Source organism: Aporhodopirellula sallentina SM41 (assembly GCF_000346505.1).
Lineage (GTDB): Bacteria > Planctomycetota > Planctomycetia > Pirellulales > Pirellulaceae > Rhodopirellula > Rhodopirellula sallentina.
Genome location: NZ_ANOH01000364.1, coordinates 1 through 57,671, shown reverse-complemented (window position 1 = coordinate 57,671; position 57,671 = coordinate 1). Strand labels below are relative to the sequence as shown.

Genomic DNA, 57,671 nt, shown 5'->3' with positions numbered 1-57,671 from the left:
TGCCCCCAAATCGTGAGTTCGGCATCGCGTGCGGTCGCGTCGTTGCCTCTCCATGGTTCCGGTGGGCGGGGGTGGACGGCAATGACGCGGATTTGCCGACCATCTTCGATTCGAAGTATCGCGTCGATCGACGGGATGTCTTCCTGAACGAGAAAGCGAATCTTGTGTTCGACGATCGGGTATCGCGACAACATCATCATCCCGTACCAATTCTTCTGCGGTTGGATGATCTGATAAGGATAACGCTCGAGGATTGGCGAAACGCTGTCTACCCAGCGCTCGTCAATTTCCAACGCGACGAGAATGTCCGGATCCGCATCTTCAATGACCTGGGTCCACTGTTCGAATTGGTCGTTCTCTTCTTCCACGTTGGACACCACCATTCGCAACGAAGCGGGGTCGCGTTCTCGGCGATGTTGCTTTTGCGTCGGTTTGGCCTGTTTCGGGAAAATAGGGGTGTACGGCAGGATCCGAAACCCGTGCCACAACGTCAGACCGATCGCCAAGGCGAGGAACACCCAATCGGAAACCGGCGGCTGGCCAGGCAGCGCGGCGGCAATGGCAAAGTGCAGCAGTGCGATTGCCCAGCCGATTGCGATGATCTGAACACGCGGGAAATCCCAACCTCGAATGAACCAGTGAGGATGGGAGCTGAGGTTCAGCAGCGTGCCAGCGACCAAGCAAACTTGGATAAAGAGCAGGATGAAGTCGATTGTCGATAAAAGCATGGTTGTCCTTGTAGATATTGCAAACCGGACCAACTGGACGAAGGGTGCAAGATCTGCGCCGGAACGAGGTTTGCGTTGTTTCGCGGGAGGTTCACGTCCCGAGGAGTTGTGAGCTTTAAACTGGCGTTCATCACGCCGAGCCGGAAACACTGCGAATCAAGGTGATCGATCAATGGCTACGACGCGGGAACGCCCTTTTCAACCAAAGCAAACTGTCCAGCCGAGACAAGCTGTTCCACCGAGACAAGCACGTCTGCGATACGATTCTAACCCTGAGTCGGACGCGGAATGGCGGAATTATCACGCGCTCACGGCGTCAACCTCACCCTGGGTGATCTGCATCGCCGTGATTCTGTTGCTGGGTGTGCTCTACGTGGCGAGCAATCTGTTTGTCCCTCTCGCGATCGCATTGATCGCTTATTTGACACTTCGGCCGATCGTCGCTCGGTTGTGCGGGTTGGGTTTGAGTCAGGTGGCTGCCACCGCCATCGTGATCTTTGCCTTCTTCACAATGACTGCGGTGGTTGCCACCGTATTGTACGGTCCGCTGCAAACATGGCTCGCCGAGGCTCCTGAGAGCGTCAACCGGTTGCGTGAAAAAGTGGACCAGGTTGCGGAGCCATTGGCGACCGTGGAGCGTGCCGAAACGCAGCTCAGCAAGGCGACGGCAGGAGTGCGTGATGACACCACGGAGGTCACCGTGTCGGTTGAGAAGCCGAGCATCATCGATCCTTCGTATCTGATCAACCAAACCGGACACGTGCTCGCGTTCATCGCCGCGATCGGCGTGTTGACGTTCTTCATGCTGACCAATGGTGATGACGTTCTCAATCGCATACTGAACGTCCTTCCTGACGGAGGCCGTCGCAAGAAGGTTCTGCAAACCCTGGCAGAGATTCAAAACAGCGTGGGCACGTATCTCGGTCAGATTACGATGATCAACATCGGGCTCGGCGTTGCCGTCACGTTGGTGATGTGGGCCGTGGGAATGCCAACACCTTATCTTTGGGGAGCGATGGCGACGTTGTTCAATTTTGTGCCATACCTTGGTCCGATAGCCGGCACCGCGATCGTTCTAGTGGCAGCCGGAACCGAGTTTGATTCATTCGGCCGGGCTCTTTTGACGGCGGTTGCGTTCTGGGCGACCACGGCGGTGGAAGGTCAGTTTGTCACGCCAGCAATCCTCGGGCGAACGTTAAAGGTAGGCAGCCTGGTTGTGTTGGTGGCCGTCGCGTTTTGGGGATTCATGTGGGGGCTTCCTGGCGTTTTGTTGTCTGTGCCTTTGTTGATCGTCATGCGGCAAGTGTTTGCTCGGTTTGATGAAACGTACCCGATCGCGGTGGTGCTCGGTGAATACCCTTGTCGTCCTGGCGATGATTGCGAACCCGTCAAGGAAGATGAACCGATTGCCGAAACGGTTTAACTCTTGTGAAGGTTCCACGGATTGAATGACTTGGCATGAACGTTGCGAACACGAGAGGCAATGAACGGCGGGTTGCCGTTCCATTGATTTTACGTTTCACAACGCATTGAGGAGTACACAATGCCATTGAATTTCCGTCGTTCCCTACGACTAGTAGCATGCACCACGTTGGTGTTCATGATGTCGAGTGTCGGTGTTGCCACCGCCCAGACTACGATGCAAACCGGTGGCGGTTTGCTGATGATCAAAGCGGATATGCCCGAATCGGCGCGAGTCGGTGAACAGTTCACGTACACCGTCGAAGTGACCAACGCGTCCGACCAAACGGTTTTGCACGACATCAAGCTCAAGCAGCGTCGCGCGAAAGGTTTTCAAATCGAATCCGTTTCGGTGAACGGCAAACAAGAAGATACAAAACAAAGTGATGAATCCTCGTCGAGTCAGGATCAGAAGTCACAAAAACAGCAGTCGGACTCAGGTTCGAGCAACCAGGATCAAGGTAACCAGTCGCAGTCGAGCGATAAGGTAATGAAGATCGACACGCTAAAGCCCGGTGAACGTCGAGAGTTCACCATCCAGGCTTCGGGTGATGAAGAGGGAGAGCTGCGAAGTTGTTTGGAAGTTGTCAGCTACACCCCTGCGATCTGTTTGACGAGCCAAATCGTCAAGCCGGAGTTGGAGTTGACCAAGATGGCTCCCAAGAAAGCCAACCGTTGCAACGTGATTGAGCTGAATTACAAAGTGAAGAACGCCGGAAGTGGCGACGTTGGGAAGTTCGAAATCACCGACTCGCTCGGCGATGGGCTCGCAACGATTGACGGTGAAAGTGAACTATCCTTCCCCGTTGATGGACTCGCCGCCGGTGAGACACGTGAATTTGTTGCACGTGTTTATGCTCGCAAGTCCGGAACGTTTCGCAGCCGCGCTGTTGCTAAGGCTGACGGTAGTGAGTTGAAGAGTCGCAGCAAAGAAACCGCAACCGAAGTGATTGCTGCTGACTTGATGGTTCAGGTCGACGGAGCCGAACGCGTCTACGCAGACGATTTGGTGACTTTCACTGCCACCATCGCCAATACAGGCAATGCGGCTGCGGAGTCGGTGAACGTTACTGTCGAGTGGCCCGCAAAGGCTAATTTGGCTGACATGAGCGACTACAAGACGCAGCAGCACCAAGGGAATAACGCGCAGGGTGGTCAGTCGGGTGAACCGACTCCTGCGAGCGATAATCAAACCGCGGATAGCCAGAAATCCGACTCGCGAGACAATAACAAGATGGAGATGCAAACCGAGTCGTTTGTAATCGATCGTTTGGAAGCGGGACAGGCTGCTGAGTTTACCTACGCGATCCGTACCGACAATCTCGATAAGGTCGCTACGAAGGTGCGTGCACGTCACGTTTGTACCGTGGACGCGGCAGAAGACCAAGAAAAGTCGACTGCGAAAACTACCGCAACCTCGATGGCTACTGCCGAGGTCGTTCGTTTGCCCGCATTGCAACTCGCTGTGGTGGACGCCGAAGACCCTGTGAAGCAAGACGGTAACGTCGAGTACATCATCCAGGTTTGGAACGAAGGCGATGCCCCCGACCAGAACGTTCAGTTGGTTGCTATGTTGCCGAAGAACCTCAAGTTCAAGTCCGCCGATGGGCCAACTGATTCGCAAAGCGAAGGCAATGAAATCAAGTTCAAGCCGATCAAGACGATGGAACCGGGTGAACGTGTTGAGTACACCGTGACCGCAGAACCGACGGGTACCGGCAATGTTCGTTTCGAGGCCTCGCTGACGAGCAAAATGTTGCAAAATAAAGTGACCGGTGAAGAGCCGACGCGTCTATTTGCATCGCAGAAAAAGTAACCACGTTTGCGGTGATCAATCGCAAATGATCAACGTGGATCACTACAATTTTCTAACCTCGCCGGTCAGCCCGGCGAGGTTTTTTGCATGACCAAAGGAACATCTTTGTGAATCTCGCTGACCCGTCCTCTACTCCACCAAGCGAATCGCATACGAACGTTGCGGTGCCTAACGTGAATCCGCCTCGACAGTTCGACCGAAAAAGCGATCGTCATGCGGGTCACTCTACGAAGCGGCCTCGCCTCGCCTCGCTATCTGCCTACCTCGTGCACTTGTTGACCGCATCGGGAATTGTGCCCGCCGCGTTGGCGATGCACGAACTTTCTCGTCCGCAATGTGATCCGCGGTTGGTCTTCGCGTACCTAATGCTGACGACGCTCATTGATTCGATTGACGGACCTTTGGCGCGGCGATTCGAAGTGAAGAGGTACGCACCATCGATCGATGGCCGCGTCATTGACGATTTACTGGACTATCTCACCTTCGCGTTCATTCCGCTGATGCTGATTTGGAGAATGGGGTGGATGCCGGCGGGGTTCGGTGGTTCAGTGATGTTTGCGATGGGCGCGAGTTTGCTTGGGTTCGCTCATCGCGAGGCGAAGGACGAGTCTCGCGGCTTGTTTCGCGGCTTTCCGTCGTACTGGAACTTGTATGCAATCTATGCCGGCGTATTCAGTACGCAGTGGAGCCCATGGGTGACCGCGATCACGTTGTGGGGGTTGAGCATCATGACTGTGCTGCCGGTCTGGGTGATTTACCCGAATCTCGCACCTTTGCGTTGGTGGCGTCCGGTCTTCTGGGGCGGTCTCATCTGGACCGGTTGCCTCGTCGCCATTCTGTTTTGGGATTATCCGAACAGCCCTCTCGGTTTGGTCCTCGTTTCACTGCTCTATCCGATGTTCTACGTGTGGGCGTCGATTGCTCATGTGAGGGGATTGCGATGATTCCGAGCCCGTTCCCCGGCAGCTTTGGTCTGAATAAAACAACTAATCAAAGGGGCGCCCCGCTTTTCCCATGGGAAGCTCGCCCAACGCCATCGACTGATGAATTGTCTCTTAATTCCATAAGACCCCGGTCAGGCGGTCTGTCCACCTCTCAGGAATGACTCATGGCATGAGAGTTGCGAAGAACACGTGAACGTAACGACGCGTTATTCATACCGTGGCATTTAATAGATTTAACAACGTTCACGAGGATATAAGGATGGCGACCACTCAGGCCGGGACGAACAAGCACAGCGTAACATGGCATGGATTTAAGACGAGATCATTGCCCAAGGTTCCTTCATGGATTGAATCCCTGGGGCGTGCCGGGCATGTTGCGAAAGGTGTTGTGTATTTCATAATTGGGTTTCTCGCGTTCAAGTTGGCTATCGGTGCGGGAGGCGAGATCTCCGGTTCGCGCGAAGCGATCAAGGAAATCGGGCAGCAGCCCTTCGGTAGAATCCTTCTGGGGATCGTGGCAATCGGTTTGATCGGCTACACCGCGTGGAGATGGACTCAAGCGGCCAAAGACACCGAGGGTGCGGGCAATGAGGCCAAAGGTATCTGCAAACGCATCGGATACGCGGTCAGCGGCATCGCCTACCTGTCGCTAGGTTGTTTTGCCGGCAGTCGCGCGTTGGGTTTTGGTGGCGGTTCGGGAGGTTCGTCCGGTGCTTTCTTGCTCGAATCGACATGGGGCCGCGTTGTTTTGGGGATCGCGGGTGGGGTCACGATTGGTGTGGCAGGCTACTTCATCTACAAAGCGTATCTTGCGAGCTTCATGACGAAGTATCGGCTCGCGGAAATGAGTGAAACGGCTCGGAAGGCGGCTTTGAATGTTGGGCGTATAGGACTCAGTACTCGAGCGGTCGCGTTTGCAATCATCGGTGGATTCGTGGTCGCATCGGCGTACCGTGGAACGTCTGACGGTGAGATCGCAGGGATGAGCGATGCTCTGGCAATGATCGCGTCGCAGTCGTACGGGAAAGTATTGCTGGGGATCACCGGCTTCGGGTTGATGTGCTACGCAGTGCATATGTTTCTGATGGCTCGTTTTCGTCGCTTCAATGTCGAGTAAGCCATTGGTTGTCGTGTTCATGGCTACTGGGGCGTGCGGTGTCGGAGTGTCCGGCTTTCGTGGTCATCCCAGTAGTTTGTTGAACGACGTTTCAGAGTGTGTTGTGAATCGATTGTTTTTTAGTCGCTGTTGTGTTGTAGAAAAGAAGATCTGAGGGTTTGAACAATGTCATATGCTGTAACGCGTCCGAATTCGCTGTCGTATCTCCGGCGTGCCGGTTGGGTGCTACGAGCCTGGATGAGGAATCCGGCTCAGGTAGCGACGGTTTGTCCGAGTTCGCCTTACTTGACTCAGGCTATCTCCGATCGCGATTGTGTTCGGCAGGCCGACACGATCGTGGAACTCGGGCCGGGCGCGGGTGGCACCACGCTCGGGTTGCTCGAGCAGTTGTCGACCGGTGGACGCTTGGTTGCGATTGAAAAGACTGAAGAGTTAGCAGCAGCGGCGGCGGAGATCGTCGACCCCAGATTGCACGTTGAGCATGCCGACGCACAGGATCTTTGCGGTGTCTTGAGAGACCTGGGAATCGCGACGGTCGATGTCATGGTCTCGGGAATCCCGTTTAGCGCTTTGCCGGAACCCGTTGCCAAGCGGATCATGCAATCGGTCCATCAGTCGCTCGCTCCCGGGGGACGGTTTATTGCCTATCAGTTCCGACCTGATGTTTGCGAATTTGCGAGGCCGCTGTTTGGGCCGCCAACGACGGAGACGGTGATGTTGAACGTGCCTCCGTTACAGATACACGTGTGGGAAAAGGTCGAGACTCTCGACCCTGTGGTCCCGCAAACGGTGATCAATGCGTGAACAGTCGAGCGGTCAATCGCTCAAGCGGTTGCAGCAACCTGGCGAACCGAAATTGTGATCGACCGAGATAGAACGACCTCTTCGATAGCCCTCGCGAGCACTGCGAGGACCGTTGCGTTAAAAGCCGGCCGGTGTCATGACGGTCGCGTTTTGGATCTGCTCGTTGGTGGGCCGCTGGATTAGCTCGAGCGTATCCGAATCGGCGTCGAAACGAATCAAGCCGTGGCGGGCGAAGGCGTTTAGCCACGATTCCATGGGCCAACAGTCCCATCGCCTTCGAAACTGAATCGCGTTGCGGATGATCGCATCGAAATGATTCAGCGGCGGTTTGCACACTGCGTGGTGTTGATGGTAGGCCATCGCTCCGGCGAAGCCGAAAGGGACGCCGGCCTCGCGCGCGGCAAAGGCAAAGTCGGTGTCTTCACCGCCGTAGCCCGCGAAATCCTCACTGAAACCACCAATGGTTTGGAAGGTGTCTGGCGTGGTGGCGAAGCAAAGCGACCAAAACTTTTCGTACTCGGTCGACGGTTGCCACTCACCTTCGGTTAGCCTCGGTTGGTACGGGTGGGCGATCGCCTTCTCTCGGAGTTCCGGCATCGACCAATCGGAGGTCGTCGCGCCTGCGGGAAGGTAGCGAGGACTGCCCATCCACAATCGATCGGATTCACCAATAGCATCTTCGAACGTGGTCAGCATGTTTGGCGATGGGATGCAATCGACGTCTAAGAAAACCATCGCGTCGGCGTCGCTGAGTTGGGCGGCACGATTGCGAGCTTTCGCGAGAGGCAACGATTCGTTGATCGTGTCGACTCGCTCGGTGATCACGTCGATCGTTCCGCCCGTGTCGGGTGGAATGATGTCCTCGTCCATGCCAACGATGATCCAGCGATCCGGTTTGCGAACCGACTGCATCCATCCTCGGGCCTGGTTTTGCAGGTGAAGTTCACGTCCTCGAACGATCGTCAACGCGTGAATGATCATATTGAGATGGTTTCCGAATGATGACGTTTGTTGTGTGACCAGAGGGCGACCTGTTCGATGTGTTTGGCCGCCTGTTTCGCTCCATCGTTGCGGAACACGTGGTCCCATTTCGAGGTGTCCAGGCTCAGTGCGCTTTGTACGAGCGAAGGCCAAGTGTGAGGCGTGGGCCACTGTTCCAATCCGACGGCGAGTTCTTCACGCTGTAGGATCTGAACCTTTCGGATTTGTTCTGCGAAGGGCCGTGGTTCGGCGATCGCGATGAATTTACATCGTGAATGGCCGAGTTCCATGACGCTGTTGTGGCCTGCGGCGGTTACCACCACGTCGGCACTCTGGCAGTAGGCCGAGGCATTGTCGACCCAGCCGAGATAGTGCAGGTTCGATGGGTGATTGCTTTCGTTAGCCTCTTTTCCGACCACGAGGATTTGATGGCTCGGTAGTGCCAAGGCAGCGTCACGAAGTCGCGAATGAACGTCACCGCTGCCGCCACGGCCAAACAGGAAGGCGATCGTGTTGTTCGGTTCACGCTCGGTAGAAAGCGGCTTGTCTGTCGTATCCGAGGATGTGGTGTTCGTGTGGCGACAGAACCCGTCGAGGTAGACCGTTTTCTGTTTGATCCACGCGGGCGTGATGGAGTCTTCCATCATCTCAGGAAACGGAGCTAGCAATGAATGAGCAGCGGCGTATGCGTTGATGTGTGCCGGATCGCTACGGTCACCATGCTGTCTCATTACGATTTGAGGTACCGATGCTAATCGCGTCAACATAGAGATTTCGGCGGAAACATCGACAACCATTAGATCCGGTTTGGCAGTCGCCAGCCACTTAGTGTATGCGGCGACACGGTCGGTGATGTTGTGTGACCACAGCGGGGCGAAGTGCAGCGACGGTACGTCCGCCACATAGTCCAAGCCTTCTTCGTTGAGCCCCTCGTTGTCGCATTCGATGCCGATGACTTCGGAAAGTGTCGGGCCGGACCAAGGCAGTTTATCGATCCGGCTGGTGACTACCGACGAGGGAATGGTGAGGTGCTTCAAGATGGCTTCCGTTCGATGCTTGTGCCCTCTGCCGTGGTAGTGGACATAGAAGCCCACGCGTGGAACGCTCATGCGGCAACTCCTGCTTGAGGACGCAGGTACATGTCCTCGTAGCAATCAATCATGTGATCGAAACTGAACCGCTGCCGAGCGACCTGTCGGCATCGGGTGGAGGATAGCTTCAAACATTGACTCGCAGCGTTCGCGAGTCCGGCGATGTCGCCGGGAGAGGCGATTCGCCCGACCGAATCGTCGACGATCTCCGGGATAGCCCCCCGTTCGAAACACGCGACCGGGGTTCCGCAAGCAAGTGATTCGACCACCACGAGACCGAATGGCTCGTCCCAGCAAGGTGTCACGAAGGTGACTGAGGACCGGGCAATGAGTCGGCACAGATCATCATGGCGTTGATGTCCGAGGTAACGCACGTTCGGTCCCAGTTTTGGGACGATTGCAGATTGAAAGTACTCGTCATCACTGATCGGACCGACGAGGTCGATCGGTAGGCCCGCGAGTGCTGCAGAGTCGATTGCCATGTGTGTTCCCTTGTCGGGAAGGATACGCCCGAACCAGATTGCTCGTTTCTCTCGGTCGGTGCCGCAGCGTTTCCAAAACCGTGTATCGACGCCGTTGTGAATCACGGACTGGTTTGGAATATGGGGGCTCCATGCCCTTGCGTTCGCGTTCGAAATGTTAACGAAGCGTCCGCATTGAAAGGCTCCACGTGCCTGCAGTTCCCCGACCATTCGTTCGAGTGGAGGGGCGTGCAGCGTGGTGATCATGGGAGTCGGGATGAGGCCCGCAAAGCGAAGCGGGATGGGGCTGAGGGAGTGGTTGTGAATCAGATCAAACGAATGTTGTCCGAGTTTGTTCATCAGTTGTTCGTAGGCTTCGTCTTCGACACTCTCGACCCACTCATAGTGCACGCGACCGAGCCGACGAAGACTGTCAGGAATCGTGGACGATTCCACAATCGGTGCCAGCGGAAGCGACGAATCGGAGTCTCCCGATGCGAATAGAGTTACTTCATGTCCCTTATCGACGAGACGTCGGACGAACGCGTCTGTGAAGCTCTCCAGGCCGCCTGCGTGGGGTTTGGCAATGGGGTGTTTCAAGTGACCTATAATGCCGATCTTCATTATGTTTATCCCCATCAATTGATAAGAGTTGATGTTTGTTATTGGTATGCATCTGGATGCGTCGGTTGACGGTGATGCATCGGTTTCGTTTAACGGGCGACCTGTGTTGCGATTGCAAACCGCGTCGCTAGACGCATTGGCAACAGGACGCATTAGCAACAGGTGTGCCAACGGCGGTGTGGGGAACGTCGCGGCTCTCGCCGGATCGCTGACGAAAGGAGTCGAAAGTGCATGGTTTTCGTGAGCACGAAAACGAAAAACGGTCCAGCGATGTTTTTATCGCTGAACCGTTTTGAATGTGTTTGCTGATGGACGATGATGCCTTGTTCGATCGGTTTGGCTACACGATCATGCGTTGGTCGAACCGCTTGTCAAACTCCGTGAACAGGTCTGCGAACTCGGGGCGATCGAGAACCTCTTGGACTTTCTGCGCTCCGGTCTCTACTTCCTTGGGGGCGTTGATTGGTTCGCGTGCTTCATCCTGCCGGGCTACTGCTTGGCGAGCCGTTTCCATTGCCGATGACTTCCACCCACTCACGTGTGACAGGGCATCGTTCATGGCAGCCTTGACCATTCGAAAGTCCATTCCTGAGAACGAATCTTCGAATGCCATTCGCATCCGCATCGCGTAGGCGTTGTTGATTTTCTTGGGGCTATCGCGAAGTTGCCGATTCAAGGTGCGTCCGAGCAGCACCATCTTCACGATTTCCAGAGGAACGCCTCGAACCGAAGTCACGACCGCAACAACCTTGCGTATTGGAAACAAGATGATTTTCAGCGGTGCCTTGGCGAGTGTTCCGAGGCAACCTGTGAGGCAACCATCGCTGCTGCTGTAGTAAGGCCGCAGCGTTTCGAGTGAAACGTTTTCTGTCGGTTCATTGGCGTGCAGGGTCCTGGATACTACAAACCGTCTGCATTGCTCGCGGACCAAATCGTCGATAAAGGGTACCGGGATGAAACGAGAGGATGCCGAGACGATACCAGCCACGACCCATTGATGGGTTAGCCAATCTGAATTTGAGGGAATCGCCATCTATCCCTTTTTCCGTACAGGAATAATAACGACGGGTTCGCACCGGGGGATCATTGCACCGGATCGTTGCATCTGTTGTTCGGCACTGTTGATGGATTTTGCCAAGTTGTTGATCGTCTCCGAGAACCGCCACACAAACTGCTTGGCGAGAATCCAAGGTCGCGAGAATGGAAGGTGGAGTTTGGTCGGTGCGGGAGTTGCAGACATCGCGAGTTTCCTGCTCGTGGAGCGAAGAGTGAAGCTGATACAGATTCAACTCGGTATGCATTTCCTGAGCCAATCACTTACCTCGGACAACGGATAGGTCGTTTTGTCGAGCGAAAACCACAGCAGAAAGGATAGTCATTCGTTCGGATACCGAGCGATTCTCGCGGTTGCGATACCCCTTGCGGCAACAGTCGGTTGTTTTTCGATCACATTGTTTACCGACCGAACTTTGTTGATGTGGTATGGCCCGACTTCGTCGGCGGCGTCCGTGTCTGCCGGCAATCTCTATTGGGCGGTCGCCTGCGTTCCGGTTTCCATGATGGGGTTCATTACCCCTTTGGTGGCGATCACTCTCGGCAGACGACGCGATCGTGGTGCGGTGAATCGGCGAACCTGGGCGTTGGTGTGGCAATGTATTTGGATGACGCTCGCGTGTATTCCGATCCTCGTTTTTGTCGGATGGCTCAGCCCACGCGTTTTCGAAGCGTTTGGGCACGAGGCGGACCTAGCGTTGCAGGAGGCGAGATACTTTCGGACGCTTTTATTCGTGGCACCGGCATCCATGCTCGAAGCGGGGCTTACTGCATTTTTTGTCGGTCGTCGAATAACCAAACCGATTCTGCGAACCAATGTGGCGTCTTCTGCCCTGAACGTCGTCCTTGATTTCTGGTTGATCTTCGGTGGACTGGGAATTCCGGCGTTGGGGGTTTGGGGAGCGGCGTCGGCGACGGTGATCGCAATGTGGTTCAAGGTTTTCGTGTTTGCCGTTCTGCTTTCGAGAGTACGTTCGTTCGGACGGCATTTTGCTGAGTCGTGGAAACCCGATGCGGCACTCATCCACGAAATCGCCGTGCCCGGATCTGCGTTGGGGATTCAGCAGCTCGTGCGGTCAGCACTTTTCAGTTTGCTCATGTTGTTGATCGGCGCGGCATCCGTCACTGGGCTCGCGGCGACCTCAGCGGCACTGAGTCTTTACCAGTTGTTATCGATCCCAGCGATCGGATTGGCCACCGCGGTGACTGTAGTAACCGGGCAGGCTTTCGCGTCGGGAGGTATCGCCTTGGCCGGGCAAGTCATGAGACGATCGTTGGTTATCGGTGGTGCGGGTGTCGTGATATTGGCGGTGCTGCTCCTTGGCTTTCCGTATTTTTTACTGCAAGTTTCGCTAGGTGGATTGACTGCGAGTGAACGTGGTGAGATCGAGCCGGTTGCGGTTCTCTTGCTCCGATATGCCGCCGTCTACGGGATTTTCGATGTTGCAAGCATGTTGTTGGGGGCCTCCGCGAAGGGAATCGGAAAGACGTTTGTCATCTTAGTGGCAACTGCCGTCCCTGGGATGATCGCGATGTTGGGCGGCTTCGCGTTGTCTCCGGAGGGGGCGTCCGCAGTGGAGCATTGGTGGGGAGTGCTAATCGTATGGTCGTTGGCACAAGCAGGCATCATCGCTATCGGAATGCGCCGAATGTTGCTCGCAGGTGCAGGGCCCCAAACGGCCGGATGCGCCAACGAGGCGCCTGGCTCAACGATGGTGACAGGCAGATAACGCTTCCACACAAACCGTATCTTCAAAAGGGGACAGGCCAAGTAGAACCGGGTTTGCGAGGCCGGGCTTGCAGCGCGGTGCCGTTGTCGTGGAGGTGTGTTTTTGGGACCGAGACAGAATGCACGAAGGCGAATCGACAATCAATCGTCTTCGCCTTCATGAAAACGCCAATCTCGAAAGACCGGCTGGGCATAACCGAACAGCGTCAGTTGCTGGATTAGCGATCATGTCACGCTGACAAACGACTTTCGACCGGTTAGCCGGGCACCGCGACCTCGTCGCATGAACGTCGCTGCGTTGAGGACGTTTGCCTCGATTCTGAGGGTGTTAGTGCATCGGAGTGCGGCGAGAGTGCGTTTGCTCGCTCAAGTGCGTAGCTGAGCAGTAGGCCGCAGTTGGGACAACGGCAACTGCGAACAGGCAGCACATGTTCGTGGCCCATCATGTATGAACTGAACGTGCCGCTTACCCAAAACAAGTTGTCTTTGCGGTAATCGCTAAATTGATCCAGCAGGAAGCCCTCGTCCATATCGGTGTTGCAGGTGGGGCATCGAGGAGTGTTCATGTTTCACCTCGGTTCAAAATTGAAAGCTTTGCCAATTGAATGGACGGGACTGCCAATGGTTGCGTCGTAGGCCATTCAATAGAGAATCGCGAAAATCGTTTGCTCGGTCATCGAGCGTACGCAGTAGTTGATTTTTACGATGTTCCGGCAGGCTGGTGTCGGCGTTGATCGCGTCTCTTACTTCTTGTCGCTTTCCTTTGAACTCGTGTGACACTGACTCGCCATTCTCGTCGTTGAACGTAATGCGTGCGGTGTAGGTGCCGTCGGCCTCTTTCACGACGCTGAGCGAAACGAACTCGTTCCATTCAGTGTTGTCATTTCCTGCAATGTTTTGGTTCGTCGAGAAAGAAGGAAGCATGGACGACCATGGGAAGTTGAACGGCGGGGTCATTCCCGACCATTCATTCACAGGGGTGCGTCGCGGTTTGAGTGTCTTGTCGAGGACGACTTTGGTCGATTGAAGTTTTCCACCGCGGATGTATTCCAACGCCACTTCATCACCCGGTTTGTCGTTTCGGACACGCTTGATCAATTGCTCGCTCGAGTAAAGATCTTGGTCGTCGTATCGAACGAGGATGTCGTTGCGTTGCAAACCGGCCGCGTCCGCCGCAGACCCCTCGACAACGTTGGAAACCAAAATCCCACGACCGTTGGGCAGTGCTTCGGGAAGATGGCTGGCGAGGACTTCCGGGAGCGAAGCCACCATCACACCAAGGCTTGCTTGCGTCGATTCATCTAGGATGCCACCACTTTCTTTCGAAACGATTGGCGTCGATGCGTCCGCGTCGATCGTTGTCGGCGATGCTTCTTCTGCAGAAACAGCTGAGAGGGAAACAAGCGAGAATAACGTGACGAGCAGAGTTCGTAAGTAAGCATTCATTTTTCATTTCCTCCTGTTTGACAGGTTGGTGCGGGAGTTTAAATCTGGTCTGAAAAAACGTGGCATCCGAGAATGAACATCGCGATGCCGACAAAAAGAAAGCTCCAGTCGAAAAGAGGGCTGGCACGCATCCAAGGCCACCGCGAGACAAGGTCGGCGGTGCAGAGCGTGGCAATCACAACTGATGTGACGAGCGAGAACAACGTGAACGATTTCTCGATCCAAAAGTCACGAAAGAAGTTTGACCATCGACGATGTTTGCGACGAAACGCACCGCGTGTCGGGACGTCAGAAGCCACGTGCAGTTCAAACGGAGATGACGTGATCGCCGGGGAATGCTGCGCGTCAGGCGGCGTGGTGTCATCAACTCGGCTCGTGCTCAGTGCCCCGGGCGTCGTTCCCAGTGCCACGGGCGTGATGCGATGATGTTGCGCGTCCCGCAGCGTAGTCGATCGCGCGGCAGTTCCCCGTTGCGTGCGGTCGGACGCGGGGGTCGATTGGGGTTTTGGGCCGGGATTTCGAGAGGTTTGTGCAAACGTGGTAGTCATGATCAAATCCTCTGCGTTGGGAGGGCAGCGATGTGATGCAGGACAGGGCGATGTGATTCAGGAAAGGGGGGCGACTAGTCGGGTGCTTTCACGTCGTCCGTGATGACATGTCCGCTAAACCGATAACGCCACCGGGCGCCATCGGGTTCGAGGTCGTAACTCGCGAAAGAGCGAGGGAGATCATGATGACCTGTCGGGACACGTGAGAACTGCTCTTCGAGCGTGTCGGTCAGATGCGTGATTAAAGAAACGCTGATCGGGATCAGTACCGATGGCGGAAGGTGGTAGAGTTTGGACGCACTCACCGCATGCTCGTATCCGTCGAGCGGACCGCCGACAAACTCAACGGGGGAAACTTCGTCGACGAACTCCTCCTCCGTGGTCGCGATTGACGCGATCCAGTGCTCAAGCCATTCGCCTGCCCGATTCAGGACAAAACCGACATAATCCATCGCATCACCTCTGCATGGTTGCAAGTTACTTCACACATCCCTTGTTCACGGAACAGATGTGCACGAAACGTGCCGTCGTTTATTTCGGCAATTATAGGTGATAATGTGACGCAGGCATCTGAAAATCTTGCGAATTTGCGGAGCTAGGCTGCCGGTGCGTGTGCGGTGTCCCTCGCGGGAGGTTCGTCAATGTTGCCGAATCTCCGCGTCTCGTCACTGCGGTGTGGGCCACGAGCTTGGACGCCGTCTCGCGTTGCGACCGTCAATTCAGCTAGCCAAGTGCCGGCATCAAAAAGGTCCGTGTGGCAACGGGCGAGTTGCAACACGAACCCCTGCTTGCCTTGCCCGACCGGTGTCAGGCAAGGCATCATCACTGACAAATCAGCGTACTTGCACTTCGATTCGGCGGGGTTTGGCGTGTTCGGATTTTGGCAACCGGAGGGTTAGAACTCCGTTGTGCAGTTCAGCCGAAATCGCCTCACCGTTGATTGCTTCGCCGATCGTGAACGTGCGTTGGAAATCACCGACGCCATATTCACTGAAGAGGTATCCTTCCTCGTCATGGCAATGGCTGACTTGGCCATGGATCGTCAATTGACGATTCTCGAAGTTGACGTCGAGGTTGTCGCTATCGACGCCCGGAAGATCTCCGTAGAGAACCAACTCATCATCACCTTCCCAGATATCGAATCGAGGTTGGTAAGTCGCACGTTGAGCGGTTCCGTTGGTATCTTTCGAACGTTCGGTATCGTGAGAAACGTTTTGGTTTGTCGTTGTCATTGTGGTACTCATGTTTGTGCTCCTTGATCGTTGAGGTCGTTACAATCAATGGTATTTTGCGTATTGGTCATCGAGTGGTGTTCGATAGGGATCGATCGCCACTCGATGGTCGAATTCGCGTTGCCTCAGTTTGCCTTGACGTCGATGCGTCGTGGTTTGACCGCTTCGCTCTTTGGCAATGTGACGCGTAGGACGCCGTTTTTGAACTCGGCGGAAACTCGCTCCGCATCAATGTCACCGGGGAGTTCAATCGTCCGGCTGAACTTGCCATACCCGCGTTCTTGACGGTGCCATGTGCCACCATCGTGTTCAGGTGGTCGGCGTTCGCCTTTCAGGGTGAGTTGATTGGCAATGACGTAAATCTCGAGATCATCGAGCGAGAAACCAGGCAACTCCGCCTCTGCGTAGAGGTTGTCGTTGTCGCCCCAGACATTCATTGCGGGGAATGTGCTCACGCCAGTGGCGACGCTTCCGCTGCGGCCAAATAGACGGTCCATTTCTCGGCTCAAACGATTCAATTCGCTCCAGGGTTCCCATCGTGTTGCTAACATTTTAGATGCTCCTTTCAAGCAAGGTCAAAAGAAGGTTAGGTTCTTGTTTTTCTGCATTTTTGGCAGTCGAAACTGCGTGAGCCATAAGAAAAGCAACGGCTGTGCCAAACCCGTTTTGAGCAAGCAAAGGCACGTCTGCAGCAACGAAACTCCAGTGCATTGCGAGGTACTTTTGATCGGGAGAACCAAGGATGCCAGAATGACATCTCCCGCGTGCACGTTCGTGAAATGGCCCGTCAGAGCATGGGAGGTTGGTGAGAGCGACCACGGTGGGATTCAATGCAAACTCCCCGGCCATGTTGCCTACCTGGGAAACATGGAGCCGGGGAGTTTGGAGTGATTTCGAGTGATTGAGGCGAGGAACTCACTGGCTCGTGGAGTCGCCTGGGTGGACTACTCGAAGGCCTTTTCCGGAAAGGGACTCGGGAAGGCAGCCAGGGCGTCTTCTGCTTCTTCGAACGAGCGATACAGGGCGTCATCGACGAGGATCCCGTCGGCTTCCTTCGCAGCCATTTCCGCAGTCATGCCTTCCGGGACGCGAGTAATCGTGTAACCGTGGTCTGTTTCGATGATCACGTAGTAGTTCATTCGAATTCTCCTGGGTTCGAGGAATCGTTACGAGAAACAATCACCTTCGATGGCCTGAGGACTCGCTCACCAAAACGATATCCCTGTTCGACCACGTCGACGACGGAACCGTGTGGGTGCCCATCGTCGTCTTCTTGGCCGACCGCCACGTGGTGACATGTGTCAAACGGGCACCATGTGCCAGGAATTTCTTGTAGACCATGTTGAGTCAGTGTGTCAAATAGCTGGTTGCGGACCACCTCAATCGATGACATGAACTCATCGAAGTCGCCGCTGTGTCGGCCTGTCAAAATCGCTCGGTCGAGGTTGTCGATAACCGGCAACAGGTCTCGCACGACTTCATGAGCGCACGGGCCGTTGAAATTGGCATCGCAGGAGGGCGTCTCGAGCGGCACGCTGGATTTTGACCTCGAGGGGTGGCTCTCAGGTTGGTTCGCGGGAGGTCCGTGGTCAGATGAGGGAACAGGGAATCGTCTCGGGACGGTTGTTTCAAACGACCCTTCGGGTTTGTTCAACAGACTCTTGTCCATCTTTCGGTCTCCGCTGATTTGACAACAAGCCGAAGACTTCCATGAACAGCTCGCTGACTGTTATGTAAAGCAGACGTATGAAAAGTAGACGTAACCGCTCGATCACCTCCGTCCGCCGTCCGTCATCGATTATGACGCAGGCGGTGGACGTTTACAAATAATGCTGCAGTGAACGATGCGGCTTTCCTGAACCAATTCTGTGTTGATACGATGCAAACAGTGTGCCTGTTCGGAGCACCAGGGGGCGGTTCGTATCGCGTTTTGCTGCGATTGTCCCGTGGTGCTGTTGCCGGGGGATCGATCGTGGTGGCGTGATCAGGAGGCAAACATCCACCGGTGCCGTTGCTTCCCTGACGATGCTGTCGGAAGGGGATCACGCTGCACTTCGTTGCTCTTGCCGGTGGAAGCGGCCCTGCCGGATGGTGTCCTTCTCACGCAGGAGCGGTTCACCCTCGTCCACAGACGCCTATCCCAGGAGTTGCAGGCGTGTTTCAATACAACGTTTCACGATGCAGAGGCATCACGGGGATCGAAGCCAGGACTATTGCCTTCGCCGCTTCGCCGTTTGAGATCGATTAAGAGGACGCCCAACGCTATGTCAATCCAATGGTTCCCCGGCCACATGCACAAGGCGCGACTCGAGATGCAGGCCGTCTTGCCCAAGGTCGATGTCGTCGTCGAGGTTCTTGATGCGAGGATCCCGTATTCGAGTGAGAATCCGATGCTCGCCGAATTGCGTGGCGACAAACCGTGTTTGAAAGTGCTCGCCAAAAGTGATCTCGCCGATGAAGCGATGACGGTCCAGTGGCAGGAGCATTTCAATGCGGTTGCCGGCGTCCGTGCTCGCGCCGTAACGACCGAAGAGGTACCAACCATTCGCAAAATCAAATATGCGATTGCGCAGATGGTGCCCCACAAGGAAGGCAAATCAGCAAAAGCGATGATTATGGGGATCCCGAATGTTGGGAAGTCAACCATCATCAACGTTCTGGCCGGTCGCAAGATTGCGAAGACGGGAAACACGCCGGCGATCACGAAGCAGCAACAGAGTGTTAACATCGGTGACGGTGTGACCCTTTTAGATACGCCCGGTGTTCTGTGGCCAAATCTTCAAAATACGTACAGTAGCTACCGGTTGGCATTGCTGGGGTCGATCCAAGAAACTGCCATGGAGTATAGCGACGTTGCTTTTTTTGGAGCTCGCTATCTGTTGGATCGTTATGTTGATCGTTTGGTCGACCGGTTTGATTTGGATTCGCAGCCCTCGAGAGAGCTCGAGCTGATCGAAGCGATTGGTAGGAAGCGTGGTTGTTTGGGAAAAAACAACCAAGTGGATTTGGAGCGAGCGTCCAAGATCTTTGTCACCGAGATTCGCTCGGGAGGTCTCGGGCCGCTCACGTTCGAAACTCCGCAGGGAATGGAACGCGAAAAAGCGGAAACGTCAAAGCAGGAAGCCGAGAAAGTAGAACGCGATCGAGAAAAAGAAGCCAAACGCAAGAAGCGGTTTCGAGCCAAACAGCGGGCGCAAAAGAAGTCGCGTGAAATGCGAGGGTGACGCGCGTCGCGGTAGGCGGCTTTCCCAATCGGGAATCTCAGCGCAGGATATGTGCTCGATTGAAGCGGCAAAGTGTGCCGTTTCGGAAACAAAGGCATCTATCAAAGATTGAGTATCGCATGGCTACTGCAAGTGCACGTCATATCCTGGTCGAGTTGGAAGAAGTTTGCTTGGACCTGAAAGAACAAATCGAGAACGGGAAAGACTTCGGTGAAGTCGCCGCTGAGTTCTCCTCGTGTCCCTCGGGAAAATCGGGTGGGGCGTTGGGGACGTTCAGTCCCGGCCAGATGGTGAAGGAATTCGACGACGTGGTTTTCACCGGCGAGTTGAACAAGGTTCACGGACCCGTGAAAACTCAGTTCGGCTATCATCTCATCGAGATCACGAAACGCGTCGACTGAACGCGGCCGAATTCTGCGAAGAAAAGGTGGCGAGATCCGCCACCCGGGGGCGAACGGCCTTGGCGGCTTGGCTTGCTCGTGAGATGTTCCTCTTCAGCGAACTGAGATAACAGCGAACTGAAATAACCAGCGGCCTCATCATGATAAAGACGTTCGAAGAAGCCTATCAGTTGGTGCTCAGCGAGAAGGTCGTTACGGTTTTTGGTAGCAAGGGATCGCAATACGCGTCTCTTTGGGACCACACCGCGTTGTCAGAGGACAAGCCCAAGGCCGGCGGTTGGAGTCCCAAGGTGACGGCAGTTTGGGATTGGAAGACGCGGATTCCCCAAACGTACCCCGACGAAGTTTTCTACGGGAAGATTGCCGGCGGGGATGCGGTGTTGATGGAGATGGAGTATTTCCGAACGGAACACTTTCCGTCTGCTTTTCAAGACGTGTCACAGCTAGACCCGCTGGTGCAAGAGGTCTATGAGATTGTTCGCGTCGAACCGATGTATACGGGTCAGTTGCGAAAGCAGACCGTGCAACGTACCGGGTGCACGAAGAGTCAGTTTGATACGGCCTTGAAGAAGTTGCAGATTAGTCTCAATGTCGTACGTTCGAATGACCCGAATCATAAGAACGATTTTTGGCTGCCCATGCGTGAAGTGCATTTTGATCTCGTTCAGGAGAACGAGTGATCTGGTCGGGACATAGTCGCCTGTTTCGTGTCAGTCGTTCGCGGGTGATTCGGAATGCTGGGTTTGATCTGACGATGCGTCCAGCGCGGTCCGAACGTCAGCGATAAACGTGGGGATCGCTATCTCGGGTGGTTCCTTTTCCTCGTACTCGAGGACGACGTAGCCGCGGTAGTTGGCGTCTTGGAGAATCGACAGCAAACGCGGGATATCGGCTGCAACGGGTTGCCCGTTGATACGCGTCGATAGTTTCAGTTGAGCGGTGATTGCGTGAGGAGCAATCTTGGCGAGTTCAGCGTAAGGATCCGGAGTGGCGGATAGGTTCGCGGAATCCCAGGTGACACCCAACCATGGTGAATCGATCGTTTCAACAATGTGGAGCAGGTCGTCGGCGTTCTGCAGCATGTCATGGTTTTCTAGGCCCAGCATCACACCGCGTGATTCCGCGTAACGTAAGGCTGGTTGCAGATTGGCGATGACGTTGGCCAAGGATTGCTGTTTGTCGATCCCGGGTTGCCTGCCCTGCCCCGCAAAGACTCGCACGGCAGGAGCACCAACGTCGGCGAAGCGGTCAATCCATTGGCGGAAGTAATCCATGTCTGCATCCGCCTGTTCGCTTCCTGGCGTGTTGGCAAAACAGTTGCCCATCGCGCCACCGGAAATGTCGATGCCGAGCAAATGGGCGCGACGTTTGATTTGATTGAGGTAGTCGAGGTTCAACGGATATGGAAAGAAGTAGGACGTCAGTTCTGCAGCCTCTACCCCGGCGTCCGCGCAGTAGTCGAGAAAGTCAAGCAAGTCCATTTTTCCATTGGTGCGTGTCCCCTTCCACCATCGCATGGAACGTTTGAACGAATACGCGCTCAGCGAAATGTCCTGAACGCGAGCTTCATTTCGTTCGAAGCGATCGATAGACCTGGCTTGCCCTGATGCCGTCGCGGCAGCAGCGATCGCAGTCGTTTGAAGAAATACGCGACGTGTGAATAAGTTCATGTCGTTCTCGTGTGGTACATCATTTGCGGTTCGTTTGCAGTTGTCAGGCCAGCGTCGTTGGAATCGCTTACGCGGGACACCGATGTTGTCGGCCAGTCGCGGTCGCCCGGTAGTGATGCGTTATGGCTATTTGCGTTGATGCAATGGTAGCGAGCATGCGCGTCGGCGTGTTCATTCTTCTGAAGGTTCGCGACGTTTCTCTTATTAGCAGGATAGTATCGATGAAGAATGCATTCGACCAATGGACCTCGGCGAGCCTCGGTGAAGTCACGATGGTCGTCGTTTCGTCGGTCATCATTTACGCGGTGATACTTGCTTACACGCGATTCTCCGGTCTGCGTAGCTTTTCGAAAATGTCGGCATCTGATTTTGCGATGACCGTCGCGGTGGGGTCGCTTTTTGCCTCCACGATATCATCGTCGAACCCATCGCTCGTGATTGGGATCGTGGCCTTGGCGTGTCTGTTCTTGGGCCAGTTTTTGTTGGCGTTGTTGAGGCAACGACTCGATGGGTTTAGCAAATTCGTTGACAATGAGCCCCTTCTGTTGATGGCTGGGGGGCGAATGATTGACGAGAATCTGCGAAAGGCCAATGTTACCCGAGGGGACGTTTGCGCGAAGCTCCGCGAGGCAAACGCCTTTCGACGCGACCAAGTTCTCGCGGTCGTCTTCGAAACCACCGGCGACATTTCGGTGTTGCACAGCCAAGATCAAGAGGGCGAGATCGACCAAGAAATTGTGAGTGACGTGATCGACAGCGAATTGTTGTTTGCAGATACGAGGTCGACCGAACCGACTTCTTTGGGACGCTGATCCGAAAAGGATGTCGCCGATGTCGCCAGCCTTCGGTGGACTGAATTCTGGCGAATTCAGCTACGGGCCTGGCGAATTCACTTGGTTGAAATCCGTTTGCGCTTATAGCGATTTTGCATCGATCGCGTCGAGGCGAAACACTTCCGCCGAGTCCTCGTCGAAGACAACATTCTTTGCCAGCGGGAACTGATGCGACCGGCTTTCGAGAAAATGCATGAAGTAACCGGCGGTATTGGGGAAGACGACAAGATCTCCCCTTTGGATGCCTTGAGGGAATTGCAGCTTTCGCAATTGAATCAACTCGGACTCGGTGCAATAGGCGCCTACGAGGTAGCCGCTGCGAGGAGAACGCGTTGCTGTGGTTTCAGTCGCGTTGTCGAAGTCCTTCGGGCTCGTCAATACAACCGGGTCGACCAGAAAGTCATCGCTGCCGGTTCGACATTGGGTGCGATTCATGCCGAGGCCAATGAACCAATCGCCGTTGGGGTGATGTTTGGTGAATTCAACTCTCGCTACCGTCATCCCGCAAGCGTCTAGGCTGCTTCGCCCGGGTTCGCACCGCAATTGCAAAGAGCTTTTCTTGATGGCGGATGCGATCGAACAGTTTTCGCCCGAATCCGCGTCCAACACTTCGGCGAACCATTCGGCACGTACGGGCTGTTGGAAGTACGGATACGTGTTCGCTGTGTCGGTGATGCCATTGTGGTCATGACGCAGTCCGAGACCGTGGTTGCGGTAGGTGATTGGAGGTTGATGGCCACGCAGTGACTCTCGGAGAGACTTCCAGAATCTGTCCCATTGCTCATTATCGTTGAGGTAGCTCATGGGGAGACCGCCACCGATGTCTAGAAAGCGAATGTCGTGTCCTTGGGAACGAAGGCGATCGATCCATGGCAGGCACTGTTTGATCGCGGACTTTCGCTGGTCCGCACAGTAGCCGTCGAGGTGAAAGTGGAGTCCATGGAGTTTCACTTTTTCGTCGGCAGCGAGCAACGATATTTTGTCTTCAACTTCGTGGACCGAATCGATGTCAAAACCGAACCGCGAGTGAAGTTTGGTTTCGTTGTGCGAGAACCCACTGAGCCGGATCGCGATGTTTGCTGGGAGCGATAAGTCGGACGTGACCGCGTCAACCACGTCGAGTTCGTCGTCGTTGTCGACCGCGATCGTGACCTGATTGCGAACGCACAACTCGATCAGCGACCACGTTTTGATCGCAGCGGTACAGATTATGTTCGGGCCAGGAATGCCGCGATCGAGCGTTTGTTGGCATTCCGGTTCGCTCGCGACGTCGACGCCCGCGTCGATCTGTTTGGCCGCGTCCACGAATGTCAGGCACTTGTTTGCTTTGCGAGCAAAAAAGGGTCGGAAATCGACTTCACGCTCACACGCGACATCGCACAGTTGTTTCAGATTACGCTGCAACGGAACGGGCGTTACCACGTTAATCGGCGAGCCATGTTCTTCGATCAAGCGATGCAAGGAAGCGGAATGGAGGGTGAGAGCATCGACCATCCAATCCGCCCACCGCGCGTTAAGAGGAGTCACGCCACGGCAGTGGCTTTGCAAACGATTCCATTCGTCCGACTGGATTGCCTGGTGAGGATTTGCGGCGATGCTCATGTCAATAGGTTTACTTTCCGAAGATTGGCTGCGACGCTCGATGCCCAACGTTGAGGGTGATCATGCAGTGTACGGCTGAGGGTATCGTTGCCAAGGATGCAGCCCTCGGTGGCACGACCGAGAATGGACAACCGGTCAGGCGAATCGCAATTATGTCGCAGTGGTTTGCCGTCGGCGTCCACACGCAACGTTGATGGACCTTGGAGGCGTTCAATGATTGCCTTTTCTTCCAGCGAATCGAAGGGGGGCGCGGAGAGGCATTGTCGTGGCGATTTGAGAACGGCATTCACGCAGCGGTCGATCGTCAGTGAATGGCAGGAGGCGTTTGAGCGAGAGCGATCACGAAGCGATAGTCGTGAATCACCTTCACTGGATTTTTCGATCCGACCACATGCGAAACGCAGATCCACGAGAGACGCGTTGATCAGTGCCAGCATTTTTCCGACGTTCTCTGCCGGCGGCCCGAACGCGATTCGTTCCATTTCGACGGCGATACGACGGAACTTCGGCCATACCTCGGCTACCAATCGGCCGTAGCTGATGCAATCAACCAATGCGGGGTAGAGGTTTCTCCAGGCGGTTCCGAGTGCCCAGGCGATATTGGGATCGGATTGGCCCGTCGCGACTCGGTAGGATTCATGCATCGTGTGAAAAGCGACGTCCCCGTTCATCTCTTCGCTGCACCAAATGTCGAACCACGATCGGATATCGCTTGCGGTCGTCGTTGGAATGCGAGTGCAGGTTTGTAAAGCCATTGCTGCGGTATCGGTGATCAGCGGCCACAACGTGTGCGAGAGCACTTGAGACGTGATCGGCTGGGAGATTTTGCTAATCGACTTACGCCCTTCCGACCAGACCTCGCAAAGTTCGTCAGGGTGATGGAAAAGGGACTCGTCTGGCTTGGCCAGCATCGGTCGACCCGAACGAGAAAATGGGTACAGGCATTGAGGTTCTTGTCCCGTTGATTGATAACGCCAGTCTTGGCCGGAACGTTCGAACTCTCCTCCACGTCCTTCCGTCATTGCGAGCGTGGCGTCGATGCAGGTCAAGCCAAAACCGCGAATAGCGACGGTGCTTTGCGGAGGCACGACATCAATCGACAAGTTCTCTCCGACCGGGAAGGTGGGGATCCAGGTTGATTGAATGGGGACGCTGGGTTCCGGTGGTTTGTCCCACTGGCCATGTCCCGTCGTGATCAGGAGTTCGTCGACGCTCGACAGCATGCGATCGGTCCTGATTTGCCAGGCGTCGGTCAAGCGATCGATCGACGAGACTTCCTCTTGAATCACCGTGACAGTGGCGAACGAGGCGAGTTGCCCGATCACTTGATGGTAACAACGGTGAAGGTATTGGCCGACCGAGGCGCGGCTCACGAAAGAGTTCGGGTGAGTTTCCTCGCCTGCTTCGCGACGTAGCCACTCGACCAAATTAAGGCGTTGGTCATCGGGCTGGCTTCGCGGTGGCCACGCGTCGATGTTTTTGGCGGCGAAGTTCATCCTGAGATATCGCGGTTGACGGGGATCATAGACGTTACCCGCACCGGGAAAGTCGGCAGGTTCGAATATGAAAATCGCCAACGTCGGCAGCGGTTGCATCTGCGCTAGTTCGTCCGCTAGCGATTGAAGGCAGTACAGCCCGCGAGGCCCGCAGCCGACAACACCGATGCGGTACTCTCGCCCGAGCAGAATAGGTTCATCCGGTTCACGCGTGTCGGCCGAGGAGTCGCTGTTCGATCGTGCCGCATCAGTAGCATGGCTGGATATCGACGGGGAGGATGCGGACTCGCCGAGTGGAGCGGGAATGGTTTGAGGATTCATTACGACGAGGTCTCGCTTTGCGGATGATTCGGTGCCGGAGCTGTCAGTGCGGGAGCGTGGATCCTTTCTTCGATCATGTTTGGTGTGACGCCGAGTTCCGACTGAACCCACTGATCGCTGAATACCGTGTCTAGGTACCGAGTACCCGAGTCGTGCAGGATGGCAACAATTCGTTTACCGCGAATTCGGTTCTGGTGTGCTCGAACTACTTCCAAAACACCGCCTGCGGAACCACCAACGAGAATTGCTTCTCGTTGCGACGCACGACGGCAGCCGACGACGCAGTCGATATCCGAGACGCGGGCCACGTCGTCGAACGTCTGGTCTTTCGCCAACGCAGGAAGATGGCCGGCGCCGATTCCAGGGATCAGTCGCTTTCCGGGGGAGCCGCCAAAGAGAACGCTGCCGTTTGCGTCCACCGCGATGACTTTGGCGTGGTGGTTGAGCCTTCTCAGATAGTCGCGGCAACCTTGTGCGGTTCCGGTGCTACTAGTTGCGACGAACAGATAGTCGAAGTCACCTTGTGTTGATTCGAGAATTTCTCGGATCGTCCCCAGTTCGTGTGCGATTGGGTTTTGGCGATTGGCGTATTGGTTGGGCCAAAAGCTGTTTGGGGTTTTGGCCAGGATCTTTTGTACGCGGTGCAGCCGTGCGGCGAGAAAACTACCGTCGTGCGGTTCGGTAACACGAACCACGTCCGCCTCATACGCTTTCATGATTGCGACGTTTTGCGGTTGAGCGTGGGGGTCAACGACGCAAATGAATCGCAGGTTGTGATACCGACATGCCTGAGCCAAACCAATGCCCATGTTTCCCGAGGATGACTCAACGACGGTATCACCCGGTGAAAGCTCGCCGGTTTCGAATGCATGAGTAAGCATCTGCAACGCCGGGCGGTCTTTCGCACTGCCACCCGGATTGGCTGCCTCGAGTTTTGCGTGAAGTTCCACGGAAGGTTCGTCGAGGTAGCGTGTCAAAGAGACCAACGGTGTGTTACCAACGCATCGAAGGATCCCATTTTGATGACTATGCCTTGAGGTCGTCGGCATGGTCGGCATGGTTACCGGGGCGTTGCGGGAGAGATCTGAGAAGGCGGACGCAATCATTTGTTGAGCCCTCCGGCGCAAAAGAGATGAAGGGCGAAGGGATGGCAGAAGCCCCGGAACCGTGATGCAAGGTCGAGCCACGGTCGGAGATTTGGTTGGCTCATCAGATTTGCTCGGTGAGGTTGAATGTTGCGGAACGATTCCGAATGTCTTCGGGAACCGGCAAGGTGCGGACTCAGTGCATCGCTGAAAGCAGGTGGAACGTTTGCTCGTCACTGCGACGTAACGTTCGCGTCGTATCAGCGGCGTCGTAGGGATCGCAAACGCTGTGCCACGAGTTTGGGGTACCGGTAAGAGACGTCTCATGGGCCGAAGAAACGTTGTTAATTCACGGCACGATCGGTGGCATGTTCTTGTTGCTGTACTGGTGTTCTCGCACCGGGGCGTCGGGCCGAAAGAATGGGTGAGCGAATTGCAACCAATTGGTCGCAATCAAACCAAAGGGGGGGGATTGAGGTGCTGTCTCTCTTTCACGTTTCTCGTTCAATCGAGTTTGGTAACCGTGTGGAAGGTGCTTTATTGCGCTTGTTTGTCGGCGGGGCCATAGATAGAATGCCGATATGAAATCACCACTTCTCGCCGTATTGCTGATCGTCAATCTGTTGGCGTGTCCGCTGCGTTGTCTTCCTTGTGGAGCGACGGCGGTTGCCGATGAGCAGCCCGCGACGACGCAATGTCATGGTTGTTGCCATGACGATGCTGCGTCCACGCAAGAGCAACGAGAACAATCATCGCCTTGCAGCGACGGGTGCGGGATGCACGATTGCATCTGCGAGGGCGCCGTTGTTGAAATCAGCGGGCCTCATCTTCCGGCGGATGTGCCGTTGGAATGGCTGGTTCTCAACGACGTGTTGAGTGGATTTTCTTTTCGGTCGAACACTCTTTTGCCGCGATCAAGTGCGGTCGTGTCAGGGCGACATTCATGTGGTCGCGATGTGCGCGTCGCGCACCAGTCTTGGCTGATTTGATCGCCTGAGCTGATCTCAAACGCGAGTCTCTCTCGCGATGAACCAAGTGTTTGTATGTGCTTTGCAAGGTAGCTGCTGCGCGATTCGGTTTCGTGTCGCTTCGGTGTTGCAGGCTGCGCTGGTGTCTGGCTTTTTTTGATCGCTGCTTAGGTCCACATGAGCCGTCGAGAACGGTGATGGATTCACTGATATGTTGCTTCCCTGGGAATACGGTGTTCGCAATTTGGCCCGTCGGCCGCTGCGTACCTTGCTAACGTTGATCGCACTCGCGACGGTGGTCATGTTGGTGTTCGTCGTTGTCGGATTCATTCGAGGGCTCGAACGATCGCTATCGACCAGTGGGGACGACGATGTTGTTCTCGTCTATTCGGTCAATTCCGAGGAGAACATTGAAAACTCAGCAATCGCGGCACAGATTCCTGCGTTGTTGACCGCGAGCGTTGGCGGAACGGTTTCACGTTTCGGTATGACGCATGTTTCCCCTGAGCTTTACATGGGGACACGCGTGAAGAACGAGTTGGATGAGGCCGGTCTCGGTTTGGTTCGTGGCGTCACGTTGGCAACACCTTTGGTTCGTCGATCCGTTCGTCTGGTCGAGGGGAGTTGGCCGCGGGCAGGTGAAGTCATCGTGGGGCGGTTAGCGGCCGCAAAGCTCGGCAGTTCTGAAGATGCGATCGCACTCGGTAAGACCCTCGAATTCGAGGGAAAGCAGTGGACAGTGAGCGGCCGATTTGCGTCGGGAGGTTCGGCGTACGAGTCAGAGATTTGGTGCCGGTTGGAAGACTTTCAGGCGGCCACCAAGCGTCAAGATCTCAGCTTGGTGGCAATGCTGCTTTCACCCGAAGGGTCCGCCGGCGAGGTTTCTTTGTTTTGCAAAGAACGCACCGATCTCGAGATACGCGCGATACGAGAAACCGACTACTACGCTTCCTTGCAGCAGCATTACCGTCCGGTGCGTTTGTTGGCGTGGTCGGTTGTTGTGATGGTATCCGCCGCAGGAATCTTTGCCGGTCTGAACATGATGTACGGTGCCGTTGCGGGCCGTGTACGCGAAATTGCGACACTGCAAGCGGTCGGGTTTCGGCGACGCGCGATTGTGTTGAGTTTAGTTCAAGAAGGCGTGTTGCTCGCCGCGTCCGGATCGCTGTTATCAGGTGTCTTGGCATTGACCGCCCTGAACGGAATGGCGGTGCGGTTCACGATGGGCGCGTTCGCTCTGCGGATTGATAGCGTGGCGATATTAATCGGCTGCGGTGTCGGAGTTTTATTGGGAGTGGTGGGTGCGTTGCCTCCTGCTCTGAAAGCGTTGCGATCTGAGGTTGCGACGAGTTTGAAATCAGTTTGATTGTTTCGTGGAGTTTCTCATGTTTGGATCGTGTTCGTATCACGTGTCGGACGAGGGCTCTTTTTTCCCAACGATAGGGTTCAATAGGAGTTTGATATGAAGAGTGTATACGGTGTTTTGATTGCGGGCATGTTGGTCTTTGTTGTTGGCTGTGGTGCATCTCCATCGGCCGACAGAACGGATGAACCAACCTCCCAGTACCTCGTCGATGCCGAACCGTCCGGTGCGGTCTCAGTGGGCGATGCGAACGCGTCGGGCGAAGACGGCCAACCGATTACCTTGGTCGGATTGATCGGCGGTTCTACCGAACCGTTCGTTGACGGGTTGGCTGCGTTCACGATCGTGGATGAGAGCGTGCCTTATTGCGCCGACGAAGAAGGTTGTCCAACACCTTGGGACTATTGCTGCACTCAAGATCAGGTCAAAGACAACATCGCGACGGTCAAGATCGTTGACGAATCGGGAGGACCACTCGCCGAAGATGCTCGCGAGCTGTTGTCGGTCAAAGAACTGTCTAAGGTCGTTGTCAGCGGCACTGCTCAGAAAGACGAGCAAGGCAATCTGACGGTTGTGGCCGATCAAGTGTTCGTGAAGAAGGACTGATCGACGCGGTCTTGCTGTTCCCTCACGACGCCCGCTTTGGTTGCTTATGTCTGAGCCTTTTGATTTGAGTCGTCTCGCGATTGATCGGTCACCGAAAGGTGAACCGAACGCGAGACCGGTGCGCCGTCGACGTTGGTTGACGCGTTACGGGCTGCCGGTTGCGATCCTGGTAGGGTTCTTGGGGCATTTTTATCGGCGGCGGGGCGTCGAATGATGCCAATGCCGTCGGTAACCGTGGTTCCCGTTGTGTCCAAGCGGGCAGTGATACAAAAGGCGGGAACGGCGTTGTTTCAGGCACCCGGCTGGGTCGAGCCGAGGCCCACGGCGATACGCGTCGCCGCATTGACTCAGGGCGTGATCGAGGAGTTACTCGTTGTCGAAGGTCAGCAAGTCCGCAAGGGCGAACCGATCGCGATGCTGATTTCAATCGATGCCGAATTGAAAGTCGAGCAAGCGGAGAACCTGTTGGCGATTCGTGAAGGCGAACTGAAGCGGGCTCGAGCCGAACTCGATGCCGCACGAGTGCGTCGCGACAACCCGGTGCATTTGGAAGTGCAGTTGTCGGATGCTCGGAGCATGTTAGCGAAGGCGCAAACGGAACTTGCGAAGTTGCCGTATCTGATTGAGGCGAGCGAAGCAAACTTGGCGTTCGCGCGGAGCAGCATGGAGGGAAAACAGTCTGCCAAGGGAGCGGTCCCCGGAAGAGTGATTGCCCGAGCGGAAAGCGACTACGCGGCTGCCGAAGCGACGCTGCGCGAACTGCAACAACGCCGCCCCAACTTGCAGCGCGAGGTGGACGCATTGAAGGACAAGGAGGCCGCGTTGCAGCGGCAACTCAAACTGCTGGTCGAAGAAACACGGCAACTCGAAGAGGCGGAGGCCAAGGTTCAATCGGCGAAGGCTCTCTGCGAAGAAGCTCGTTTGCAGGTACGGCTCGCCGAGCTCGCGTTGGATCGAAACATCGTACGTGCGCCGATGAATGGTCGGGTACTGCGTTTGGTGGCGTCGCCTGGCACGCATGTCGCAGGCGGAGGCACCGCACCGGGGCAAGGTTCGAGCACGGTTGTCGAAATGTACGATCCGGAACGTTTGCAGGTGCGGGTGGACGTTCGTTTGGAGGATGTTCCGATGGTGATTCCGGGGCAACCGGTCGAAATTGAAACCGCATCATCGAAAGCAAAGCTGCAGGGCCGAGTTCTGCAGTCGACGAGTTCCGCGAACGTGCAAAAGAACACTTTGGAAGTGAAGGTCGAGTTGATGCGTCCACCGTCCACGGTTAGCCCGGAAATGTTGGTAACCGCCACGTTTATGTCGCCTGAGGTTCAGACCTCCGGCAAAGAGACTCAACAATCCGAACGTCTGTTCGCGCCCAAGCAAGTGATCGAATCGGACGACGCGGGATCGTATGTTTGGATCGTCGATTCGGAAGGTCGCTCTCAAAAACGACAAGTGATTTTGGGCGGGGAAAGCAACGAAGGACTCATTGAGGTTGAATCGGGGTTGCGCGTGACCGAAAAGATCGTCGTGGATCGCTCCGAACCGCTGACGGATGGTAAACCGGTATTGATTCGTGGTGACGATCAAAGAATAGGGATGAAATAAATGGCGTTGGTAGAATTGCGAGGCGTGTCGAAGAGTTTCCAAAAAGGAGACGAGACGATCACACCGTTGGATGACGTTGATTTGTCGATCGAGCAGGGAGAGTTCGTTTCCCTGATGGGACCGAGTGGAACTGGAAAGAGTACGCTGCTCAACCTGGTCAGTGGGATCGATCGAGTTGATTCGGGGACGATCTTCGTTGACGGGACGGAGATTACCGAACTGTCGCGAAGCAAATTGGCGGACTGGAGAGCTGCGAACTTGGGTTATATCTTCCAAACTCACAACTTGATCCCCGTTCTGACCGCATACGAGAACGTTGAGTTGCCGACACTTCTTTTAAAGCTGTCATCGACCGAGCGGCGACAACGTGTGGAGTTGGCACTCGAAGCGGTGGGGTTAAGTGATCGTGCAGAGCATTACCCACGGCAATTGTCAGGGGGACAGGAACAACGTGTGGGGATCGCACGGGCGATCGTCTCGCACCCTAAGGTGGTCGTCGCCGATGAACCAACCGGGAGCCTTGATACCGAGACCAGTGAGCAAATACAGGTGCTGCTGCAGCGGCTCAACAAGGAGTTGAACATCACCATGTTGATGGTAACGCACGATGCGGAGGCGGCCGAGATTGCCTCTCGCCGATTGCTGCTGCAAAACGGCAAATTTGTTGAGAGAGAAAAAACGGTCTTGGTGCCCGAGGATCAAACGCCTGCGAGCGGTTCGGTGGCAACGCAATGATTACCTACGTCCTGAAAACGCTTTGGCGACATCGAACGCGAACGCTGTTGACTGTGTCAGGTGCCGCGGTGGCGATGTTCGTGTTCTGCTTTGTCGGGTCGGTTCAGGAGGGCCTCAATCGTTTGACAACGGGAGAGGACGCGGACCGCAGTTTGATCGTATTTCAAGAGAACCGATTTTGTCCGACGAGCAGTCGGCTGCCTGAAGACTATGCGGGCAAAATTAAGGAAGTCTCTGGTGTCCGTGATGTGATGCCGATTCAGGTTTGGACGAACAACTGTCGTGCGAGTTTAGACATCGTCGTTTTCAACGGTGCCGATCCTGAACAGATTCGTTCGTCACGTCCGATCGAGTTAGTCGAAGGGAGTTGGGATGGGTTCGAGAGCCAGCGTGATGCGGCGATCGTGGGCAGGAACGTTGCTCAGCGAAGAGGGCTCGACGCTGGTGATCAGTTTTCGATCGGAGAGATCTCTGTCAAAGTCGCGGGGGTCTTTGAGTCGAGCGTTCCGTCGGAAGAGAATTTGATTTATACGAGTCTCGCGTTTCTGCAGTACACCCGCGGTCTCGATGCGGCAGGATTGGTGACCCAGCACGAAGTCACGTTGGCCGAAGGAGCCGATCCAGATCGAGTGGCTTCCGAAATCGACGCGAAACTGCGAACCGGTGCGGTGGCGACCAAGACTCGCCGCAAAGGTGCTTTTCAGGCTAGCACTCTGTCCGATTTGGTGGACCTTATCGGGTTCGCACATTGGCTCGGCTATGCATGCGTGGGGCTCGTTCTGTCACTCGTTGCGACCACCACGGTAATGAGTGTGCAAGACCGCATGAAAGAGTACGCGGTGCTGCAAACGATTGGTGTGCGTCCGGTGCGGACGATGCGTTTGGTGCTCGCGGAAAGTACGCTGTTGTGTATCGTCGGCGGTTTCAGCGGAACTCTCTTCGCTCTGGCTTTACTGTGGGGTGGCGGCTTTGCAATTGGTGCCGAGGGGGCCACGATCGCCTTTCGTCCCTCGATCGGTTTAGCCGTGTCCGGAATTAGTATTTCGGCTCTGGTCGGCGTTGTCGCGGGGGTGGCGCCTGCGGTGCAGGCGGCGACCGTTCCGATTGTCGATGCACTTCGTCAGGCGTAGCGGCGAGTGAATTGCGTTGGGGGCGAACGCGTGTCGTTGACGTACGACGTTGCAAACAACTCGCCTCGAATCGGGTGACATCGCGACCGAGGACAAGGTGCGTTCTCCGAGAAAGCGACGGCTACTGCAGGCCGCAAAGTTTCAAGAGCAGCACCGCGGCGAGTGCACCCAAGCCCATGCAGAGCGATTGAACCGTGTAGGTTTTTAGGAGCACCGTTGGAGGCGCGTCGTGAAGACGATTCAACAGCCAAAAGAAGCTGGAATTGACATGGAAGACGCAGAACGAACCGCTGCCGATCAATGCCGCGGCCATTTCGGCAGAGATGCCTAGCGTCGTGAGAGCGGGGGCAACAATGGATGCGGTCGTGATCATCGAAACGGTGATCGACCCGGTCGTTGTTGTGATAATGGATGCGAGCAGAAAAGGAAACAGAAAGCCGACCGATTCGATCTCTGACGCGTATTGTGAAATGGTTTCGGTGACGCCGGAGTTTTTGATGACGTGCCCGAATGCGCCGCCCGCGCCGGTGAGCATGACGACGAGCGCGGTCTTTTCAATTGCACGCTCGGTGACGCTCGATAGCCGACTCATGCTGACGTCGCGTCCATATTGCAGCGTCGCTAGGATCACGCCGATCGAAAGTGCGACGAGGGGAGAACCCAAAAAGCGGGCCATCGTGGACCAGTGATTTGTTGATTCCGATGGCGTGAATGAACCGATTGCGATTAGCACCAGCGGCGCAAAGATGGGTAGGCAGGCGATCCAGATGGATTGGTTGTGGGGTTGTGATTTGCTGTCAGAGGAAACGCCCTTGGATAACGTATCCTTCGACTTCGAGGCGTATCTTTCGCGAATGATTCTGTCCGCGTCCAGTTCCACTTTGCGGCAGTAAAAGATCGCCCACGCTAAGCCGCCCGCCATTGCGGAAAACGCGACGAAGAAATTGATCAGGATGATCCGTCCCAATTGGCCATCCAAAATGCCGGCAACCGCGAGAGGTCCGGGAGTCGGTGGCATCAAGGCGTGAGTCGCCGTCAGTCCTGTCGCGAGCGAAAGACCAACACCGAGGATATTTTGTTTGCTCTTTGCGGCAAGAGCCTCGGTGACGGATTGCATCATGATGTAGGCAACGTCGACAAACACCGGGATGGAAATGATGTAGCCGGTGATGCCCATCGCGTACGGGAGGCGTTTCTCTCCGGACAGCTTTAACGTCGAACGCGCGATCAGGGATGCGCCTCCGGTGTCGTTGGAAATTTCTCCGATCATGGCGCCGAGGACCATGATGATCGCGATCCACTGCAGCGTTCCCGCGAACCCTTCGGTCAACAGCTCAACCGACCGAACCGGTCCCAACCCGCAGGCGATCCCGTAGAGCAATCCAATGGCAAGTAGCGCGAGAAACGGATGCAGTTTCCAGCCACTGATCGCAACGAGCAGGACTGCGACACATAGGAAAAGAATCAAGAGTTGCATGATGCGAGGTGCTGTACGCAGAGAACCAATCCGAAAACTCATCGCCCGACCCTAGATCGTAGCTAAAATGAGCGGGCTGATTCTCCGGTCGATGATGGCCCAACGCGGATAATCTTGTTTTCGTTGATTGAGGCGAATGCTTGTTCGATTCTCAATCGCGAGCGATGTTTGGTCGTTTCGCGGTTTTGATAACGACGCAGGGGAACGCTATGCTCTTTCGTACCACCATGTTTTTCCTGATCGATGCGAAAAGTGAGTTGCGAGGTTCTATGAAATATCTGCTTGTTTTGCTGCTGAGTCTGTTTTCCGGTGTCGTTAACGCGGGGCAACGTAACTTTGTGTTCATCTTGGTTGATGACCTGGGGTTCGGTGATCTCGGGTACAACGGCAGCACGTTCTATGAAACGCCAAATGTCGATGCGTTGGCCGCGTCGGGGATGCGGTTCGACCAGGGTTATGCCGCGTGCCGTGTTTGCAGTCCGTCGCGGGCGAGCATCATGACGGGAAAATCAACGGCCCGACACGGGATCACCGATTGGATCGGTGCGGCGCATGGGACTCAGTGGAACCGCGACGATCCGGTTTTGCCTCCCGAGTACGTTTATAGCTTGCCGCACGAAGACGTGACGATTGCCGAAGCTCTGCAGGATGGCGGGTATCGCACCTTCTTTGCGGGGAAGTGGCATTTGGGGGCAGAAGGATCGTGGCCTGAAGATCATGGGTTTTCGATCAACAAGGGAGGATGGGACAAAGGTTCGCCTGCGGGAGGCTACTTCGCGCCGTGGGTAAACCCGAGGTTGGAGAGCGGTCCCGATGGTGAATTGTTGACGTTGCGATTGGCAAATGAAACGGCCTCGTTCATCGAGGAAAATCGTGAGTCACCTTTCTTCGCGTTTTTGTCGTTCTATACCGTTCACGGACCGATTCAAACGACGAAAGAGCTGTTCCAAAAATACCGTGACAAGGCTGAGTCGATGGGCTTGGTTGGGCAGGCGAGTCGTTTCAAGTTTGATCGCCGCTTGGCGGTGCGTCAGGTCCAAGACAATCCGATCTATGCGGGAATGGTTGAGTCGATGGATACAGCCGTCGGGATCGTCATGGAGAAACTGCAATCGACCGGATTGGACAAAGACACCGTGGTGATTTTCACGTCGGACAACGGTGGCGTTTCTTCGGGAGACGCGTACTCGACCAGCCTATTGCCGTTTCGCGGTGGCAAAGGTCGGCAATGGGAAGGTGGGATTCACGAACCCTACATCATCCATGTCCCCGGCATGACTGAGGCCGGTTCGTCATCGGATGTTGCCGTCATCGGTATGGATTTTTACCCGACTATCCTGGAACTCGCGGGCTTGCCGCTGCGTCCCGAGCAGCATGTCGATGGGGTGAGTTTGGTGCCGCTGCTCGAGGGGAAAACGATTCCGCCTCGTGATCTTTTCTGGCACTACCCACATTACGGAAACCAGGGCGGCGAACCATCGTCGATGATTCGGTCGGGTGATTGGAAGCTGATCTACTACCACGAAGACGGTAGGAATGAACTCTATCAGTTGAGTAAAGACGTCGGCGAGCAAAATGACGTCGCCTCGCTTTATCCGGAACGTGTCAATGCGTTGCGAAAACGTCTCGACCAGTATTTGGCAGATACAAAAGCCAAATTCCCGCAGCCCGACCCGCGTTTCAATCGAGATAAATTCGATGCGAAGATCAAGAAGCTCAGCTCTACCCGAATGCAGAAGCTCGAGAAACAGCATTCCGGTTTCTTGAAGCCGAACTGGAACCCCGGCGCGAAATCGCGTTGGTGGGGGAGCGACGTTGACTGAACCCGGCTGAGTGGATTCCGCCGGTTCACGCCGCAAATCATCCGTTGCTGAACCGGATGGCGGGACGACCGGCCGTTCGGTTTTGTTGTTGACACTTCCTGATTCGCGATCATTAGCGAATGGTGGGCGAGATGTGGCCAGCTAGCAATCTAGCCAGCTAGCAATGTGGCCAGTTGGGAAGGTTGGCAGTGAACAACGTTGAGAAAGCGAAACAGCCATTGAACGATGATGAATTGAACGATCCGCAGTCGGAGGTTGTCGGGCTGATTGCCAAGCATCAGTCGCGGCTTCGCGGTTTTCTACGTTCGCTGCTGGCCGGCAATGACGACGTGGATGACCTGTTGCAGGAGGTCAACATGGTGCTGTGGAAGAAGGCCGGTGACTTCGAAATCGGGACTGACTTTTGGGCGTGGTCGAGCCAAGTGGCTCGGTACAAGGTGCTCGAACGGATGCGATCCTATTCGCGTGATCGCTTGGTCTTTGATGAATCCTTTGTTCTCGAACTGGCCGACGCGGCGACGGAACGATCCATCGGATTTGATGATGAACGCAGCGCCCTGCGGGGCTGTCTGGAGCGGTTGCCGACCGCGCAGCGGACTTTGTTGGAGATGCGTTACACCCAAGGCATGTCCGTCGTTCGGATCGCCGATGAGATGAGCCGTCCGGCCGGTTCGATCCGCCAGACGTTGTATCGAATTCGTGGTTTGTTGCTTCAGTGCATCGAGTCAAAGATGGGGACACAGGTTTGATGGACCGGCGAAAAGAATTTGAGCGGTTGCTACAGTCGGCGCTGAGTGGTTCTCTGTCGCGGCAGGACGCTCTGCGCGCTCAGGAGTTGATGCGTGCGGATCGAGAGTTCTTGGAAGAGTGGGTAGATCACTTTCGGTTGGACTCTATCCTGCAGGAGGAACTCGACGGTGCTGCGATCGTGGATTTGGTTGACTTGGTCAGTTCGAGCGGCGGACCGGGCGAGGTAGGCCTTCGTGAGAGACGCGGTGAGGATGTTAGAGGCGGTCTTGCGCGGCAGGCCGCTCGCGCGTCGCAAACGAGTGGACTGAAATGGGCCCTGGCCGGGGTCTGCGTCTTGGCGGCCGGATTGTTGTTGATGTTTGTCTGGCAATCGCCTCGAACACGTCCGGTGACCAAGCAGTTGCCGGTGCCCGACGAAACCATTGCGATGATCGCGCAAACGTCAGGTGATGTGTGGCGTGAAGACAATGTGCCTCCGATGAAATTACCTCCAGGGCGGTTGCAGTTGGATTCAGGTTTCGCGGAAATTCGCGTTTACAACGGTGTGACTCTGTTCCTCGAAGGGCCTGTTGATTTGGATTTGTTGTCCTTGGATCGTGCTCATTTGCGGGAGGGCAAGTTGCGTGCGAGCGTTCCCGATGGTGCCGAAGGATTTAGCGTGACGACCGATTCGGTGCGATTGGTGGATCGCGGAACCGAGTTTGCAATTTCGTCAGCCGCCGACGGTGTGTCAAAGATTCATGTGATCGACGGTTTGGTTGATGTCTTCCCGAAAGACGTTGGAAATACTTCCGATAACGAATTCGGCAAATCGCTGGTGGAAGGCGAAAGCGTGGAGGTCGGGCCAACGTTCGGGCTGCGGGAAGCAAGCTTCGATCTATTCGGATTTCCTTCCGCTTCGGCAATTGATGAGTCGGTGTCGGCGAGGTACCGGCGTTGGCAGCAATGGAGCGAAGAGTTCTCCCGCCGGAGCGATCTGGTGGTTTACTTCAATTTTGAAGAAGGGGACAAGCAGCTTCTTTCGCGTCAGGGGGTGACGAATCTGGCAACAGTGCAAGGATTAGAAGTCAAGGCGACTGTCGTCGGGTGTGAAGTCGTTCCCGGGCGATGGCCGCAGAAGCAGGCGCTCGGCTTTTACAACACGACAGATCGTATTCGTGTGCGAGTCCCGGGGAGGTATCCCCAGTTGACCTTCGCGTGTTGGGTTCGCGTTGACGAGCTTCGGGGAGTCAATCAAGCATTGCTGCTAACCGACGTTTTTGATTCGTGGCGGCCGCACTGGCAAATCGCGAGGCAAGGTGATCTCAAGCTGGGGATCGGTCAATCCAGCGTCAAGCTCAGTCGCCAAATGCAAACCGGTTCGACGCCGTTGGTTTCGCTTTCGCCTCTCGGACGCTGGACGCATCTGGCGACCACGTATGATTCGCAATCCAAGACGGTGCGTCACTTTGTGAATGGAACGCAAACCGCCTGGAATCGTCTTCCGCGTGCTGAACCACTTCGGATCGGCGCGGCGGAGATCGGCAATTGGCTGCGACCACGCAAGACAGGCGACGAACCGATTCGCAACCTTGACGGCAGAATCGACGAATTCGTTTTGCTGAGTACAGCGCTGCATCCCGAGGAGATCCAAGAGATTTTTGAGGCCGGGCGATAGCGGATTGCTCATGAGAGTGAAACAGAACACGATGCAGTCGGCGGTGGAACCGGCTGGATGCAAACCATCAATGTCGAATCGGCGAGCCGAAGTATGCGGTGTATCGTATCACCCCGCCCCGCGTGCGATGCGGTCCATGCTGGGCTCGAGTCAAAAGTCGTTGACTAAGAATCGATCCGTGAACGCGGAAACCAATGAATGTCCGTCGCGGTTTGAAGAAGCGGAATCGGAAGCCTGGCTGAAGCCAGTTCGGTTCATTGAGGTGTGCTTAGACGCCTGAAGTCTATATTTCGCGAAGTCCAGTCGGATACGTGACTGAACCGCTACAAAAAGCCGGTCACGGGAATAGAATCTGGGTAGCTAGGGCTCGATGTTGACATTTAACAACGGGTGCGGCGATTTTCCCCACCGTCAAGGATTTTGATGATCATGAAAACAACCCATTTCACCCTTTTCGTCCTGACGGCGATGCTGATTGCTGCATCCCAAGCAGCGGCTCAGCAGTCGGGGTTTCCGTTCAAGTTGCCCAAGGAAAAACCGAATCGTCCGCTCAGCGCCGCGATGGAACGCAACTACTCGCTGTGGTCGGCGCCGCGGCCTGAACACAATGAACTCTATTCGCAGTTCAAATACACCGAATTGAAGGGATTCGACTACAACGGGCACGACGGCACCATTTCGCGCCGCGACCCGTCGAAAGTTATCTTCGCGAACGGCAAGTACTACGTTTGGTACACCAAACGTCACACGCCCACGCCGCCGCAGGGCGCAGATGCTTCTACCGATACCATACCCTCGAGCGATTGGGACCTATGCGATATCTGGTACGCGACGAGCAAAGACGGGTTCGTTTGGGAAGAGCAAGGCATCGCAATTCCGCGACCACCCAAACCGAACGTGGGTTGGCGGTCGGTATCAACAACCGACATTCTGCAGTGGAAAGGTAGGTACTACCTCTACTACCAAGGGTTCATGGAAGCCAGTGGCAAGCGAGGCGACGATTGTCCGGTGGCGGTTTCGTACGCCGATTCGCCCGACGGACCCTGGACCCCGCATAACGAGATCGTCATACCCAACGGGGGTGAAGGCGAGTGGGATCAGTATTCTATTCATGATCCATACCCGCTGGTCTACAAAGGTCGGATCTACCTGTACTACAAGTCGGATTTTGACGGCGATCCAAATTTGGTGCGGATGCAGGGACTCGCGATTGCGGACGATCCTCTAGGCCCATTCGAGAAACATCCTCTGAACCCCGTGATCAATTCAGGTCACGAAACGACACTGTTCCCATTTAAAAAGGGAATCGCCGCGTTGGTGATCCGCGATGGGAACGAGCATTCGACGGTGCAGTACGCTGAAGATGGTGTCAATTTTGAAATCGCCTCGATTACTCAGATGATGCCAAATGCGGGGGGCCCGTTCATTCCCGATGCGTTCACGGACACCGAGTATGGGCGTGGGATCACATGGGGCATCTCGCACTTCACAACCGTCACGACGTGGAAGCAAAACCACGCGGTGCTGACGCGGTTTGATTGCGATCTGAGTCTGGATGTCGATGATCCCGTGATGAAACGTTCGCACATCTATTGGAAGCCGGAGATGTACTACCGGTTGGGGCTCACCAAGCAGCAACGACAACGTGCCGCGGAGTCGACCAAAAAGCTGAATCAACAAGCCGAAGCGAAATGATCAATCCAATGAACAGCAAGTTCTACCTGAGCGATGCCCAGTCGCCATCCTTCGCATCCGGGAGGATGTCCTTTGCGTGCCGTATGACCGGGATCTTTTTGTTGGCAATGGTGATCGGTTGCATTCTTTTTCCTCTCCGTGATGCTCAATCAGGTGAGAGCGGAGGGGAAGCTGATGCGGACGACGTCGTGCTGATTGAAATTGAACCGGAAACGACCCGCGAGATTGAGGGCATATCGGAGTTGGAGCGCCGGCGTTACTTCAACATCTGCGATCAGGGCACTGGTTTTGAAAAACGAGTCAAGGACGACGAGATGTATGAATACCTCGTCGGCGAACTCGGGATATCGTTCGGTCGCCGATTGGGAGTTGTGAAGTATCCGTCAAAATCGATGCCGGAGGATCCAGATCGCCCAGGGTATCCAGATATTTCGCGTTTCAGACGCGAGAAGATCGATGCGGCTTCGGAGCGAATGGCACGTGACTTCGGTGATAACCTGAACGTTGCCGCGCATGGTCAGCACAATGCGTTCCCCGAGTACATGGGGAAGTTCACGACCGATGAATCGGTGCGTGATTCCAAGCACGAAGAGTTCTTGCCAAAGAATATTGACGCCGCAGCCTACTTGTCCGCCGCGGTGTTGAAGTTTGGTTTCAACGATTTTGATCGTCCGAGTTACTACGAGCCGGTCAACGAACCGCATTGGTCGTTTCCAAAAACACAGCATCTGGCCGATTGGCATCTCAAAACGATGGCTCTCGTTCATCGTGCAACGCCTTCGGTCAAGGTCGGCGGTCCGTGTTTGCCGGTGTGCTACTTCTATCGCAAAAACTACGGATCATTTAGCGGGCTGCGAGAATTCATCGACCGAACCGACGCGAGAATGGATTTCTATTCGTTCCACACCTATGACTACCTTCGATGGCGAGACGGCGAGTTGCGAGGAAGGATTCAGTCGGGGGTGGCACTCGAAGGAACGCTCGACCTTGTCCAGAACTACACCGTCAACACACACGGCAAGCATGTTGACGTCGTCGTAAGTGAGCAAGGTGGCTACATCGGAAGCGATCCCAAAGGGGAATTCGATGGTGAATTCGTGGCGGGCCAGATCATGGCGGAACACTATCCCGATGCCGATCCGGCGTCGTGGGACTACGAGATGAAGAAGCGGTCGGTCGTTTGCTTCGGTCACGTCAGCAGCATCATCGCGAATACGTTGGCATTCGTCGAACACCCTCACTGTGTTCAGAAAACGGTTCCATTCCTGTTGCCCAACACATGGAATTGGGGGCCGAAATACTACGCCCAGTTGTACGTGCCGCGCGGCTATCAGGATCAGTCGCAATGGGTCGAAACTGATATGTTGGCGTACTTCAAGTTCTTTCGGGATTTGCAGGGCCGACGCGTGAAGGCTCTCTGTGAGGATCCCGATCTACAGGTCCGAGCGTTTGTTGATGGCAAGAAACTGTTTCTGGTGGTGAATAATCAGAGCTTTTCACCGGAGACCGTCGAGCTCGATGGGATCGATGCCGAATCGGTTGAGATCCGGCGATTTGGAAGGAAGCCCGACTTTACCGTTTCCTACACCGAAGACACGATCGTATTACCGAAGCGACTCCGCGTCGAAGGGCGTGAGGCAATCATGATCATTGCCGACCATGATGCTCCCATTCTGCAGGAACGTCGTGTCAACGAGATCGTTTGCTACGGAGACAAGGTGGCTCTGCCCGTTGATGCGGCCAACTTTGTGGTCGTCGTTCCACAGGACGCCGCGATTGATTACGCACAACTGCGGATCGGGCTGACACGTTCACCGGAATCAGACAGAACGCCGATTGTTCGTTTCAACGGAATGGAATTGGAGGTTCCGTTGGAAGATTGTGCGGAGCGTTTTGTTGATCGCGAATACGCAATGACCAAGTTTGTGGCTCTCGATCCGGCATGGTTGAAGTCCGAAAATCAGATCTCAATCCGTTTCCCAGACGGAGGTGATGGCGCGATCGGAAGCGTCGTGATCCGCGCCGCCGTGAACAGCAAATAGGCACCTGACCCGGTCGTTTCATCTGCATGAGAACCGCCGCCATAACCTCGCACCAAACATTGGCAAGTTGATTTTTTGTCGCATATTGGCGGAGCGTTCTTCAATCCGTTTCGATCAATCCTAACTGTCATGTGAGTTCGCCAAGACGTTCCCTGGACGACTGAAAGAAATACGCAATAGACGAAAAACGAACTCAAACTCAATTTCTTCAACACCCTGCAACCCGGCATTGAGCCAATCTCTGAAGGACGCCCCACAATGTTCCGTTCGATCGCAATGATCTTTTTGACCCTCGCGAGCATGCATGCCAGTGCCGCCGATTCTCACGACTTTTACCGGCGGTCGTTCAATGCTGGATGGCGTTTTCACAAAGGGGAGGCTCCGGGTGCGGAGGCAGTTGACTTTGATGATTCGTCGTGGCGCCCGCAGCAGTTGCCTCATGACTGGGCGATCGAAGGTCCGTTTGATGTTAAGTACAACGCCCGCTGCGGTGGGTTGCCGTTTCATGGAACCGGTTGGTATCGAAAGACATTTGATACCCCGACCGATTCTCAAGGCAAGGATGTGCTGCTTACTTTCGACGGCGCGATGTACAACGCTCACGTGTGGGTGAACGGACAGTTTGTAGGGAATCGTCCCTATGGGTACATCGAGTTTCAGTACGACATTAGCGAATACCTTAACGCTGAAGGCGAGAACACCATCGCGGTCAGGTTAACACCAGAGGACTTGTCGTCTCGCTGGTATCCCGGTGCGGGGATCTATCGCAACGTTTGGATTGACGTTCGAAATCCGATTCGGGTTGCTCAGTGGGGGACTTTTGTTACGACACCTGTGATTGCCGATGACAAGGCCACGGTATCGATCGAAACATCTCTGTTAGGGGAAGTCGATAATGGCGACGTGGGGATTGAGTACCAAGTCATGGATCCCTCCGGAGAAAGTGTTGGTTCAGCAAGACTTGTCGCCAAAGCTGAGAATCATGCGGAGATCGAGATTGAAAAACCTGCGTTGTGGGATGTCGATTCTCCTCATCTTTATCGGCTCGTGACGAAGGTCACCCAAGGGGACGAGGTCTTAGATGAGATCTCCACCACGTTTGGAGTTCGTAGTTTAGAGTTCTCCAAGGAAAAGGGATTCTTGCTCAACGGAAAGCACACGCGGATTCAAGGAGTGTGTTTGCACCACGATAACGGTCCACTCGGCGCGATCGTTAACCGGCGTGCGATCGAGCGAAAGCTGCAGATCATGAAGGCGATGGGGGTGAATTCGATTCGTACCAGCCACAACCCGCCCTCCAATGAGTTGCTCGAGTTCTGTGACAAACTGGGTTTGTTGGTTCAGGTGGAAGCTTTTGATGTTTGGATGAAAGCGAAAGTCCCCAACGGGTACAACAAGTTTTTCGCTCAGTGGGCGGAACGCGACATCAAAGATATGGTTCGCCGCGATCGCAACCATCCGTCTGTTTTCATGTGGAGTATCGGGAACGAAATTCTCGAACAGTCGAGCAAAGAAGACGGCAACCGGATCGCTAAAGAGTTGAACGATTACGTGAAATCGTTAGACACGACCCGACCGACCACATGCGGGTTTAACTGGTTCCCTGGGCCCTACGCGAGTGGCATGGCGGCACAGGTCGATATCGCAGGGATGAATTACAAACCGCTCGCCTATGGTGAACAGGTCGATGAGTTCTTGCCGAATACTCCGGTTGTCGGTTCAGAGACGTCGTCCTGCACGAGTAGTCGCGGGGTTTACCATTTGCCGATCGAGAAATATCAAACTCATGAGTCGAAACAGGTCACGAGCTACGACTTGATTGGCCCACCTTGGGCGTATCCTCCCGACATTGAGTTTGATGCTTTGGAGAAGAACCCAGAAGTCTTGGGCGAATACGTATGGACCGGATTTGATTACCTCGGTGAGCCAACTCCTTATGGAGGCAAAGACAATAGCACCAATGGTTATTGGAATGCAGATTGGCCTTCGCGAAGTTCGTATTTTGGAACCGTGGATTTGTGCGGTTTCCCAAAAGATCGGTTTTATCTTTATCAAAGTCAGTGGACCGATGAACCGATGGTTCACGTGTTGCCACACTGGAATTGGGAGCACACAAAACACGATGTGATTCCGGTCTACGCCTATACCAATTGCGAGGAGGTGGAATTGTTCGTCAATGGGCAATCTGCCGGACGCCGGATCAAGGGCAAGGATCTCACAAAGATTCACGTCAAGTTCAACCGCTACGAGAAAGACAATCTGTTGTCGAAATATCGTTTGTCCTGGGACGTTCCCTTCACTCCAGGCTCGCTCCGAGTGGTTGGATACATCGATGGAAAACCTGTTGCGGAGAAGGAAATCAAGACCGCGGGCGCGCCTGCCAAGATCAAACTGATTCCTGATCGGACAGAATTGTCGTCGGACGGGCAGGACCTTTCCTATGTGACCGTTCGCATCGAGGACGCGGACGGAAATCTTTGTCCGCTGGCATCAAATCTGGTTCACTTTCGCGTCGAAGGGAAAGGATCAATCGCGGCGGTTGGCAACGGCAACGCGGCGACTACGGCTCCATTCATTGCCGATCAACGAAAAGCATTTAATGGATTGTGCATGCTGATAGTGAGGTCGGCGGAGGCCTCGGGTGAGATATCGATTCGCGCCGAGTCGGAAGGGTTGGCCAGCGATAGTGTGTCCCTCTCTGTGAGATAGCCCTGTTCAATAGTCATGTGCAAAAGAACAGATCAGCAGGACTGTCTGATCATTGGCCGAGAATCAGTCGGTCGAGAGCCGTTTGCGTTTCTGTGTATCGGACGATGTGGTGCTGCTGTGACCAGCACCCGTTGCCATTCACAGCGAGAGTCGATGTGCGAGGCAAATGCGATGCGAGGCAATTCGTAACACGCCTGACGTTCCATTTTTTTACAAGGGTGCATTCAAAGAAAGCTGCTATGAAACATTATTTTTTCACTGCTGTCGCGATTCTTGTCGCGTTGTTTTGCCAGGTGCGCGTGTGCAGCGCAGCCGAAACGCATGCGGAGGCACGGCAATGGGACGTGCACGAATTGAACTTCCATCTCGATGAGCCCACTGATGGATCATTTGAGGTGGAGTTTTCGGCGACGCTGCGGCATGCCGATGGGGAGTCGTTGACAGTGCCGGGGTTTTACAACGGAGGCTCGGACTTCGTCATTCGCTTTACTCCTCCCAAAGCTGGCGTGTGGAACTTTGAAACGCACGGGGCCGTCGCGGAACTGGATGGAAGATCGGGCGAGGTGCACGTTGAACCTGCCCGTGAGGGAAGGCGAGGAGGGGTAACTCTCGACCCCGACAATGTTCGAAACTTTGTTTATCAGGATGGCGGTGGGTATTATCCCATTGCGATCGAAGCGGACTGGTTGTTCGCGCTTGACGCGGACAACGCCCAAGACATCCCGAACACTCGCCGGTTCGTCGATACGATCGCGAAGAACGGGTTCAATCAAGTCGTGATGAACGTGTTCGCTTTCGACGTGAAGTGGCCCAAGGATGAGCGATTGGACAAGCGGTATGACTACGGGGCTCCGAGCATGTTTCCTTTTGGTGGAACCAACGACGAACCCGATCATTCGCGACTCAATGTGGAGTATTTCCAACGACTCGACCGAGTGATCGAGTATCTCGATGAAAAGGGGATCGCGGCTCACCTGATGATTTATGTTTGGAACAAAAGGGTGAACTGGCCTGAGGCGGGTTCAGAAGCCGACAATCGGTACTTCGACTACGTGGTGCGACGCTATCAGGCGTACCCGAACCTGATTTGGGATATCTCAAAAGAGGCTCTCGGCTACGGTCACAACGATGTTGGATACATCACGGATCGGATTGGCCGGTTGCGTGATATGGATGCCTACGGACGTTTGGTGACGGTTCATGACTACGGCTATTGTGCGCGGTTTCCGAAAAAACTGGACTTCATCTCAGTTCAAATTTGGTCGTCGGAGCTCTACAGCGTGATGAGCAAGATCGCGTCGCAGTTTGCGAACCAACCCATTTTGAACATTGAGCATGGTGGGTATGAGCGTGGCCCGTACGTCGTCTTCGAAGGTAGCTATACGTCGCCGGAGGTTTGTCTCGAACGAGCCTTCCAATGTGTATTCGCGGGAACCTATCCGACGCACTATTGGCAGGGGGCAGCATGGAACGTTTTCATTGCGGATATCGAAGCGATGGCCCCTGAGGATCGTCCGCGTTTGCAGTATTACAAACACATGCGGGAGTTTGTCGAACGATTCGACCTTGCTCAGTTGAAGGCGGGAGACAAGAAGAGCAATAGCGGGTTCTGTCTTCACAACGATGATGATCTCTTCATTTTCTATGTGCCCAAAGAGAACATCAACATCGGAGTTCGTATGCCGAAAAAGCATGCCGGTGCAGAGATGACGGGCACATGGTGGAACCCGCACACCGGTCAGTATTCTGATCCGATTGAAAAAGCGATTACTCAGTGGCCAGGTTTTGACAAACCAGAGAACGACCACTTCGACATTCTGATCGTCCAAGTGCAAACGGAAGAAGGAGCGCCTAACCGATGAGTCACTCGACAAATACAGTGCGAAGGCGACGGGCAGTGGGAGCGTTTGCTTTTTGCGTGATGTGGGTGTGCCTGTGGGGAACCGCGTCAGCCAACGAACGTCCGAATTTCGTTTTTATTCTGACAGATGATCAGTCCTACGGGATGATGGGATGCGATGGGAACGAACAGACGCATACTCCCAATATTGATCAGCTCGCTCGAGACGGTGTCTTTTTCGATCGAGCGTACATTACCAGCGCAATCTGTACGCCGAGTCGGATATCGATTTTGCTGAGTCAGTTCGAACGCAAGCACGGCGTCAATTTCAACTCAGGAACGAGCGTGTCGCCCGAAGCATGGACGATGTCCTATCCGGTCGTGATGCGAGAGAATGGCTACTACACGGGATATGTCGGCAAAAATCACTCGCCCATCGGGGAGGGTGGTTACGAGAGTGGTTTGATGGATCGGTCGTTTGATTACTTCTATGCAGGCCATGGGCATATACGGTTCTACCCCAAAGAACTGCATGAAATCTTTCACGCGGCGAAGTCAGATACTCAGGTCGAGATCGTGCAAGAAGGGGTGGACGATTTCCTGTCGAACGACCATCGGCTCGAGGGGGCGATTCGATTTCTAGATTCTCGTCCCGATGACAAACCATTCTGTCTGAGTATTTGCTTTAACCTGCCGCATGATGCGGGAGCGGGAACGATGCAATCGCGGGAGAGCGATGACGCAATTTACAAAGATCTCTATCGCGACATCGAAATTCCACTTCCAGCGAACTACATCGCCAAAGAAGATGTCAAAGAGCCGAAGCTACCGCCTGACGTTCTGCGAGCCGATGAACGTCAGACCGGCTATGACTACTCGGATAAACCTGAAACGGCGCGACAACGAATCATTCGCCGCATGCAAGCAATGACCGGGATCGATCGGATGGTCGGGAATGTGCGTCAGAAGCTTCGCAATGAGGGAATTGATCGGAACACGATCATTATCTTCACTTCTGATCACGGGCTATTCACCGGCGAGCAGGGTTTGGGCGGGAAAGCTCTCTGCTATGAGCAGACGACTCATGTGCCCTTTATCGTTTGCAACCCGATGGCGAGCGAACCGGCGCGAGGACGGCGTTGTGACGAGTTTGTTCAGAGTATCGACATTGCTCCGATGATGCTCGACTACGCCGGAATTGATGTGCCTTCCGCTTTTCAAGGTAAAAGTATACGCAGTCTTGTTGATGGATCTTCGGAACCGATACACGACGCAATCTTTACGGAGAATTTGTGGGCGACGCATTTCGGTAACCCACGTATCGAAGCGGTTCAAGACAAAGAATGGAAGTACATTCGCTACTACGCGAATGATAGCTTTCCGTCGTCCGCCAAAATTGTCACTGCCAAGCAGCTAGGGATTCCTGTCGGAAAGATGCTGTATGCCGTCGCTGACGAAAGTATCGCGGTTTATCGGCACTACGTTGAATCGCCTTTGAAGGGGGAAGAACCCATCTTCGAAGAATTGTATCACATCGGAGAAGATCCGCAGGAACTGCACAACGTGATCGACGAACCGCAATTCCAAGGTCAACTCGAAAGATTGCGAAAGGTGTGGAAGGAACGACTTGCCTATGCACGTGGGACTGATCCGCCGAAGGTGTTGCGGTACACCGAAACGAGCGAACTCGAACGCAAGTTGAAAGAGTGTCTTTCCCGTTAAGCACTGTTCCGCGCCGCTTCGCTCGAGAGCGTTTGTCGCTAACCCAACCTGGGGTTTGTGACTAGTCGCAGCGGATGCGGCAATGGAACGTAGTGATCTGAATCGCGAACATCAAAAGCACCGTCGAGCCGCAAAGGATCGCGCGGTGATGCAATCAAATTGGGTTTTGACAATGAAGCCATGTCTGATCGAGCTGCATCCGTCTCACGTATCTTTGCGCGGGGTTGCCGGTGTGCTGTTAACTATCGCAGTGCTCGGGGGCTGGAGCGGATTGCCGACGGCGACTTGTTCGGAGCCGACACGTGACCTGCCCAACATCCTCTGGGTGATTACCGACGACCAACGCCCGGATTCCTTGGCGTGTTTCAATCGTGCCGTGCGAGGAAGCGATGAGAGCGATCTCGGTTTTGTTTCATCACCCAACGTGGATCGCCTGGCCGCTGAAGGGGTGTTGTTTTCCAATGCCTATTGCAACTCGCCTGGTTGTGCGCCTTCGCGGGGATCAATGATCACGGGGCGATATCCGTTTCGAAATGGGATCTACGGTTTTGAACAGACGCACAACGCAGTGTCGACGTTCCGCCCGGTCATTCCACAGGTGATGAAGGGGCAAGGTTATCACACGGCTTTGTTCGGAAAGTCGGGGTACTACATCTTTGATTGGGGACCGGGGCTAACGTGGTCGGATATTGGTTTTTGGGATTTCGAAGTTGATGCCAAGAATGATTTGCAACGCAACGGTCTGACCGATTGGTATCGTGATAAGCGTCGCCGGCAGATCAATGGCAAGATGAAGGTAGTGGGGACCGAAGATCGCTTCTACTATCCCGACGGAAGCGTCGTGTCTGTGCTAGTTGACGGCGATCTGGATGACGAGGAGTTGGCGCAAAGGGAACGGATTGAACGAGAACTCGATATTCTGCATACGGTTTCGGGAGCGGGGCACATTGTGGGTGGCCGTAGTTCACAACCTCCCGAGAAAACACTCGATGGCTACACCGTCGATGAGTTTGGGCGGTTTCTCGAGAACGTCGGGCGATCGTATAAGACGGGATATGGTGAGACCGTCGACGGGCCAGCATCCGATCGACCGGTGTTTTTGAACGTGGGGTTCCACTTTCCACACACTCCGGTTCTGCCGCCGCAAGAGTATCGTGATCGTTTCGAAGGGAAAAACTACCGAGTTCCGAAGTTTGATCTGAACGAACTCCAACGTCTGCCGCCGCAGTTGAAAACGCTACACGCCAAGAACAGGTTTGACGACCTTTCTCCATCGGCGAAGCAACAGGCAATTCGGGACTACTACGCGTTCTGCGCGTTCGGTGATGCCATGGTTGGGGTTGCGGTCGAACGATTCAAAGGCTTCTGCAAAAAGCGAAGTCAGGAGTATCTGATCGTTTACGTTTGTGGAGACCATAGCTGGCATCTCGGCGAACAAGGAATCGAGTCGAAGTTTGGCCCGTATGACCATTCCAATCACAACGCCGTCATTGTTGTGTCGTCCGACAAGTCGCAATTTCCCCCGGGAACCGTTTGCGATGACTTCGTGGAGTTCGTCGACTTTGCCCCAACGTTTTTTGAGGCTGCTGGATGTGACACCACCAAAGCTGAGTTTGAGCATCTCGATGGCGTCTCGCTGCAGCGGACTTTCTCGGGAGACGTGGTGAAACGGGCCTATGTTCTCGGCGAGATGAACCATGTCTACGGACCCCGAGCGTATCTTCGGTCGCGTGATTTCGCGTTTTCGATGCGCACCCGATTCAAAAACGGAAAACCAGGCTCCGGTTACAGGCCCAATCAGAATATCCGTTGGGCTTTGGATGCGCCGAAATCAGATGTCGAGTTGGCGTTGTTTGATTTGCGGGTTGATCCCGAAGAGCGGGTGAATGTCGCGGGTGATGAACGATATGCGGCGTTAGCAGAGTTCCTGCGAAAGAAGCTAGGGGAAATCGTTTTGGGAGATCGCCGCCTCGAAGTGAACTGGAAACAGGAAGATGACTATGCGATCAGTGACTTTGCTTTGGGCAGCGATGATAAAGAGTTATCGATCCCCGACACAATTGTGCCGGAGGTGTCAGTTCCGTCTCGAGATTAGCGACGGCGGCGTTTTTTGTCGCCGAATTGGTTTCGACGAGGCGTGTCTCCATGGACGGTCGTCGTAGATCGTCTTCGTAAACCGATTTGGTTGTTTGGGAGTCAAAGATAGTCACGGCTAAAAACGTTCTTGTCCCCATCATTGTGTTGGCAACTCTGATGGTTTTCGAGCATTCATCCGCTTCGGAACCGAGTCAACTACCAGATACTGTTTTGACTATGGCCGACGATCAGGAGTCGAGAGTTGGCACGCTTGCTCTGAAACTGTCCGGTGGCAGCTTGAAGCGTTCGGTCTCCATAACGTGCCTTGCTGTTTTCACGATCGCGTGTGGGGTGAGTCCCATGCTGTCGATGTCTTGCTGGAGTAGAAACTCGGCACAAACGGGGTGGTCGCTTGGTGCTTGGGATCACGACGGCGATGATTGAACTATCGTGGGAGGTCGCCGGAGACAAAGCGGGCGAGGTCATCGACCACGTCCCCTCCGGGCTACCGGCTGGACACTCGCCTTGAAGCTACCGGTCGAGAATATGGAGGCTCCGAAACGATTGTGGGACCGGAGAACTCACTATCGATTGTGTTCAGAAGCGTCTGCGGTTCGAATCCTTCACGGTAGCTCAGGTGGTAGCGCTGAGAACTGTCTAGGACATCCCTGACAAATTCACTGCACCAAGTTCGGCCATCCGGTCTTGAGTTTTTCCAGAAGTAATTCTTGAGACCGTACGGCTGTCCGAGGTGAGACTCAGCATATTGCTTCATTCTCGCAACTTCATCTGCCGAGAAAGGCCGCTCTGGAACGTAGGCAAACACGTGCGTGGTTCGCCCGTGATGTCCAGGGAAGGGACTTTTCTTCACGGTCGGGACCGTCGCTTCGTAAACGACACCATCAAGCACGATCGCCGTATGCGTGTACTTGTCATGAGTGATTCGATGGGCAACTCTGCCTACCACATTGTCGGCGTACATCATTAGCACGGTGCCATCGGGAACTGCCAAGCAGACGCTCGGCGTGAACAGAAGGATTAGGCCAGCTATCGTCGATCTCAATCCTGCGTTCGATGGGTGCGGCGTCGGATGGAATCTCGTTGTTGTCATGATCACTTCCGTATCGGTTGGTTGAACTTGTTGTCATTCGCGGCAATGCAACCGGTGTACCGATTTCAGCTTGATGCGGTGAAGTCCTTGGCAACTGTCATCGGTGGGCCGACCTAGAACGAGAATCAACAATGCTGTGTCATTCTTGCGTACAATAAAAAGGGTGCGCACCGTTGGGCAAGTGTGCGGACCAATCGCACAGAAAATGAGGAAGCGAAGGTGGTGAACGAGGTCGCGAATCCCATGCGACAGGGATCGTTGCCTCGTCCGCTTGCGTGGGAACGGATTGCGCAATCCTTTGTGAGTGGAATGAGGCTTTTGTCTTCGGATGAGGCTTTTGTTAGTGGAATGAGGATTGCAAAGTAGCGTCCCGTCGTACCTTGAAACATGTTCCTTTCGCGATAGGTGTTGTTAAATGAGTCCTCTGGTTGAACCATGCGGTCCTGGCAATGAGTCCGCAGTTGCTGCGAAGCACCGATCAGTCCGAATCAAACAGGGCGTTTGCGACGAGCTGGCGAGAAGCCAACAACCTTCGCTGCGACGCATAAGGTGTGAGTATCAACACGGGATACTCCAGCTTCTAGGCGAGGTGGAGGCGTATTACCTCAAACAACTTGCTCAAGAAAGCGCTCGACGCGTCGACGGAGTCACACACATTGTCAACAGTATTCACGTGGTTGACAAAACGCCTCCTACCAGGAAATTGAAATGAAGGTCGGAATTGTTGGCAGCGGTTTTGTTGGCTCCACGGCCGCGTACGCACTTGTGATGCAGGGAATTGGCCGAGAAATAGTGATGGTGGATTTGGATGATGCGCGTGCGGCGGCGGAGGCTGATGATCTCTTCCATGCGGTCCCGTTCTCGCATCCATTGACCCTTCGAGCCGGGAATTACTCGGACCTTGCGGACAGTCACGTTGTTATCGTTGCGGCGGGCATCAATCAACGACCCGGCGAATCACGGTTGAAATTGCTACAGAGAAACGCGCAAGTGTTTCGCGATGTGATTCCCAAAATTGTCGAACACGCGCCCCATGCAGTGTTGATTATTGCGACCAATCCCGTTGACATCATGACGCACCTGGCCGGCGAATTTGCCTTGGCCTGTGGTGTTCCGACAAACCGTGTGGTCGGATCAGGGACGATGCTAGATACAGCTCGCTTCCGAACGCTTTTGGGGATGCACTTTGGTGTCGATTCCCATCACGTGCACGGATATGTCGTTGGCGAACATGGTGATTCGGAGGTGCTTTCGTGGTCGCTCGCAACGATCGCGTGTCTTTCGTTGGAAGAGTACGGCGAACAACGGGGCGTGGAACTTAACGATGCCAGCCGAGCAGAGATTGATGACCAGGTCCGTCGAGCCGCTTACAGAATCATCAAAGGCAAAGGAGCGACGTATTATGGAATCGGTAGTGCGTTGGCCCAACTTGTTGACGTTGTCTTGCACGACCAGCGTTCGATTCTGACGGTATGTTCTCGCATCGAGGGGATGGATGGGCTGCCGGACGTCACGATCTCAATGCCGCACTTGCTGGGCGGTGAGGGCGTGATCGCACCGGTTCCGCTTGATCTATCCGAAGACGAATCGTCCGCTCTGAAGCGAAGTGCTGGGATCATTCGTGATGCGATCGACTCGATAGGCCTCATCAAAATGTAGCTGTGCTGGGGTCGTCGACCGTGAGGAGTTTCACGATCACGGCGAGTCGCGTCGCGGGGGTGTCACCGGTCATTCCATCCTGAATCGCTTCGTTGGAACATTCCTAGCGGTGCGTCAAAGCCTCGTTCTCGGGTAGCGAAATTCGCCGAGAGTTTCGGGAGGGGCGTGAATCACCGAAAGTCTTGGCGGTTTTCGCTACAGCCTTGAACCCGCATTATTCAACAAGTTCTTGGTGAATAATGCGGGTTCAGAAGCCAGTTAGCATCCCAGGCTTGCAGGCAGCGATCAACAAAGCCTTCTCCGCGGCATAGGAGACGGCATCGCACTGTGAGCTTGCGTTTGCAGTAGTGAAAGTGTCTCGCGATTGCCTCTTGGAATCGCGGGCGTGAATCGCACCGACAGGTTTGTCACGCTCTTTGAACAGGAGACACACAAGGCGATCAAAAACGTAAAAGTCACTCGCACGCCGCCAGCGGGACAAAGACTGCGGGCTCGTACGATCACCGATCGCCAATGATGAACATCACGGCGATAAGCAACACTCGCTCGGACCTTTGGTGGTTTGCTTTTCCCGAAACTAGAGTTCTCGGTACAGGTTGCCGAGTCCGGTGAGTGATCCGTCGGGCTTGAAGAGTGCCGAGGTGCCGAGCGCCCGATTGGTGGTGCTGGCGGGGAACCAAGCGTAGCGGTGGACATAGGGCGTGCGGTTGAGTTGTGGAAGTACCGCCCGCATGAAGTTGCCGATCTTTTGCGGATGGTGTTTGTTTTCTTTCACCGATTTTGCTGACCAATCGCCGATCGCAAATTCGGTGATCCACAACGGGCGTCCGTACATGCGGTAGATCTTTTGAACCTTTGCTAGAAAATTGCCTGGATTAGGGCCGCTGTATGAGTGGATGCAAACGAAATCAACGCGCAGCTTTTTCGCTTGTGCTTTGGTCATGAACTCTTGCATCCACTTTCCATCGGCGTGAACACAAGCAGGGCTAGCCAGTGGCAAACCTGTTTTCATCAGTTCTGGCCAGACTCGGATGGCTTTATCGACCGAGATATTGCTTTGCGCTTTACCATCGGGTTCGTTGAAGCCCAGCAAGGTTTTGTCGGAGGCGTTTTGGGATGCGGTCTGGATCTGATCGAGGGCTTTGATGGATTTATCGCCGTACCATCCCCAAAGCATTGGTATGAACTGGAGTCCCTCGGGGGTGTCCTTGGGTAATCGGGCGCCCCACGTATAGAACCAATCGAGGTCGAGTGATTGGACGCGTTCGACCCAGTTGGGATTCTTGGCAGTGATGCCGAGCCCTTTTTTGCCCGACCGGTGTCGAACAGGACCGGCCAAAAGCGTCGGTGACAAGGCTGCCGATGCCGAGCCGGCTAGGAAGGTTCGTCGTGTCGGAAGGTTCATGGAAATCTGCGCTAGTGCTCTCGCGTTGACGTTCATCTGGCGTTTTCGGATTGGATTGCGTTCCCGCATTTTACCTTCGGTCTCGCGTGGAGGTATGCGTCCGGTTCCCATAAGACAGGTCGGCTTTCAAACGTTCAACCACTTCCAGATGCGAAGCGGGGCGGTTGTTTGCTTCGTTCGCTCGGTTCGTCAATGACGTTGAATAGCAAATCGGGATTGTCCTCGACACCGGGGCGATTATGCCAGCCTAGTCAATCTGCGGCGATGAGATCGCGGCGGTTGATCATTCAGGGCATGGCATTCAATCAGGGCAAGGGATTGAAGCGGCGTGTGGTCAAGTGTTTAGTGTTGGCGATGAGGGCGGCTGATTTGGGGTGCGGCAAAAGGCAGCGGGTATGTGGTATCGCGTTTGCTGTTCGTGCAATCTGCGAGAATGGCGCGGCTGCTTTCCAGTCATGAGAGAGCCGGTCACGGGGGCAAGGGGCTCTCAGGTGCCTTTGGCGGAATAGTGGGAAACGGGAGTGATCGGGGGAGTGTTGCTACATCTCTTCCCGGTTGCAGTCGGCCGTTAACCATTGTGACGGCGCAACGGGCTATTCAATTGCGCAGTGCCAGTCCGAGCGGGGGAGATGGCTGATTTGGGTGAAGCGGGTTGTCCGAGCTTCGAGTGGTTTTGCCATCAAAGAGTTGCTTGTCTGAAAAAATGACAAGGGCGGTATGTTTTTACTTGCGGAATTGGCCTCTCGGAAGCGCGCGTCGAATTGATTACAACGGTAAACTCTTTCGGGGGGATTGCTTACGTCGCAACCCCATGAAAAAGCCAATCCAATGCGGAATGCCTAGACTAGAATGTTAAAGTGCATAAGCTAGGGGGTGTTGTGCTGTTGGTAAGAATATGACGTGTGCTTGATATATTCGGAGCGGTTTGTCCCCAAAAACTGCGGCTTGTTTGGCCGTGGTGGTGATCGATTGGTCACCGAACATTTGTTGATCGAATTTTCCTAAAAACCTTGATGCGATGAATATTTTTCCGCCTAGTGATTGCCCCCATGATGAGGGAAGCGGCAGGGGGACGTTGGTCGACATGTTGACGTCCCGCAGCCAAGCTTTTCCTGAGCGTTGCGCGTTTCGGTTTTTGGAAGACGAGAACGAATCTTCGACGTTGAGCTACCGAGAGCTCGACGTGGCGGCTCGCCAGATCGCGGCGGGCTTGTTGGGGCGTGTGAACCGTGGCGACAGTGTCGCGTTGGTGTTTCCTCCGGGATTGGAGTTCATCAAAGCATTCATGGGATGCGCCTACGCCGGGGTTCTGGCAATTCCGGCGACGTACCCCAAACCGCGTCGCCCGTCGGCTCGCTTATCGGCGATTGTGGACGATGCCAAGCCTGCCGCAATGTTGGCGACGCAGCGCGTGATCGAGTTGTTGGCCGATTCGGAGACGACGGGGCAGATTGGTGACCAAAAATGGCTGAGTATCGGTGAGCTTGCGGAGGCGTCTGCGTCGCAGTGGACTGCACCGGAGCTGCGTTCGGATAGCACTGCGTTTTTGCAGTACACCTCGGGTTCGACGAAGGAACCGCGTGGTGTGATGGTCAGTCACGGCAACATCATGCACAACCTCGAGATGATTCGCAAAGGCTTCGGCCTCTCGTGCGAAACGGCCCAGGTCGGTGTGTCGTGGTTGCCTGCCTATCATGACATGGGGTTGATCGGTGGGATCCTGGAATCGCTGTACGTTGGTGGTACGACCGTATTGATGTCACCGCTGTCGTTCTTGCAGCGACCGTCACGCTGGCTCCAAGCGATCAGTAAATATGGTGCAGTCGTGAGTGGGGCGCCGAACTTTGCTTACGAGCTGTGTTTAAAAAAGGTGAAGCCGACCGAGATTGACGGCGTGGACCTGAGCACGTGGCGGGTCGCGTTCTCAGGAGCCGAACCGATTCGACCATCGACGATGCGTCGTTTTGCTGAGAGGTTCGGCGTGTACGGGTTTTCGGATTCCTCGTTTTATCCTTGCTACGGTTTGGCGGAGGCGACGTTGTTGGTCGCCGGAGGCCATGGCCCTGGAAAACTCTCCACCTGCAATGTGGACCCCGACGATTTACAAAAGCACGGACGAGTCACCAGCGTCGATCCGTCACCGGTTCCATCGGCCAATGGGACTCACGAAGTCAACCCGCATGGGCTTCCGATTGAGTTGGTTAACTGTGGCCGTCCCCCGATGAATGAGGAGGTCGTGATCGTGGATCCCGATACCCGAGTTTCGTGTGGGGAGAACCGAGTTGGGGAGATTTGGATTCGTGGGCCACACGTCGCCAGGGGCTACCACAACCGACCCGAAGATTCCGCGATGACGTTTGACGGACGATTGGCCGATTCCGATGAGGGTGGTTATCTGCGCAGCGGCGATCTCGGCTTCATTCGCGACGGCGCATTGTATGTAACGGGTCGGCGGAAAGAGTTGCTGATCATTCGGGGCCGAAACCATTATCCGCATGATCTCGAAGCGACCGTGCAGAGTTCGCACGAAATGTTGATCCCGGGCGGTGGCGGTGCGTTCCTGGTGGAGGACGATGGCGAGAGCAATCTGGTGCTCGTCCAAGAAGTGGACCGGGCTGCATCGGCAGCAGACCG

At 54.9% G+C, this 57,671-nt stretch carries 50 protein-coding genes (1 of these 50 running past the window's edge); 29 read left to right on the top strand and 21 right to left on the bottom strand.

Going from position 1 to position 57,671, the window contains the following annotated elements:
• Positions 1–728, bottom strand: partial view of an endonuclease/exonuclease/phosphatase family protein gene (locus RSSM_RS24040; RefSeq protein WP_008685619.1) — the 5' portion only. Its footprint begins 421 nt before the window's first position; 728 of the gene's 1,149 nt are visible here — the first part of the coding sequence; the start codon lies at positions 726–728; its stop codon lies beyond the left edge, outside the window.
• 331 nt (positions 729–1,059) lie between these two features.
• On the opposite strand from RSSM_RS24040, the gene RSSM_RS24035 reads away from it, so the two are divergent.
• The 5 genes from RSSM_RS24035 to RSSM_RS24015 all read left to right on the top strand — a co-directional run bounded on the left by RSSM_RS24035 (position 1,060) and on the right by RSSM_RS24015 (position 6,870).
• Positions 1,060–2,151 carry an AI-2E family transporter gene (locus RSSM_RS24035; RefSeq protein WP_008685618.1) on the top strand — a complete coding sequence of 364 codons (1,092 nt, stop codon included), beginning with the start codon at positions 1,060–1,062 and terminating at the stop codon, positions 2,149–2,151.
• 120 nt (positions 2,152–2,271) lie between these two features.
• Positions 2,272–4,005: a COG1361 family protein gene (locus RSSM_RS31915; protein ID WP_052336105.1), complete on the top strand. Its 1,734-nt coding sequence runs from the start codon at positions 2,272–2,274 to the stop codon at positions 4,003–4,005.
• Positions 4,006–4,271: 266 nt separating this feature from the next.
• A complete protein-coding gene (locus RSSM_RS24025) occupies positions 4,272–4,949 on the top strand; it encodes a CDP-alcohol phosphatidyltransferase family protein (protein ID WP_008685604.1) in 678 nt (225 codons plus the stop codon).
• Between the two features lie 259 nt (positions 4,950–5,208).
• Complete coding sequence (locus tag RSSM_RS24020) at positions 5,209–6,066, top strand: DUF1206 domain-containing protein (protein ID WP_044303492.1); 858 nt, start codon at positions 5,209–5,211, stop codon at positions 6,064–6,066.
• Between the two features lie 165 nt (positions 6,067–6,231).
• Positions 6,232–6,870, top strand: coding sequence for a class I SAM-dependent methyltransferase (locus RSSM_RS24015; protein ID WP_044303491.1), 639 nt, complete (start codon positions 6,232–6,234; stop codon positions 6,868–6,870).
• 117 nt (positions 6,871–6,987) lie between these two features.
• On the opposite strand, the gene RSSM_RS24010 is transcribed toward RSSM_RS24015, so the two are convergent.
• The 3 genes from RSSM_RS24010 to RSSM_RS24000 are packed head-to-tail and all read right to left on the bottom strand — an operon-like array spanning position 6,988 to position 10,027.
• Positions 6,988–7,851 carry a glycosyltransferase family 2 protein gene (locus RSSM_RS24010; protein ID WP_008685598.1) on the bottom strand — a complete coding sequence of 288 codons (864 nt, stop codon included), beginning with the start codon at positions 7,849–7,851 and terminating at the stop codon, positions 6,988–6,990.
• Positions 7,848–8,960, bottom strand: a complete 1,113-nt coding sequence (locus tag RSSM_RS24005; RefSeq protein ID WP_008685596.1) for a glycosyltransferase — start codon at positions 8,958–8,960, stop codon at positions 7,848–7,850. The genes RSSM_RS24010 and RSSM_RS24005 overlap by 4 nt, the downstream gene beginning before the upstream one ends.
• Positions 8,957–10,027, bottom strand: a complete 1,071-nt coding sequence (locus RSSM_RS24000) for a glycosyltransferase family 4 protein (protein WP_008685594.1) — start codon at positions 10,025–10,027, stop codon at positions 8,957–8,959. Before RSSM_RS24000 ends, RSSM_RS24005 begins: the two co-directional genes overlap by 4 nt.
• Positions 10,028–10,058: 31 nt before the next feature.
• On the opposite strand from RSSM_RS24000, the gene RSSM_RS23995 reads away from it, so the two are divergent.
• Positions 10,059–10,271, top strand: a complete 213-nt coding sequence (locus tag RSSM_RS23995) for a hypothetical protein (RefSeq protein WP_144060078.1) — start codon at positions 10,059–10,061, stop codon at positions 10,269–10,271.
• 96 nt (positions 10,272–10,367) lie between these two features.
• Here RSSM_RS23995 and RSSM_RS23990 read toward each other — a convergent pair whose 3' ends face one another.
• Positions 10,368–11,060 (bottom strand): hypothetical protein, encoded by a 693-nt coding sequence (locus RSSM_RS23990; protein ID WP_008685590.1) that lies wholly within the window; start codon positions 11,058–11,060, stop codon positions 10,368–10,370.
• Positions 11,061–11,151: 91 nt separating this feature from the next.
• Here RSSM_RS23990 and RSSM_RS33360 point away from each other — a divergent pair, with 91 nt between their 5' ends.
• A complete protein-coding gene (locus tag RSSM_RS33360; protein ID WP_008685587.1) occupies positions 11,152–11,364 on the top strand; it encodes a hypothetical protein in 213 nt (70 codons plus the stop codon).
• Positions 11,365–11,370: 6 nt separating this feature from the next.
• Positions 11,371–12,810, top strand: a complete 1,440-nt coding sequence (locus RSSM_RS23980) for an MATE family efflux transporter (protein WP_008685586.1) — start codon at positions 11,371–11,373, stop codon at positions 12,808–12,810.
• A gap of 256 nt (positions 12,811–13,066) precedes the next feature.
• Here RSSM_RS23980 and RSSM_RS23975 read toward each other — a convergent pair whose 3' ends face one another.
• The 9 genes from RSSM_RS23975 to RSSM_RS33920 form a co-directional block, all read right to left on the bottom strand.
• A complete protein-coding gene (locus RSSM_RS23975) occupies positions 13,067–13,375 on the bottom strand; it encodes a PF20097 family protein (RefSeq protein WP_144060077.1) in 309 nt (102 codons plus the stop codon).
• Between the two features lie 13 nt (positions 13,376–13,388).
• Positions 13,389–14,255, bottom strand: a complete 867-nt coding sequence (locus RSSM_RS23970) for a S1C family serine protease (RefSeq protein WP_008685582.1) — start codon at positions 14,253–14,255, stop codon at positions 13,389–13,391.
• Positions 14,256–14,293: 38 nt separating this feature from the next.
• Positions 14,294–14,803 (bottom strand): hypothetical protein, encoded by a 510-nt coding sequence (locus RSSM_RS23965; RefSeq protein ID WP_044303489.1) that lies wholly within the window; start codon positions 14,801–14,803, stop codon positions 14,294–14,296.
• A gap of 74 nt (positions 14,804–14,877) precedes the next feature.
• On the bottom strand, positions 14,878–15,279 hold the full coding sequence (locus RSSM_RS23960; RefSeq protein WP_236621348.1) for a hypothetical protein: 402 nt from the start codon (positions 15,277–15,279) through the stop codon (positions 14,878–14,880).
• 119 nt (positions 15,280–15,398) lie between these two features.
• Positions 15,399–15,626, bottom strand: coding sequence for a hypothetical protein (locus tag RSSM_RS23955; RefSeq protein WP_008685574.1), 228 nt, complete (start codon positions 15,624–15,626; stop codon positions 15,399–15,401).
• A 10-nt stretch (positions 15,627–15,636) separates the two neighbouring features.
• Complete coding sequence (locus RSSM_RS23950) at positions 15,637–16,047, bottom strand: Hsp20/alpha crystallin family protein (protein ID WP_044303488.1); 411 nt, start codon at positions 16,045–16,047, stop codon at positions 15,637–15,639.
• Positions 16,048–16,160: 113 nt separating this feature from the next.
• Positions 16,161–16,586 (bottom strand): Hsp20/alpha crystallin family protein, encoded by a 426-nt coding sequence (locus RSSM_RS23945; protein ID WP_008685571.1) that lies wholly within the window; start codon positions 16,584–16,586, stop codon positions 16,161–16,163.
• Between the two features lie 393 nt (positions 16,587–16,979).
• Entirely contained in the window at positions 16,980–17,174 is a 195-nt protein-coding gene (locus RSSM_RS23935; protein WP_008685569.1) for a hypothetical protein, read from the bottom strand.
• On the bottom strand, positions 17,171–17,569 hold the full coding sequence (locus tag RSSM_RS33920) for a nucleotide exchange factor GrpE (protein ID WP_008685567.1): 399 nt from the start codon (positions 17,567–17,569) through the stop codon (positions 17,171–17,173). The genes RSSM_RS23935 and RSSM_RS33920 overlap by 4 nt, the downstream gene beginning before the upstream one ends.
• A gap of 730 nt (positions 17,570–18,299) precedes the next feature.
• Here RSSM_RS33920 and ylqF point away from each other — a divergent pair.
• The 3 genes from ylqF to RSSM_RS23915 all read left to right on the top strand — a co-directional run bounded on the left by ylqF (position 18,300) and on the right by RSSM_RS23915 (position 20,340).
• Positions 18,300–19,259 carry a ribosome biogenesis GTPase YlqF gene (gene ylqF / locus RSSM_RS23925; protein ID WP_008685564.1) on the top strand — a complete coding sequence of 320 codons (960 nt, stop codon included), beginning with the start codon at positions 18,300–18,302 and terminating at the stop codon, positions 19,257–19,259.
• A 119-nt stretch (positions 19,260–19,378) separates the two neighbouring features.
• The gene (locus RSSM_RS23920) at positions 19,379–19,660 is read left to right on the top strand and encodes a peptidylprolyl isomerase (RefSeq protein ID WP_008685562.1); all 282 of its coding nucleotides are present in this window, start codon (positions 19,379–19,381) and stop codon (positions 19,658–19,660) included.
• 140 nt (positions 19,661–19,800) lie between these two features.
• Positions 19,801–20,340 (top strand): AlkZ-related protein, encoded by a 540-nt coding sequence (locus RSSM_RS23915; RefSeq protein WP_008685560.1) that lies wholly within the window; start codon positions 19,801–19,803, stop codon positions 20,338–20,340.
• Positions 20,341–20,370: 30 nt separating this feature from the next.
• Here RSSM_RS23915 and RSSM_RS23910 read toward each other — a convergent pair whose 3' ends face one another.
• Positions 20,371–21,330: a sugar phosphate isomerase/epimerase family protein gene (locus tag RSSM_RS23910; RefSeq protein ID WP_008685556.1), complete on the bottom strand. Its 960-nt coding sequence runs from the start codon at positions 21,328–21,330 to the stop codon at positions 20,371–20,373.
• Between the two features lie 221 nt (positions 21,331–21,551).
• Between RSSM_RS23910 and RSSM_RS23905 the strand changes: the two genes are divergently transcribed.
• Positions 21,552–22,142: a DUF421 domain-containing protein gene (locus tag RSSM_RS23905; RefSeq protein WP_044303486.1), complete on the top strand. Its 591-nt coding sequence runs from the start codon at positions 21,552–21,554 to the stop codon at positions 22,140–22,142.
• Positions 22,143–22,244: 102 nt separating this feature from the next.
• On the opposite strand, the gene RSSM_RS23900 is transcribed toward RSSM_RS23905, so the two are convergent.
• From RSSM_RS23900 to sbnA, 3 genes are read right to left on the bottom strand one after another with little or no spacing between them, the layout of a single operon-like run.
• The gene (locus RSSM_RS23900; protein ID WP_008685552.1) at positions 22,245–23,765 is read right to left on the bottom strand and encodes a Y4yA family PLP-dependent enzyme; all 1,521 of its coding nucleotides are present in this window, start codon (positions 23,763–23,765) and stop codon (positions 22,245–22,247) included.
• Positions 23,762–25,582, bottom strand: a complete 1,821-nt coding sequence (locus RSSM_RS23895) for an FAD/NAD(P)-binding protein (RefSeq protein ID WP_008685551.1) — start codon at positions 25,580–25,582, stop codon at positions 23,762–23,764. The genes RSSM_RS23900 and RSSM_RS23895 overlap by 4 nt, the downstream gene beginning before the upstream one ends.
• Positions 25,582–26,631: a 2,3-diaminopropionate biosynthesis protein SbnA gene (sbnA, locus tag RSSM_RS23890; RefSeq protein ID WP_236621347.1), complete on the bottom strand. Its 1,050-nt coding sequence runs from the start codon at positions 26,629–26,631 to the stop codon at positions 25,582–25,584. The genes RSSM_RS23895 and sbnA overlap by 1 nt, the downstream gene beginning before the upstream one ends.
• Before the next feature lie 1,215 nt (positions 26,632–27,846).
• Here sbnA and RSSM_RS23880 point away from each other — a divergent pair.
• From RSSM_RS23880 to RSSM_RS23860, 5 genes are all read left to right on the top strand, one after another.
• Positions 27,847–29,001, top strand: coding sequence for an ABC transporter permease (locus RSSM_RS23880; RefSeq protein ID WP_008685548.1), 1,155 nt, complete (start codon positions 27,847–27,849; stop codon positions 28,999–29,001).
• Between the two features lie 96 nt (positions 29,002–29,097).
• A complete protein-coding gene (locus RSSM_RS23875) occupies positions 29,098–29,604 on the top strand; it encodes a hypothetical protein (protein ID WP_008685547.1) in 507 nt (168 codons plus the stop codon).
• Positions 29,605–29,823: 219 nt separating this feature from the next.
• On the top strand, positions 29,824–31,206 hold the full coding sequence (locus RSSM_RS23870) for an efflux RND transporter periplasmic adaptor subunit (RefSeq protein ID WP_236621346.1): 1,383 nt from the start codon (positions 29,824–29,826) through the stop codon (positions 31,204–31,206).
• Positions 31,207–31,941 carry an ABC transporter ATP-binding protein gene (locus tag RSSM_RS23865; protein ID WP_008685544.1) on the top strand — a complete coding sequence of 245 codons (735 nt, stop codon included), beginning with the start codon at positions 31,207–31,209 and terminating at the stop codon, positions 31,939–31,941.
• Positions 31,938–33,071 carry an ABC transporter permease gene (locus RSSM_RS23860; protein ID WP_008685543.1) on the top strand — a complete coding sequence of 378 codons (1,134 nt, stop codon included), beginning with the start codon at positions 31,938–31,940 and terminating at the stop codon, positions 33,069–33,071. Before RSSM_RS23865 ends, RSSM_RS23860 begins: the two co-directional genes overlap by 4 nt.
• A 121-nt stretch (positions 33,072–33,192) precedes the next feature.
• On the opposite strand, the gene RSSM_RS23855 is transcribed toward RSSM_RS23860, so the two are convergent.
• Positions 33,193–34,590: a GntP family permease gene (locus RSSM_RS23855; protein ID WP_236621345.1), complete on the bottom strand. Its 1,398-nt coding sequence runs from the start codon at positions 34,588–34,590 to the stop codon at positions 33,193–33,195.
• A 227-nt stretch (positions 34,591–34,817) separates the two neighbouring features.
• On the opposite strand from RSSM_RS23855, the gene RSSM_RS23850 reads away from it, so the two are divergent.
• The 9 genes from RSSM_RS23850 (at position 34,818) to RSSM_RS23805 (ending at position 50,881) form a co-directional block, all read left to right on the top strand.
• Positions 34,818–36,371 (top strand): sulfatase, encoded by a 1,554-nt coding sequence (locus tag RSSM_RS23850; RefSeq protein ID WP_044303501.1) that lies wholly within the window; start codon positions 34,818–34,820, stop codon positions 36,369–36,371.
• Between the two features lie 188 nt (positions 36,372–36,559).
• Entirely contained in the window at positions 36,560–37,120 is a 561-nt protein-coding gene (locus RSSM_RS23845) for a sigma-70 family RNA polymerase sigma factor (RefSeq protein WP_008685540.1), read from the top strand.
• Positions 37,120–38,778 carry a LamG-like jellyroll fold domain-containing protein gene (locus tag RSSM_RS23840; RefSeq protein ID WP_008685539.1) on the top strand — a complete coding sequence of 553 codons (1,659 nt, stop codon included), beginning with the start codon at positions 37,120–37,122 and terminating at the stop codon, positions 38,776–38,778. Before RSSM_RS23845 ends, RSSM_RS23840 begins: the two co-directional genes overlap by 1 nt.
• Positions 38,779–39,201: 423 nt before the next feature.
• A complete protein-coding gene (locus tag RSSM_RS23830) occupies positions 39,202–40,473 on the top strand; it encodes a glycoside hydrolase family 117 protein (protein ID WP_008685538.1) in 1,272 nt (423 codons plus the stop codon).
• Positions 40,474–40,481: 8 nt separating this feature from the next.
• Entirely contained in the window at positions 40,482–42,515 is a 2,034-nt protein-coding gene (locus tag RSSM_RS23825) for a beta-agarase (protein WP_236621344.1), read from the top strand.
• A 258-nt stretch (positions 42,516–42,773) separates the two neighbouring features.
• On the top strand, positions 42,774–45,224 hold the full coding sequence (locus tag RSSM_RS23820; protein WP_008685536.1) for a glycoside hydrolase family 2 TIM barrel-domain containing protein: 2,451 nt from the start codon (positions 42,774–42,776) through the stop codon (positions 45,222–45,224).
• A gap of 239 nt (positions 45,225–45,463) precedes the next feature.
• Positions 45,464–47,086, top strand: a complete 1,623-nt coding sequence (locus tag RSSM_RS23815; protein WP_008685535.1) for a DUF5060 domain-containing protein — start codon at positions 45,464–45,466, stop codon at positions 47,084–47,086.
• Entirely contained in the window at positions 47,083–48,786 is a 1,704-nt protein-coding gene (locus RSSM_RS23810; protein ID WP_044303483.1) for a sulfatase-like hydrolase/transferase, read from the top strand. The genes RSSM_RS23815 and RSSM_RS23810 overlap by 4 nt, the downstream gene beginning before the upstream one ends.
• A gap of 148 nt (positions 48,787–48,934) precedes the next feature.
• A complete protein-coding gene (locus RSSM_RS23805; RefSeq protein WP_201767226.1) occupies positions 48,935–50,881 on the top strand; it encodes a sulfatase-like hydrolase/transferase in 1,947 nt (648 codons plus the stop codon).
• A gap of 486 nt (positions 50,882–51,367) precedes the next feature.
• Here the strand turns inward: RSSM_RS23805 and RSSM_RS35530 are convergent, their stop codons facing one another.
• Positions 51,368–51,844 (bottom strand): YiiX/YebB-like N1pC/P60 family cysteine hydrolase, encoded by a 477-nt coding sequence (locus RSSM_RS35530; RefSeq protein ID WP_390174067.1) that lies wholly within the window; start codon positions 51,842–51,844, stop codon positions 51,368–51,370.
• Positions 51,845–52,388: 544 nt separating this feature from the next.
• On the opposite strand from RSSM_RS35530, the gene RSSM_RS35525 reads away from it, so the two are divergent.
• Both RSSM_RS35525 and RSSM_RS23795 read left to right on the top strand, forming a co-directional pair.
• Positions 52,389–52,685 (top strand): BON domain-containing protein, encoded by a 297-nt coding sequence (locus RSSM_RS35525; RefSeq protein WP_081613876.1) that lies wholly within the window; start codon positions 52,389–52,391, stop codon positions 52,683–52,685.
• Positions 52,682–53,632 (top strand): L-lactate dehydrogenase, encoded by a 951-nt coding sequence (locus RSSM_RS23795; protein WP_008685530.1) that lies wholly within the window; start codon positions 52,682–52,684, stop codon positions 53,630–53,632. Before RSSM_RS35525 ends, RSSM_RS23795 begins: the two co-directional genes overlap by 4 nt.
• Before the next feature lie 577 nt (positions 53,633–54,209).
• Here the strand turns inward: RSSM_RS23795 and RSSM_RS23785 are convergent.
• On the bottom strand, positions 54,210–55,037 hold the full coding sequence (locus RSSM_RS23785; RefSeq protein WP_160168171.1) for a glycosyl hydrolase: 828 nt from the start codon (positions 55,035–55,037) through the stop codon (positions 54,210–54,212).
• Positions 55,038–56,055: 1,018 nt separating this feature from the next.
• On the opposite strand from RSSM_RS23785, the gene RSSM_RS23780 reads away from it, so the two are divergent.
• Positions 56,056–57,671 (top strand): fatty acyl-AMP ligase (locus RSSM_RS23780; protein ID WP_044303496.1); only part of this gene is annotated, 1,616 nt, incomplete at its 3' end.

Excerpts from the sequence above, each read along its gene's own strand:
- RSSM_RS24005 (WP_008685596.1), bottom strand. The coding sequence starts at position 8,960 with ATGAGCGTTCCACGCGTGGGCTTCTATGTCCACTACCACGGCAGAGGG.
- RSSM_RS24020 (WP_044303492.1), top strand. The coding sequence starts at position 5,209 with ATGGCGACCACTCAGGCCGGGACGAACAAGCACAGCGTAACATGGCAT.
- RSSM_RS23895 (WP_008685551.1), bottom strand. The coding sequence starts at position 25,582 with ATGAATCCTCAAACCATTCCCGCTCCACTCGGCGAGTCCGCATCCTCC.
- RSSM_RS23825 (WP_236621344.1), top strand. The coding sequence starts at position 40,482 with ATGAACAGCAAGTTCTACCTGAGCGATGCCCAGTCGCCATCCTTCGCA.
- RSSM_RS23805 (WP_201767226.1), top strand. The coding sequence starts at position 48,935 with ATGCAATCAAATTGGGTTTTGACAATGAAGCCATGTCTGATCGAGCTG.
- RSSM_RS23965 (WP_044303489.1), bottom strand. The coding sequence starts at position 14,803 with ATGACTACCACGTTTGCACAAACCTCTCGAAATCCCGGCCCAAAACCC.
- RSSM_RS23915 (WP_008685560.1), top strand. The coding sequence starts at position 19,801 with ATGATAAAGACGTTCGAAGAAGCCTATCAGTTGGTGCTCAGCGAGAAG.
- RSSM_RS23865 (WP_008685544.1), top strand. The coding sequence starts at position 31,207 with ATGGCGTTGGTAGAATTGCGAGGCGTGTCGAAGAGTTTCCAAAAAGGA.
- RSSM_RS23945 (WP_008685571.1), bottom strand. The coding sequence starts at position 16,586 with ATGTTAGCAACACGATGGGAACCCTGGAGCGAATTGAATCGTTTGAGC.
- RSSM_RS23795 (WP_008685530.1), top strand. The coding sequence starts at position 52,682 with ATGAAGGTCGGAATTGTTGGCAGCGGTTTTGTTGGCTCCACGGCCGCG.
- RSSM_RS23990 (WP_008685590.1), bottom strand. The coding sequence starts at position 11,060 with ATGGCGATTCCCTCAAATTCAGATTGGCTAACCCATCAATGGGTCGTG.
- RSSM_RS23785 (WP_160168171.1), bottom strand. The coding sequence starts at position 55,037 with ATGAACCTTCCGACACGACGAACCTTCCTAGCCGGCTCGGCATCGGCA.
- RSSM_RS24015 (WP_044303491.1), top strand. The coding sequence starts at position 6,232 with ATGTCATATGCTGTAACGCGTCCGAATTCGCTGTCGTATCTCCGGCGT.
- RSSM_RS23955 (WP_008685574.1), bottom strand. The coding sequence starts at position 15,626 with ATGATGCCTTGCCTGACACCGGTCGGGCAAGGCAAGCAGGGGTTCGTG.
- RSSM_RS23975 (WP_144060077.1), bottom strand. The coding sequence starts at position 13,375 with ATGAACACTCCTCGATGCCCCACCTGCAACACCGATATGGACGAGGGC.
- RSSM_RS23870 (WP_236621346.1), top strand. The coding sequence starts at position 29,824 with ATGCCGTCGGTAACCGTGGTTCCCGTTGTGTCCAAGCGGGCAGTGATA.
- RSSM_RS23970 (WP_008685582.1), bottom strand. The coding sequence starts at position 14,255 with ATGAATGCTTACTTACGAACTCTGCTCGTCACGTTATTCTCGCTTGTT.
- RSSM_RS23995 (WP_144060078.1), top strand. The coding sequence starts at position 10,059 with ATGTTTGTTATTGGTATGCATCTGGATGCGTCGGTTGACGGTGATGCA.
- RSSM_RS23820 (WP_008685536.1), top strand. The coding sequence starts at position 42,774 with ATGTTCCGTTCGATCGCAATGATCTTTTTGACCCTCGCGAGCATGCAT.
- RSSM_RS35530 (WP_390174067.1), bottom strand. The coding sequence starts at position 51,844 with ATGTACGCCGACAATGTGGTAGGCAGAGTTGCCCATCGAATCACTCAT.
- RSSM_RS23875 (WP_008685547.1), top strand. The coding sequence starts at position 29,098 with ATGAAGAGTGTATACGGTGTTTTGATTGCGGGCATGTTGGTCTTTGTT.
- RSSM_RS35525 (WP_081613876.1), top strand. The coding sequence starts at position 52,389 with ATGAGTCCTCTGGTTGAACCATGCGGTCCTGGCAATGAGTCCGCAGTT.
- RSSM_RS23860 (WP_008685543.1), top strand. The coding sequence starts at position 31,938 with ATGATTACCTACGTCCTGAAAACGCTTTGGCGACATCGAACGCGAACG.
- RSSM_RS24010 (WP_008685598.1), bottom strand. The coding sequence starts at position 7,851 with ATGATCATTCACGCGTTGACGATCGTTCGAGGACGTGAACTTCACCTG.
- RSSM_RS23855 (WP_236621345.1), bottom strand. The coding sequence starts at position 34,590 with ATGAGTTTTCGGATTGGTTCTCTGCGTACAGCACCTCGCATCATGCAA.
- RSSM_RS23935 (WP_008685569.1), bottom strand. The coding sequence starts at position 17,174 with ATGAACTACTACGTGATCATCGAAACAGACCACGGTTACACGATTACT.
- RSSM_RS23910 (WP_008685556.1), bottom strand. The coding sequence starts at position 21,330 with ATGAACTTATTCACACGTCGCGTATTTCTTCAAACGACTGCGATCGCT.
- RSSM_RS23810 (WP_044303483.1), top strand. The coding sequence starts at position 47,083 with ATGAGTCACTCGACAAATACAGTGCGAAGGCGACGGGCAGTGGGAGCG.
- RSSM_RS23920 (WP_008685562.1), top strand. The coding sequence starts at position 19,379 with ATGGCTACTGCAAGTGCACGTCATATCCTGGTCGAGTTGGAAGAAGTT.
- RSSM_RS23850 (WP_044303501.1), top strand. The coding sequence starts at position 34,818 with ATGAAATATCTGCTTGTTTTGCTGCTGAGTCTGTTTTCCGGTGTCGTT.
- RSSM_RS23880 (WP_008685548.1), top strand. The coding sequence starts at position 27,847 with ATGTTGCTTCCCTGGGAATACGGTGTTCGCAATTTGGCCCGTCGGCCG.
- RSSM_RS23830 (WP_008685538.1), top strand. The coding sequence starts at position 39,202 with ATGATCATGAAAACAACCCATTTCACCCTTTTCGTCCTGACGGCGATG.
- RSSM_RS24000 (WP_008685594.1), bottom strand. The coding sequence starts at position 10,027 with ATGAAGATCGGCATTATAGGTCACTTGAAACACCCCATTGCCAAACCC.
- RSSM_RS23950 (WP_044303488.1), bottom strand. The coding sequence starts at position 16,047 with ATGAGTACCACAATGACAACGACAAACCAAAACGTTTCTCACGATACC.
- RSSM_RS23900 (WP_008685552.1), bottom strand. The coding sequence starts at position 23,765 with ATGAGCATCGCCGCAAATCCTCACCAGGCAATCCAGTCGGACGAATGG.
- RSSM_RS23905 (WP_044303486.1), top strand. The coding sequence starts at position 21,552 with ATGAAGAATGCATTCGACCAATGGACCTCGGCGAGCCTCGGTGAAGTC.
- sbnA (WP_236621347.1), bottom strand. The coding sequence starts at position 26,631 with ATGCCGACGACCTCAAGGCATAGTCATCAAAATGGGATCCTTCGATGC.
- RSSM_RS31915 (WP_052336105.1), top strand. The coding sequence starts at position 2,272 with ATGCCATTGAATTTCCGTCGTTCCCTACGACTAGTAGCATGCACCACG.
- ylqF (WP_008685564.1), top strand. The coding sequence starts at position 18,300 with ATGTCAATCCAATGGTTCCCCGGCCACATGCACAAGGCGCGACTCGAG.
- RSSM_RS23815 (WP_008685535.1), top strand. The coding sequence starts at position 45,464 with ATGAAACATTATTTTTTCACTGCTGTCGCGATTCTTGTCGCGTTGTTT.
- RSSM_RS33360 (WP_008685587.1), top strand. The coding sequence starts at position 11,152 with ATGGATTTTGCCAAGTTGTTGATCGTCTCCGAGAACCGCCACACAAAC.
- RSSM_RS23840 (WP_008685539.1), top strand. The coding sequence starts at position 37,120 with ATGGACCGGCGAAAAGAATTTGAGCGGTTGCTACAGTCGGCGCTGAGT.